Source organism: Xenorhabdus bharatensis (assembly GCF_037996705.1).
GTDB lineage: Bacteria > Pseudomonadota > Gammaproteobacteria > Enterobacterales > Enterobacteriaceae > Xenorhabdus > Xenorhabdus bharatensis.
Genome location: NZ_JBBMXG010000007.1, coordinates 1 through 57671, shown reverse-complemented (window position 1 = coordinate 57671; position 57671 = coordinate 1). Strand labels below are relative to the sequence as shown.

Here is a 57671-nt window from a genome sequence, read left to right as displayed (position 1 = left end):
AGCCAAAGCAATGTTGTCACCAAAGTGGGTGATGGGATGCAGGTTACCGCTGCGAAGGGTAAAAGTAATATCACCACCAGCGTGGGGAATGGCCTGAGCGTGGTGGCTGCCCACGGTGATTTGAACGTGAATACCAAAGTGGGGGATGGCATCTCGGTCAATGTGGCGTGGGGTAAGCTCAATGTCAGCACCAAAGTGGGTGACGGACTGAATGTCTCGGTCATGAAAGGCACCGGCAATGCTAATGTTCATGTCGGTGATGGGATGAACATTCATGCCTCCTATGCCCGCAATAACGTCGCCATCCAAATCGGAAACGGGGATTTTTACAATCTGGCGCTGGCCTCCAGCAATACGGAAAGCCATAAACTGGCGACGCTGTTCGGTAATATCAAACAGACGTTACTGGGGGTAATGGGCAGTCAGGGGATTAGCTTTCTGGTTCATGGTGATGAAGCCAATACATCGGGCAGTAACCGTGGGCGTGGTGCCATCAACTTGCCGGAAGTGGATGGTCTGAAAGGCTTTAAGCTGACGGAAATCAGTGAAGTCAGCTCCACGCTTTCCGCCGATCTGCATGCTTCGGTAAGCGAGCTGAAGACACCGGATGTCAGCAGGCTGGAAACCATCATGAATGAAGAGGAGCAGTCCGGGAACATTCAGAAACCTAATCTGATTTCCAATGGAGATTTTGAGGCGGGTACTCTGGGCTGGCAAGCGACCAACGGCATTGAAGCCCAGCATCCGGCGGCATCTTATGGGCTGGATAATACAGGCCACGGCAGCTATGTTTCTGAATTGGATGCACAGGTTAATACCACCATTTATCAGGATTTGAAGCAGCTTAAAGCGGGCGAGGTGATTACCCTTGACTTTGATTTTGCCCGCCGTGCAGCCAGCACCGATGATAACGGGATAGAAGTGCTCTGGAATGGTCAGGTTGTCTTCTCATCTTCGGACGATAAGATCGTCTGGCAGCATAAACAACTGGTACTGGTTGCACAGTCCGGCAATAACCGACTGGCGTTTAAAGGCACCGGTAACGATGACGGCAGAGGTTATATACTGGATAACATCGTGGCGACATCGGATCGCTCCGGTGACAGTAATGGTGACGAACGCCCATCAAAAAATGTCGTGGCTGAAAGTGTGTTAGCCGATAAAAGCAGTGCTGAGGCTGATCATAAACGTCTGGTGCAGGAAAAAGAGCAACAACTGGCAGCGATTGCAGGTACTCAGAATCAATTGGAATCCACGGATTTTGATGCTCTGAATGCGAACGGACTGGCACAGCGCGATATCATCCGGGAAGAACAGCAGGCTGTGACGGATGAACTGCTGGCGAAAGCCAGAGCACTGGAACTTTTGGATGAACAGACCCACGCACACCATCAGGGGGGATCCGGAGCACATTGGCGTCATGACTTTGCTGGTGACTTACTGAATAAGTTTCAGACACAGATAGATACGGCAAAAGCAACAGCCGGACAGCAACTGGATAACGCTCTATCTACGGCTCTACAGCAACAGCAGAAGATCGAAAATTCACTGGATAAATCAGAAATCAATGTTGCCAAATCTAAACAAGATCAGCTCAGTGTAGGTAAAGATGTTGAGGATGCCCGGATTAAGGCCGAATACCGGAAAGAAGAAGCAGAAGCGCAGCAAAAACAGGCGGATCAGGCTAAACGTAGCGCCAGCAGGACACTTCAGGATATTGAAGCTGAAGCCGATGAAATAGCTAAAAATAGTGGTTATACACCACGTTTTAGTCAGGTTGGCAGTAATCGTTCAGGCAAAGCCTATGAAGCTGAAAGGATGGGTGACACAGTCAGCCACATTAATTCCACGACTTTGATGCAGGAAGTCGGGAATTTCAGTAAAAGGCTAGAGGAAGCGGAGGGGGATTTATCAGCCCTTGCCGATTCTAAACAAGCGGTGGAGCGTTTACAGATCAATGCAGGTCTTCGTGCTACACAGGCAAATTCTACTCATATGCCGCGTTCACCGCGTACGCAGCAATTACCGCATAGCCATATTTCACCTGAATCCATGCCGAATATCGCTGAACCGGAGAACAGAAAATTATCGTCTGTGTCGGGTCTGGATCTGAGTGGTCTGAAACCTTTGGGAAGGTCAGATTCCCGTACCGATTCACGCGGTAGCTCCCAGCGGAGTCATTTATTGCAGAATAGTCTTTCGAAAGGGGATTTTCCGAAGCATAGCCGTTCAACCTATCCTTTCATCGGAGAAAGAGCGGAGAAAGTTGCGGAAATATACCGTTGGCTGGATGGTGGCCGCCATCAGTTAAATGATCATTCAAAGAGTAACTATATTCCTGTACCGATTCCTGTACCGGGGGGTGTGCGTCCTAATATTGAGATTAATGACAATATCAGAGATAGGTTGACTGATTTTATTGAGAATTTCTTCAGTATCATCCGACACACCATTCCGAAAGATCAAATTGCGCCACTGGCGAAGTTGTTTGTTGATTCAACCCTTGATTTTGACTGGGATAAGCGCGTTCAGTTTATCACTAAGCTGGAGCGTTTTGGTTATAGCTTTGAACCTAATCATGGTGAAAAAAGTATCGTTTCATTCTGGTCAGGTCAGGAGTTCAGTATCTACCGCTCTGTACTGGATGCTGCGCAGCAAGATGGTAAAAAAGTCGTTTACGATATTGATGTGAAAGGAAACGTACTTGCCCTTGAACTCAATAAGAAGTTGATGGATTGGTGTAATACGTCCCTTGATCCTGATGATTTCCAACAGGAAAAACTGCACACCGCCATCAGCGAAGCGACACGGAGTAATATCGGTTTCTGGTGTTCTGTTTATGCGACGGGTGCGCGTGATGATGTTTATGTCATCGCACCGAGCGGGGTACGTTTAGGCAATTTCTTCTGGAATGTTGAGTTGCCGGTCTTGCGCCAATTACAGCGTGAAGGTCTGGTCAATGAAATTCGTCTGCTGGATAAACACGCCTATCATTATCGGGGGAAACCGCTGGAGTCTATAGGTCATCGGCTGACAGATCCGGGTGTCAGAGTGAAAATGCGCTTTGATTCACTGAGTCCGACTGAACAGTTGAGATATCTTGAGCGGGATCCTGATGGTTACCACGCGAATACACTGATTGATCTGGATATTAAAGTCAGTGCTATTGATAGCATGTTAAACCAAGCGATCCCATTCTATCGCCTGCGCACTGACCGCAATATTCTGATACGTGAAGGCTTAAATAATAGTTTTGAGGTTATGCCTTGGCCGGGGCTTCGTTCTTCCGGGTCGAAGGTGATTAAAGTCGAAAACCCGCAGGATCAGGCGCAGATTAATACTGTTGAGCGTTTTATTTTTGCTAATTATCAGAATTATGAACAGCTCCCGGCTGAATTACGTCTGGTGGGAAGTCACATTATTTCCCTTGAAGAGGGTCATACCCGCATTCTTGCCGAAAAAGTCAGTGGCTCTTGGTATTACTCGCCGAAGACCGAACTGATGTCCGGTGATGAATTGCAGAAAATGGCTTATATCAAAGGCAAACCATTGGGTGAAAGCTATCGTAATGTCATTGAATCACTGCATGCTTATGAACAGCTCTTACAGGAAAAACCGGATTATTCACTGGATGCCATTGAAACATTAACTCACCTGCAACAGCAGGTGGCGGGGTATCTGCTCGGGCATTCTGAATCAGGGCGGGCATCTGTAATGAAACGGCTGCTTTCCCAGATTGATATCCGCCTGAAAGAGTCGCTGGTTCTGGCCGATCCGACCTTGAAAAGCGCAGGGAAAGGCACTTTCAGCGAGCTATATCATAGGCTCGATAACGCTAACCTCAAAGAGAGTAAACATCTCTATTTAGATCCTCAGGGCGATTTTGTCACTCACGGTCAGTTCAGCCTGCATATGGGTAAAAATACCGCAGATGCCGGGCTGAAACAGGTGATGGCAGCGGTAACCAAAGAGTATGGTCAGGATGTTACGAATGCTGTTTTCGCCGGACTGGCGGCCCATGATCTGGCGAAAGATGGCAAAGGTATTGATATTGCGGGCCTGAAAAAAGTTCATCTGGCGATTGAACAACACTTGTCCCCTGTCAGTGCCACACTGTATGTCTGGCGGCCGAGTGAAAACAGTACGCTGGGCCATGTTGCCATGCAAATCGGTCAGGGGCGTGTTCTGGTTAATGCAGAAGATGCCACTCATCTCAATCAAATCAACTATGTGAGCTGGTGGCCGGCAGGAAATAAATCGACGGATATACGAGAACTTCTGAATATCGCCACGCCGGATCAGCCTGATCTGCGACTTCGCTGGCGTGATCTGAGTCAGCCTGCTTTTCAGGCTCCGACCCTGACATTTGATGTTGAGGCTGAAGAAGATGATGGCTTTGGTTTGACGGATGGTTCGGCTGAACTGAAAGAGTTCCTTGAAAAACTGAAAATCGCCAAAGGGGTGGATGTTAAATTCAGGGATGTCAGCGAAGGCTTTGCGATGGCGGCACTTGCCAATCCGGAACTGCTCAAATCCGCAGAAATACCGCAATACATTTATCGCCCGTACCTTGCTCAATGGGCTGATCCCGGTATGGATATGCATGAAGTCGGCCGGAATTTTGCGGAAGCCTTACGTCTGGCCGCTCGTCTACAGAACTCCGGACGTATGGAGAGCGCCATCGCCAGTGTGATGAGCCAATTTGCTGAAAGAGAGTTGGCAGAGATTGCTAATTTCAAAAACAGCACCGTTGACCCTGATCGGGTCTATCGCATCAATCTGGAAGGCCTTGATGTAGCGGCAATGCAGGCTGAGTGGGGCAGAATCAGCAGTGACCCGGATGCTCGTTATCAGCTTATGACGCAAAACTGTTCAAGTGTTGTTGCCCGTATCCTCAAAGCTGGCGGAGCGGAGAAAGTGCTTGGCAAAGCATGGCGGCCTGGTTTTGGTGTCTGGACACCAAGCGAACTGTTTGATTTCGGTCAGTCATTGCAGGAAGCGACTCAGAGTGAGCGGATTAAACAAAAACATCACCGTTTTGATACGGCGTTAAATCATGCTGGAACCGGACAACAACCGGAAAGGGCAGAGAAAATTGCCATTCCTAATGACGGTTCATCACCGCATGAGAGAGCGCCGAAGAATCCTGTCACCCGCTTCATGAACAGTGAGCTGTACGGCACAAAAGAAGAGCGTCGCCAAATCAGTCAGGAGGTGCAGAACAGGATCAACTTAGCCACCAATCGCGGTGTGACCCAAAAAGTGACTCTGAAGGGAGAAGCCGGACGTTTGGTGGGCTATTACCATCAGGGGCAAAATGTATCGCAGAGGGATACTTCGGATAAAAAAGTCGTCTTGTTTATCCACGGCTCCGGTTCATCGGCTGAAGAGCAGGCGGGTAAAATTCAGCCACATTACCGACAACAGGGTATTGATGTGTTGTCGGTTAATATGCGGGGTTATGGCACCAGCGATGGGTATCCGAATGAACAGGGTATGTATCAGGATGTGCGTACCATGTTCCATTATCTGGTTAATGAACGTGATATCAGCCCGGAAAATATCATCATCCACGGTTATTCGATGGGGGCACCGATAGCGGCTGATCTTGCCCGTTATGCGGACAGTAAAGGAATGACCGTTTCCGGTTTACTGCTGGACAGACCGATGCCGAGTATGACCAAAGCGATCACGGCTCATGGAATATCGAATCCGTCCGGCCTTACTGGAATACTGGCAAAAGCCGTCAATGGTAAATTTTCCGTGGAGCAGAATCTGAGTGGGATCTCGAAGCAGATGCCGATTATGTTGCTGACAGATAATGAAGGTCTGGGCAAGGAAGGTGAAAAACTGCGAACCCGACTGGTGGCCTCCGATTATAACGTTTCTGGTGAGCATACATACTATAGCCACGCATCCAGTTATCAGGTCATGGTGAAATATGCCGGACAAATTGTTGCCAATCTGTCTGAAGCCGGTTCTCCAGTGCGCGAGCAGGAGAGTCATATTCTCAAAGGCATCAAAAATGATTTGAGGCGTTACACGCAGGCGCTGAAACCTCAGGTCGATAATCAGGGCAGAGAGCAGGATTTGCGAGCGACAAAAGCCTTCCTGTCAGGTTACCGGCATAATCACGCGAACCAAATTGTGGATGGTTTCCATTCGGATATGGATATCAGGCAGCTGGTGGATATGCTGGTTAAAGGAAACTGGACGGCGGAACAGAAAGGTGCTCTGGCGTGGGAAATTGAACACCGGGCACTGAAAATGACGCTGCGACCGAAAGTAGAGAAATATAGCCGCCTTTTCCGTGATGTCACTTCTATGGGGGCGGTCGATGCAAAAGCCAGCGAACATCTGGCTCCGCAACTGATGTTACTCAACTTGTCGAATGATGGTTTTGGCGGGCGCTGTGTACCACTGTCAAAACTGGTTCTGCTGGCAAAGCAGCTTGAAAATGACGGTCAGGAAAATGTAGGACGCAGTCTGCTGAATAAAATGTACTCTGCGGCTTCAGTGCTCAACAATCCTGAATTATATTCCGAGGGGGAACAGGCCAACGCCAGTAAGTTACTGGGAACACTATCCGCGCTCTATGCCAGAGATCCGATGCTGGACAGCACCACTAAAATATGGAAAGAGAAACTGAGCGGGGAACAAGCGCTGAGTGTGCAGGGTGTGATCGAAAAAATCACGGCTGCCAATACAGGGCAAAAACCGGTTCTGCTGGAGTTGAATACTCTGGGCCACGCGATGGCAGCGTGGTCAAAAGGCAGCGGTGAGAACCGGACATACGGCTTCTATGATCCTAATGTCGGCATTGTGGAATTCTCTTCGGCAGAGAAATTCAGCGATTACGTCACGCGTTTCTTCGGTCAGTCCGGCCTGAACATGGCAAAAAGCTACAACATGGCTAAAAACAATGAGCGGGAAAGAATGTTCGGGCGGGTCATCGTTCTGGATGGAGAAGCACTGGCCGCTTATCGTCCGGTATTCGGTGACAGAACAACCATGAAAGATATTCTGGCAATGGAAATCTTTGATGGCTCACCGATGAGAAATTCATTGAACAGGCTTCATCCGCTGAATAACCACGATCTGAGTGAGTGGGAAGAGATTGAGGTGTTACCGAGATTAGAACGTAAAAAAATGCGTTTTGATGGTCAGGTTATTATTCAGCTCGAAGATGATCCTCATGTGGCTGATTCTGTCTCTTATCTGGCGGGTAAGCATCCGAAAGAGAGTGTACTTGTCCAGCTTGATCGCAATGGTCAGTATAAAGTGGTATACGGCGACCCGAGTCAGTTAAGCGGCACAATACGCTGGCAGGTTGTTGGTCACGGCGGCGATGAGATTGATGGCTACAACAGCACGACAATGAGTGATTATACCGCGCCTGAACTGGCAATGCGGTTAAAGCAGTTCCAGAATAGTTTCCAGTATGGCGGAAAGCTGGATTATATCAGTCTGGTCGGCTGTTCTCTGCTCAGTGATGACAAGCGCGATGGTTTTGCTTATCGCCTGATTTCTGCCCTTGATGAAAATGGGATCCGCACTACAGTCTCTGCCCGCCGAACCGAAGTTGTGATCGGTAAATCAGGTCGTAAATATACGCGATCTGAACACAATAGAGCGGAAAATAAGATCACAGAAAATAAAATCGTTCTGAGCTGGAACGAGAAAGGCGAAGTTGAAGGCAATGCCGAACATATACGCAATCATGTTTCTGAAAACAACGTTTCACTTGTCCGTGTAGGCAGCCTGCGTAGCAGTACCAATAGCCGGAAACATCGTCCACATGAGGTGATGACGGAGAAAAATGCGATTGCAGGCAATACCGAAATTTTCCATGCGCCGAAAAAACATCAGTATCAGCCTGAGGATTATCCGATCGGAACATCTTCTGATAACCGACTGAGCTATTCCGGCAATGTGCAGGTACAGGCGGGTGATGGCGAATTTACCTCCATTAACTGGGGAACCACCAACGTGGGGATTAAAATCGGTACGGGGGGATTCAAATCACTGGCGTTCGGCGATAATAATGTCATGGTTCATCTGGGCGATGGTGACAGCAAACACAGCATCAATATTGCCGGTTATCAGGCATTGGAAGGCGCACAATTGTTTGTCGGTAACCGGAACATCAGTTTTAATCAGGGGCACAGTAATGACTTGCTGGTGATGATGGATAAATCCATCCCGACCCCACCGATGCTTAATCCGTTTGACAATGTTTCCCGCGTCTCGGGCATTCTGCAAAATATTGCCGGCTCGTACTCCACTTCTGACTGGCTGTCTGAACAGGACGCACAGTGGACAACCGAAAGCGTGAAGAAATATCTACAGGATATGTCAGGGCTGGATATGACCAGCAGCGTGGATTACACATCGCTGACGGATCTCGATTCTCAGTATAAACGCAGCGGTCGTGGCCTGAAGAGCGATATTGAAAGCACACTGAACAAGAAATATAACCAGTGGCTGGGTGGGGCAGGGAATAAGCCGGAAATGGCTAACCTCAGCAGAGCCAATAAACTCCGTCAGATGAATGAAAAACTGGCCTTCAACTTTGCCGTTGGCGGGCAGGGTGCTGATATTCAGGTAACAACCGGTAACTGGAACCTGATGTTCGGTGACAATATTCACTCGATTCTGGATATTAACCTCGGTTCACTGTTTGGCCTGATGACTCAGCAATACACGTCAACCGGGATAGCAAAAACCACATTCACCTTTAATCCGGCGGATCTGCCTCGTCAGCTTAAAAATAAGCTGCTGAGAAACCTTGCCAGCGTGAATGCTGATACCACACTGGGTGATATCTTTGGTGTGGATTACACCGCAGATGGCGCTATTATTTCCCGTTCGAATCAATCGGTAGACGGCGTTGCTATTTTGCGGGAAATGCTGGAGGTGATCAGCGAATTCAGTGGCAACCAGTTGTCGGCATTTGTTGATCCGGAAACACTGCGTAATGGCCTGAAAACCCATCTGGCAGCCGGTGCCGATGGGGTGAATTCGTTCCTTGAAAGTCATGGCATCAAAGAAAAAGCCCCGACAGAACAGATTGCGTCAGCTGAAAATACCAGCGAAGAAAATACACAATCAGAGCGCACCTTCGGCTTTAATTCCCTCAACTTGCCAAACCTGTTTGCAACCCTGCTGAAGCAGAATAAGCAGGAAGAGATGAAAGATCTGGTTTCCAATCTGAAACAGAACCTGACAGATGATTTGCTGCATATGCAGGAAAAAACCTTTGATTTCCTACGAACCAGCGGTCATTTGCAAGGGGATGGAGACATCCATGTTTCCCTCGGTAACTATAACTTCAACTGGGGCGGAGACGGCAAAGATCTGGGGGCTTATCTGGGAGATAATAACAACTTCTGGGGCGGTCGTGGTGATGATGTTTATTACGCTCTGGGAACCTCCAATATTTTCACGGGCGGTGAAGGCAACGACACCGGTGTTCTGATGGGGCGTGAAAACATCATGTTTGGTGGTAAAGGCAATGATGTGGCCGTAGTTGCGGGACGCATAAACTACGCCTACATGGGAGAAGGTGATGATCAGGTCTTTGCCTTTGGTGAAGGCGGAGTCATTGAAACCGGTAAAGGGCGTGATTACATCGTGGCGTCCGGTAACTTCAACCGTATTGAAGGTGGAGAAGGTCAGGATTATGTCGTTGCTATCGGCAACAATAATCAGGCCGATTTGGGGGATGATCATGACTTTGCCACGGTTTTCGGCAACTATAACCGGATCGACGGCGGGGCAGGTAACGATGCTATAAAACTGATGGGTTACCATGCACTGATTAACGGCGGAGCCGGTGATGATCACCTGATTGCAGATGTTATTTCCAAGTTCAGCCAGTTTGACGGCGGTGATGGCGATGACTTGCTGGTACTGGGAGGATACCAGAACCGCTTTAAAGGCGGCGCTGGCGTGAATAGCTATGTGATCAGCGGAGACGTGATCGATAACGTGGTTGAAGATATCAAACACGGTGACAAGATTGTCTTCAACGAACTCAACTGGCAGGATCTATGGTTCCAGCGCAGCGGTTACGATCTGGTGATGCTCACTAACCGCCATGTGGAAGACCGTTCTGAACAAGGGCAGTTTGAAGCAATCGGCTCTGTGACATTCACCGACTACTTCAATGGCAACCGCGCGGATATTGTTACCCGAATGGGCGATCAAAATACCCACGGTGAGCGTGAATATACCGCGCTTTCTGCCAATGCAGTGGATTCACTGGTTCAGGCAATGAGCGGTTTTGCACCGACAATCGGTGACAGTGGCTTTATTGACGCACTGGATGGACAAACGCAATCTTCCATTATGATGGCATGGTCGGATACGACAACGGGTAAATCCAGACTGGTTTGATGGTTTTATGAACTGAATCTGATTAATAAAAATGGCTCACGTTAGTGGGCCATTTTTATACTATAATGGATAAAGAAGTATGGTATTAAAAAGTGTCAGATAACGTATTTGTTGCTATTATAGTTATATCAAATTATAAGTTATAATAGCATTGGTTTTTTGTTAAATAAATTTATAAATAATGATGGTGTATTGTTTTATTGATATGTATATAGACGTTTGGCCCATCCATCCTCACAGTCTAATTTAACTATGTGATCATGGTTTCTGGCATCTATTAATAGATTGAGCATTATATTTTTTTGTTCATCATTGTTTGTTGCCTTTGGGTTGATGACGTTTATAGTATAATTGGGTTCATTTGTTAGAGTAAAATAAATATATGGAGAATCATAGACGATCATGCCTACGTATCCCTGCATGGTATTATGTCCAGGGGGACAAATGCCACTAGTATAGGCAGAGCCAACTGAAAATGCTAATAAAAACACAATAGTTTTAAGTAGATTATTAAATCTCATAATATTTTCCTTTTTTGCTTTTTATTTTAAAATTTAACTTTGCTGTGTGTGTTTTTAATTATAGCACTTATATCAATATGTCAATATTATCTAGAAAGTGTTTTATAATTAATTATATATTTTCATTTTATTTTTTTCTTTTTGTTTTTTTAAATTAAGGAAAGTGTGATGATTTTTTTATTATTTAAATAAATGATTATTAAATAATAAATCATTCAAATGAGTATGATGTCAAAGCCCATTTCACTTTCTTTTTTATGTTTTTTATTTTCTTAATATATTTTTATTTTTCTGTAAAATAGGTTTTTCACAAGACATAATTATGGCCTTCATCATAGAATTGCCAAGCTGAAATGACGTTAAACGATACCTTAAGGAGTGACAAAAAGATGCTGGAAATTGCCCTTGAAGCAGTAAATACAATCAGAAAGCGGACTCAGGATGCGTTTGACGGAGCCGGACAATTTGACTACAAACCGGATCGCTCTGTTGTCACTCAAACTGATTTAATGCTGGAAACAGAGATTCGTAACATACTGGAAAAACGTAGCCCGGGTGTTCCTATTCTGGGAGAAGAGTTTGGGTTGGATGGCAGTGAAAAATTCGAATCAGGCTGGATCATTGATCCCATTGATGGGACAAGGGCGTTTCTGTATGGCGTCCCCTTGTTTAGCACGTTGCTGGCTTTTGTCGAAAATGGTGAACCCAAACTTGGGGTAATCAGTTTTCCGGCAATTTCTACGGTTGTTTATGCTTCACAAGGGGAAGGGTGCTGGATGAGTGTGGAAGGCAAGCCGTTACGCCAGCTTAAAGTGATGGATAACTCACCAATATCGGTTAACCATGCTGTGATTTCAGCTTCTGGTATACACGGTTCCGGTTATCATCTGGAAAATGGCACAGTGGCTTATAATCTGGATGAGTTAGTGAAATCTGCCCGTGATTTTGTTTTTGTCAATGATTGCTACCAGCACACGATGGTTGCAGCCGGCAGGTTGCACTGTGCGATTGATACAATAATGAAACCGTGGGACAGTGCGGCAATTCTGCCCTGTATTAAAGAAGCGGGTGGTGATTTTTGTGCCCTGAATGGCAGCCGGAAAAGGGCCATGTTTGGTGGCAGTCTGGTTTCGGCCTGTAATTCAGCATTGCTTGATCAGGTGGTGGAGGTCATGAATTCTCCTGCTGAAAATTAAATATACACTTCGTCTTTCAAGTTGCCTCTTTGTTGGCTACGCTCACGTCCCCCGGTCACCGTTTTTATAAACATACGGTTATCTATGCTCTTGGGGATGAGTACCCTTGCCGCCGAGACGCATCTTGAAATCCATTGTGTATAATATATGCAACCTGAAATAGAAAATCCCGGATGTGGTAATACATCCGGGGGCTATGCAGTTTAGTTTTTCAAAATCTGTGACAGAATTTGCAATGCCTTACCGAATTGAGCATCCGGTATCGTCAGCGGGTAGAGGAAACGGATCACATTACCGTGCGTACCACAGCTCAATAATAACAGCCCTTCGCGTTTAGCTCTGGTTTGTACTTCGCGGGTAAATTCTGGCGATGGTTTACCGGTTTGTGGATCGTTAAATTCCACCGCAACCATAGAACCCAGAGCGCGAATTTCAGCGATTGCCGGGCACTGAGTACGCGCTTGTGCCAGTATTTCCACCAGCTGCTGACCAAGCTGATTGGCTCGTTCGCACAATTGTTCTTTTTCGATGATGTTGAGTACGGCATGGGCGGCAGCCACCGCCAATGGATTGCCCGCATAAGTGCCGCCAAGCCCTCCGGGTGCTGGTGCATCCATCACTTCTGCACGTCCTGCTACGCCGGAAAGCGGCATTCCTCCCGCGAGGCTTTTCGCCATCGTGATCAGATCTGCTTTTACATTATGGTGCTCCATCGCAAACAGTTTACCTGTGCGGGCGAAGCCGGTTTGCACTTCATCCGCAATTAACAGAATGCCATGCTCATCGCACAGGGCGCGTAGCGCCTGCATAAACTCGGTAGGCGCCATATTAAACCCGCCTTCACCCTGTACTGGCTCAATAATAATAGCGGCAACCTGATCCGGTGCGATATCGGCTTTGAAAATATGTTCCAGACTTGCCAGAGCATTATCGACTGATATGCCGTGGAGCCCGTTCGGATATTTGGCGTGGTAAACAGAACCGGGGAAGGGACCAAAGCCGATTTTATACGGTGCGACTTTGCCGGTGAGTGCCATCGCCATAAAAGTACGGCCATGAAAGCCACCGCTGAAAGTAATCACTCCCGGCCGACGGGTATAAGCGCGGGCAATTTTCACGGCATTTTCGACAGCTTCCGCTCCGGTGGTGAAGAACGCAGTTTTTATCGGGCCGTTGATTGGTGCCAGCGCATTAATACGTTCTGCCAGTGTCACATAGCTTTCATAAGGCACAATTTGATATGCGGTATGGGTGAATGCTTTTAGTTGTTGTTCAATTGCGGATACGATTTCAGGGTGGCGATGACCGGTATTCAGTACAGCAATGCCAGCCGCAAAATCAATGATTTCGTTACCTTCTACATCCCACAGAGTAGCATTTTCCGCCTTTTGCGCGAAGTAGTCACTCAGCACACCTACTCCGCGTGGAGTAGCATTCAGACGACGTTGATTCAACTCTGTATTTTTCATCAATTATTCTCCTGAAAATGGCATAAATTTGTAGGGTTACTAGGATAGTGCGGTGACCAGCCGTTGCAGTTTTTTCTGAAACGTATGCCGGATAGCCAGCGCTTGTTGTAATGTCACTTGGGTAAATTTTACTTTGGCACCGGGAGGTAACTGCCCGAGGATATCCAGATCGCTGCTGACGACGGTGCCCAGCGTCATGTAGCCACCCCCGGAAACGGCATCCCGATGTAAGACAATGGGAGTCCGCCCCGAAGGAATTTGAATAGAGCCAATAGGATAGCAGGCATCCACAATATTGGAGGGATCAGAACCTGCGCCAAACGGTGGCGTGCGCTCCACAAAATTTAGTGGTCGCCCATCCAGAAAGCGGTAACCGATGCGATCAGATTCAGAGCTTATTCTCCATTCATCGCTGAAAAAATTATCAACGGATTCTGCTGTCAGGCGATGAATATACATCCCGGGAACCACCCGAAGTTCGGCATGTTTATGAAACTCCGGTTTAAACTCTTCCGGCAAGTGATGACCCACAGGGCCTTGCCCACAATACGCGGTTACAGGAAGGGTATCTCCGGCCTGCAACCGGCGGCCCTGATATCCACCCAATGAGCCGAGACTGTATGTGGAGCGGCTACCCAGTACCAGAGGTACATCGATACCCCCTGCGATGGCAAGATAACTACGGGCACCTAAAGATGAGCCGGTGATTTTCAGTTGCTGCCCTTTTTGCGCCAGCAGGCAGGTATTAAGAGGAACGGACTGCCCGTCCAGTTGTATGCCCATTGGTGCCCCGCTGACAGCGAAAACGGTTTCCTGCTCAAAAAGCAGTTCCGGCCCCATCAGAGTGCATTCTAATCCTGCCGTATCCGGTGCATTCCCTACCAGCAGATTTGCTACTGCCAGCCCAAAACGATCCAGCGTACCGGAAGGCGGAATACCTAAATGATAATAGCCTTCCCGTCCAGCGTCCTGTACTGAACTTGACAGCCCGGGTTTCAGCACCTTAATGCCATATAACACTTCAATTGACATATAACACCTCAATCGTCATATAGCCCCTCCTGCAAATTTGCAGTGCAAGATTGTGGGTCAGCTTCAAAGGCCGCAAGGTCAAACTCAACAGGACGAATGCGCAGCGTAAACTCTTCTCGTTCAACTTGTGCAATAGCCTGATCATACTCATCACGATTGATAGACCTGAACTGAACGATATCGCCTGTGCGGAAAAATACCATAGAATCTTTAAGATAAGGCAGACGCTGTTGGGTATCGTAAATGGGGGCCGGAGTGACACCAAAGAGCTGATAACCCCCCGCACCCCGTACAGAGTAGATGCAGCCGAAACAGCCGCCGTGTCCCAGCGAAAGCTGCGGGGTATCAGTGCGTGGGATCAGATACTTAGGCACCTGAATTTGCTGTTCTTGTTCCACCATCTGGTACATGAAAGGTAATCCGGCAACAAATCCGACCATAGAAACAAACCAGGGAGCGCCACTGTGCTGGGCAATAAATGCATCAGTATCAGGCAATCCGTTGATTCGCGCTGCGTATTCCAGATCGGTGGCGTGTGGATCCTGATGGCGTTCCCGAAAACGCATCAGGGTTTCATGCGTCCAAGGATCGTTGTAAAGCACCGGGATTTCAATAATGCGCGTAGAGAGTTTTTCTCCGGTGTTTTCTTGTTCCGCTACGGCCTGAACTTTCTCCAGTAATGTCAGGGGAGGCAGAATATCCGGGTTAAAGCGTATCTGGCATGATGCATTTGCCAGACAAATATCGAGTATGCCCGGTAGTGCAAGGTTTTTAATTGCTTTTGTTAACGACATACTGCGAAAGAATGCCTTCAGAGACATGGATTCGCTGATTTCAATAAAAAGATGTTCGTCGCCGCCGAAGGTGTAGCGTAAATCTGAGTCAGACATATCAGCACTCCTTCTTTCAATTTATACACTTCGTCTTTTAAGCTGCCTCTTTGTTGGCTGTGCTCACTCACCCCGATCACCGTTTTTATAAACATACGGTTAGTTATGTTCGTGGGGATGGCCTCCCTTGCCGCCGCGACGCATCTTGAAATCCATTGTGTATTGTATATGCAATCATTTATGTGGAGGTGTAATCGTGATGCCTGCATCCTGTAAACGGGTGACTATTGCCTGAAGTAATGGAAGTGCGCCGGGGGTATCGCTGTGCAGGCAGACAGAGGAAAATTCAATGTCAATATCGCCTCCTTCTACGGTACGGACTTTTCCCTCTTGGCAGGCGCGTAACACTTTGTCTGCGACTCTTTCAGGATCGAGCGGCGCAACCCGGCGGGTGAATACAATAGAACCACTGAGATCGTAATCGCGGTCAGCGTAGAATTCACAAACCACCGGATGACCGAGTTTGGTTGCCTCACGCCAGATAGCTGAACCGTGCATGCAGAATATGATCAATTCCGGAGCATGTTTATGCAGCGTGGAGACGAAATAATGTGCGGCATCGTTGTCACGAGCCAGATGCATGTATAAGGCACCATGTGGTTTTATATGTTGTAGCGGCAGGTTATACAGCGCAGCAAACTCGCGTAATGCACCGAGCTGATATAACACATCGTTGGTTAATTCCTGTGGGGTCGTATTGATATGGCGGCGACCGAATCCGACAAGATCACGGAATCCGGGATGGGCACCAATGGACACGCCTTTTTGCTGTGCCAGCGCCACGGTTTTGCGCATAATACAGGGATCGCCCGCATGAAAACCGGTGGCAATATTGGCTGAGCTGATTAACGCCATAATTGATTCATCCACATTATCGCCGATAGTCCATGGGCCGAATCCTTCGCCAATGTCTGAGTTGAGATCGATATTTGTCATGGTTATGTGCTTACATTGTGAGCTGAACGTTAAAAATATAATATGGTATGACAAAAAGAAGAAATTTTTTTCTGATGCCCATGCGATAAATATTGAACATCCATTGAGTATAGAACATGTGTTCGTTTAAACGGATACATAATCTTGCTAAATACCATGGTAAATCCATTGGATGTATTATGAAATTAATCAGATAGGCATAATTTCACGGAATTGACTTTGGTTTTTCCACATGAGAGTGTGTTTTGGGATGGTATCAATAATGTGAAAGGTGACTTCAGAATACTGAAGTCCGGCTTGCTCAGTGTGACATTTTTTCAAAAAATAATATTTCAGGAACTTCATTCATGTTCGTTGAGGGTTAGTTAGTTTTTGAAGATGGTTTGAAATATATAGAAATAGTTGATATTAATTTTATAATAAAAATATCCTTATGGATTGATATTTAAATATAATACCTCAGCATTAAATAAGTATGAGTTTTTTATATTTTCAGTTTATAACTGAATTGTGTTTTAACAATATTACCTGCAATAGAGATGCAGCCTGTTGCATTACTCTTCATCCTTCAATTTGATATGGTATTGGTACAAGTCGAAAGATGAAGAGAATAACTAACGGAGATTAGCGGAAGTGGCAAACAAGCGCTGTTTCATGGCAGTTATTTTGGTAAGTGTCCCAAAAACCTGCTGGTTGGTTATCAATATCGCTTTGTAGCAGCATGGGCTTATGCCATTCAAGCTGTAAACCGGCTTTTTGACTTGCTTCTGCAAAATGCTCACGGCTCCAGCTATACATGGTAAAAGGAAAAGTAGAATGATGTGGGGGAGCCATAAATTCAGCTTTAAAGAACAGGCCTTCGCCGTAGGGTTCTTCGCTAAGAATATCGCAGAGATAATTGGTACAGTTGCCTTTTGCTAACCGATAGTCAGGCGAAAGTGTATATGCAACTAATTTCCCGGAAGGTGCCAGATTATCAGCGATTACCCGGAACATGATTTCAAGTTCTTCAAGTGAGACTGCGTGGCAAAATAGCCAGGATGCGTTAATGATATCAAATTTACCCAATGACTCCATCTTGCAGACATCTCGGACATGATACTCAATACCATCACCGTGTTGTTCAGAGATGTTTTTTGCAACCTCAAGCATATTTGCTGAGATATCGACACCGATAACTTTTGATGCGCCATGGCTTTTATAAAGCCGGCTAAAAAGACCTTGACCACAGGCTAAATCTAATACTGATTTTCCTTGTATATCACCCGCCAGCTCAAGGACTGTCCTGATCCCTATCTCAACCTGAGGAGCTGCATCTGAAAAACTTTCGTAAACATCGGCAATAGGGTCATATAATTTTTTATCATTCATTATTTTCTGTCCTAAACTAAGATAAAAGAAATAAGCGGAAACGTTTTGCTGTTTTTAAAAATGAAATCTATTATTGTTATAATGTTGGGATGTTTTATTTTAAGTGCTTTATATTAATTTGTTGGAAATAAATTTGATATGATCATTTTTATTTTGCTTGTGTTGTTTTTGGTTAACATGAAGTTATTCAAATAAAACTTACTGCTCCTATACTCGGTAAACTTCAAGTTACCACGGGGATATATAACACGCATATTGAAATTGAATTCGTATATTAATGGTAATCTTCTATTTTAGAAAGAATATCAACCCATATTCATATCAGGGTTGATATTATATTTTAGATTTTATATTCAATAGTGAGATTGGACAGTACGTTATCGTGATGAATACCGTTTATATTCTTCACCCTCCAAAGTGCCATTTTGATGAGCCTATGTTGAAAAGTGAAGAATTTGACTGACTGATATTATAGGAATTTACAAACAAACGCGGCTTCATGGCAGTTATTTTGGTAAGTATCCCAAAAACCTGCTGGTTGCTCATCAATATCACTTTGTGAAAGCATGGGTTTATGCCATTCGATCTGCAAACCCGCTTTATTACTTGCCGCTGCGTGTTGTTCACGGCTCCAGCTATACATTGTAAAAGGCGCAGGAGGCAGAGGAGGGTTACGTGAAGGAAGGGTAAATTCGGCTTTAAAGAGAAGCCCGTCTCTACAGTGCTCTTCGCTCTGAATATCGCAGAGGTAATTAATACAGTTACCTTTTGCTAACCGGTAGTCAGGCTCAATGGTGTAAGCAATTAATTTACCGGAAGGTGCCAGATTATTAGCAACTGTGCGGAACATCATTTCAAGTTCTTCAAGTGATATCGCATTACAAAATAGCCAGGATGCGTTAATGATGTCAAATTTACCCAGCGATTCCATTTTGCAGACATCTCTGATATGAAATTCTATATTATCACCATATTGACGAGACTTGTTTCTGGCAATTTCAATCATGTTAGTTGAGATATCAGCCCCGACAACTTTTGATGCCCCACGACTTTTGTAAAGCCGGCTAAAAAGGCCGTAGCCGCAAGCTAAATCCAATACTGATTTGCCCTGTATTTCACCTGCCAGCCCAAAAACGGTCCTGATTTCTACATGGATCTGGGGAGCAGAATCTGAAAATCTTTCATAAACATCAGCGATAGCATTATATACATTTTTTTCATTCATTACTTTCTGTCCTTAACAAAGATAAAAGAAACAAAACTAAGGTAAAAAATAAGCGGAATTTTTTTGCTGTTGTATAAGAATTAAATTTGTTATCGATATAATACTTGATGTTTTTTATGGGGTTTACCTTAATATATAAACATTCAGTTTGATATGATTATTTTTATATTAGGCATGTTGTTTTAATGAATATGATAAATAAATAGTATGGTTTATTTTAAGACTATTATTATTCTGTAGTAATATCAGGTCGTTTCAGTAAAGATATCAACCCATACATTAAAATGAATTGATATCCCATTCTTTTTATTCAGTACCTAAAAATCGGTAAATTGCCCGGAGTACAGCTTCAGGTTTCTCTGCATGAACCCAATGACCGGCTCCTGCCACAACCCAGGCCGTGGCTTGTGGGAATTGATTAATAATATCCTGCCGGTATTCTTCCGTAATGTAATCGGAATTTCCGCCACGAATAAACAGGGCTGGTTTATGCCATGCAGGAATCGTTTCCCAGCCGATAATTTTTTCGTATTCTTTTTGTAGAACCGGCAGGTTAAATCGCCACTCTCCCTGACGGAATGATTTTAGTAGAAACGGGATCACGCCATCTTCTTTAATATCCTCAAGCATGATGTCTGTAGCTGCCTGTCGGGTTTGTACACCCGCTTCCGTTACTTTATTCAGTGCTGCAAAGATACTGTCATGACGCCTTGCCTGATAAGCAACCGGAGCCATGTCAATCACCACGATTTTTTCAATGCGCTCCGGGGCAATGGCTGTCATGCTCATGGCAATTTTACCCCCCATGGAATGACCTATGATGATGGCTTTTGCTATATCGAGTTCGTCAAACAGGGCCAGCACATCTTGTGCCATATCACGATAATCCATATTTTCCATGCGGGGAGAAATACCGTGATTTCGTACATCAATCTGAATCACCGGATAATATTGCTGTAAATCACGCCCTAATATTCCTAAGTTGTTTAAATCACCAAAAAGCCCATGGATAAGGATAATGGGAGTGGAAGACTGCGGATTTTCGGGTTTGTGTAAATGATAATTTAATTGATTGTTTGACTTCATAATTTGCCTGAGTTTAATGACGTTCATACAATGTTTAATATTGTAGAGTTTAATATCATGACACATCAGCAGAGACAAACAAAATGAGGAGATACTGGCTGTAACTGATTGATTTATTTTAGGGGAAAAGTTTCTTTTTTTGCAATTCTCAATTTAAGAAAGAATCACTTTAAGTTATTGAAAGTTTAATTGTTTTGTTTTGTTGCATTATATCTTATAATCTGAGGATAATTTTTTCATTAAGAACAGTACTGGATAGAAATGAAAACGATAGAAGTTGATGAAGACCTTTACCGCTTTATTGCAAGCCAAACCCTGCATATCGGTGAAAGTGCATCTGATATTTTACGGCGCATACTGAAGTTGGACGCCGGGCAGCCAGTACAAACTACACAGCCTGCCAGTGAACCTGTACCCGTCAACAAAATACCAGCTGTACGTCCCCGAGATACTGTCCGCGTTATACGTGAGTTACTGCTTTCCGATGAATATGCCGAAAAGAAAAAATCCGTTGAGCGTTTCATGTTAGTGCTATCGACACTGTATAGTCTGGATAGTGAAAGTTTTGCCAGAACAACAGAAGCGATGCATGGGCGTACCCGCACGTATTTTGCCGGTGATGAACATACGCTGCTGGCCAGCGGTAAGCAGACCAAACCTCGCCATATTCCCGGCACACCTTTTTGGGTGATCACCAACACCAATACTGACCGTAAACGCAGCATGATTGAGCAAGTTATGCAGGATATGAGTTTACCGGTAAATTTGATTGAAAAAGTGTGTGGCACTATTTAGTTTTAGTTTTTAAGTTCGGCATTTAGATTGAGTCAGCAGTCTGCTGTTAATCAATTAACTCTCTAAACCGTTCAGCATATCTGTTTTATACTGCACTGGCGATTGTCCGGTGCAGCCTTTCAGGAGAAATAAAGTGGCGATTCATCCTAGGGCAGGGCAGCTGGCCCAGCAGCATGATCTGATCAATGTTGCACTCCTCACATCACAGTATTACACCTTACAACCCAATCCCGAAAATCCGGCCCATAAAGTCAAGTTTGGTACTTCGGGCCATCGTGGCAGTGCCGGGCGTAATAGCTTTAACGAAGCACATATTCTGGCAATTTCTCAGGCGATTGCAGAAGTACGTAAGCAATATGATATTACTGGCCCGTGTTATATCGGGAAAGATACGCATGCACTTTCTGAAGCTGCTTTTATTTCTGTACTGGAAGTATTGACAGCGAATGGTGTTGATGTGGTTGTGCAGGAAAATAATGGTTTTACACCTACGCCTGCTATTTCACATGCTATTTTGTCTTATAACCGTCAGGGAAAAAATCTGGCGGATGGTATTGTGATTACCCCTTCCCACAATCCACCGGAAGATGGTGGTATTAAATATAATCCGCCTAATGGTGGCCCGGCGGATACGGATCTGACGTCTGTTATTGAGAATCGGGCTAATGAATTGTTGGCAGATAATCTGAAAGGCGTTAAACGCCAGCCTTACGAACAGGTATTAAAAAGTGAATATCTGCACCCTCAGGATTTAGTTGATCCTTATGTCATCGCATTAGGTGAAGTTGTCGATATGGCTGCTATCCGGAAAGCGGGGCTGAAAATTGGTATCGATCCCTTAGGTGGCTCAGGTATTGCTTACTGGCAGCGTATTGGTGAGTACTATAATCTCGATCTGACGTTGGTGAATGATAACATTGATCAGACTTTCCGCTTTATGACACTGGATCGTGATGGTGTGATCCGGATGGATTGTTCATCTCGCTGGGCGATGGCTGGGTTGCTGGAGTTACGGGATAAATTCGATTTGGCATTTGCCAATGATCCTGATTATGACCGCCACGGCATTATTACCCCAGCCGGCCTGATGAACCCTAACCATTATCTGGCGACAGCGGTGGATTACCTGTTCCGCCATCGTCCGCAATGGTCTGAGAAAGTGGCGGTAGGTAAGACGCTGGTTTCCAGTGCCATGATTGATCGGGTTGTGGCTGATCTGGGGCGTGAACTGGTGGAAGTTCCTGTCGGTTTTAAATGGTTTGTTGACGGGCTATATAAAGGTGAACTGGGCTTTGGTGGTGAAGAAAGCGCGGGTGCATCTTTCCTGCGTTTTGATGGTACTCCGTGGTCAACAGATAAAGACGGCATCATTCTTTGCCTGCTTGCAGCGGAAATGATGGCAGTGACCGGTGAAAATCCACAACAACGCTATGACAAATTGGCAGCCCGTTTTGGTACACCGAGTTATAGCCGTCTTCAGGCTCCGGCAAGTCATCAGCAGAAAGCACAGCTATCTAAGTTGTCACCGGAAATGGTCAAAGCTGACACGCTGGCTGGTGATCCAATTACGGCTCGCCTGACAACCGCTTCCGGCAATGGTGCTTCCATTGGTGGCTTGAAGGTGATGAGTGATAACGGTTGGTTTGCAGCTCGCCCTTCGGGTACTGAAGAAGCATATAAAATTTATTGCGAGAGTTTCCTTGGTGCGGAACACCGTGAAAAAATCGAGCAGGAAGCTCAGGAGATTGTTAATCAAGTATTTGCTGCGGGTTAATTGACGCGGATGCTGATTAAAAAAGCCGCTGCTTTTGCTGCGGCTTTTTTGTTAAAGCAAACATTATTAAAGCAAACATTATTGATGTGCATGTATTATATCTCCCCGAGACGTGGGGAGATATAAGAATTGACTTCATATTACCCGTTGTAACTTGAAGTTTATCGAGTATAGATTTCTTTAAGATAAAATTCATATTTTTCAGGGTGCTTTCTTTATGGTTTATATGAAGCTGAGTGTCATTTTTCTCGGTTATCATTGGTGGAACAAATCGGCAGGGAAAAATGGAAACTGGCCCCGCCTTTCTCATTATTTGTCGCCCATATCCTTCCATTGTGAATTTCGATGATGTGATAACAAATCGTTAGTCCTAATCCGGCATTCGGCACCGTGGGTGTGCGATGTTTGCGGGGGATAGGTGAGAATTTATCAAAAATGGATTTTTCCTTTCCGCCCGGTAGCCCTGAGCCGGTATCCCAGACTTCGATATTGACCTGTTTTTTTTCAATTGTTGCTTTGATGCCCAGTGTTGAGCCTTTCTCTGTATGTTTGATGGCATTTTCCAGTAGATTGACAAAGACACGTTCTAATAAAGGAGCATCGCACTGTAGGGACAAATCAGCAGGCAGGAAAAGATCTATCTTATAATGACTTAAGGCATAATCGAGTGAGCGTAAAGCACTATCGATGATTTCTTTCAGTGAATAACAGCTAAAATTGGGTTGAAGGCTGCCTGATTGGATACGCACGATATCCAGCATGTTATTCACCAGATGTGAAATATTCAGGATTTGCTGATGAATATGCTGAAATTGTTTAGCATGCTGCGAGTTTGTAACGGGCAAATTTTGTCTGAGTACTTCGGTTTGTTCAGACAGATGAGTCAATGGCGTCAGCAAATCATGTGACAGCGCAGTCATAAATGAATTACGTAATTGTTCCCACTCACTCTCCAGCTTGGCGGATTCTGCACCACGGGCCAGATGTAAGCGCTCCAGTGCGTTAGCAATAATTCCGGTGAAAATCTGTAGTAACCGTTGTTGCTCAGGCACTAATAGCTGCCGGGGATTCGCTGATTCAATCGCAAGCACAGCAAAAATTTGTGACGGGGTGGCGATGGGAATTAACTGATAAGGTACGCCCGGCAGAGTATCCGTTCCTGCTCCCGCGGGCTGTTTTTTATCAAAACACCATTTTGCGATGGCTTCATCAACTAACATCTGCCCACCGTTGTAGGATTTCACCTGATAAAGATGATTATTGCCATCCGGCAGTAATAATCCTGTTTTTGCCAGAAAGCTATTGGATAAAAAATGGTAACTGATACGGGCAACGTCTTCTTCATTCAATGCCCGGCCGAGTTCTCGTGTGATTTCATATAAATGCCGTGTCCGCTGCTCCCTGTAGCGCGCAATTCTGGCTTGATAACGTATACCTGCGGCCAGATTCCCGACGACCGCCCCCACGATCAGCATGACAGTAAAGGTAAGCAGATATTGCATATCATTAACAGCCAGTGACAGGTGGGGTTTAACAAAAAAGATATCAAAACTGGCAACGTTGATAAAAGCAGCAAATACGGAGGGCCAGCGCCCGTAAAACAACGCAATGACAACAACGCCCAGCAGATAGAGGGTGATCAGGTTGGCTTTATCGAGAGGGAATAAAACTGTGCGAGAAAATAAGGTAATAAAGGTGCACAGTATAATTGCGATCAGGAACCCCTGAAGCTGGTTTATCCATTTGTCATTGGATAAGCGATGCTCAGCCTGTTCTTTGCTACCGTGCTGTTTTTTATCTTCGAGGGCAATAATAATGATATCCAGATCAGGCCCTAGTTTGCCTAAGCGTTCGACAAAATCAGAACGCCATCTATGGCTGAAGAGTGTGGAATATAAACTATGATAGCGCCCGACGATGATTTTTCCGAGGTTGTGTTCTCTGGCGTAGCGAAGGATCGCTTTTTCTTTATGAGGCTCCGAAAGTGTGGCAGTTTCTGCACCGAGTTCCTGCGCCAGCATCAATGTTTTTAAAATAGTCCGACGTTTGATTTCCGGCAACCGGTGTAATTTAGGCGTTTCAACATAAACAGCATGCCAGGTACAATCTAACTTCGCGGCAAGCCGGGCTGCTTTGCGGATCAATTTCTCATTACCATGATTATCGCCGATACATAACAGCAGGTTATCCCGCGTATGCCAGACCGGCTCTTTTCCCCGCGTATCGCGGAAAGCGCGCATTTGATCATCCACACGATCTGCGGTACGGCGCAAGGCCAGTTCACGCAGAGCAATCAGGTTTCCTTTACGGAAAAAATGTTCAATTGCCCGTTCAGCCTGAGCCGGAATATAAACCTTACCTTCGTGAAGCCGCTGGCGCAGGTCATCAGGAGGCAGATCAACCAGAACAACATCGTCGGCATTATCAAAGATATGATCAGGAATAGTTTCCCTCACCCGGATACCGGTAATACCGCCGACAATATCATTCAGGCTTTCCAGATGTTGTACGTTAATGGTAGTCAGGACATCAATACCGGCTTCCAACAGTTCTTCCACATCCTGCCAGCGTTTAGGATGGCGACAACCCTTCGGATTACTGTAGGCTAATTCATCCATCAGGATGACGGCAGGGTGACGGGCAATAGCCGCATCAATATCAAATACCGCGACCCGGCGTTTCGCTGAGTAGATATATTTTGGCGGTAACTGTGGCAGGCCTTTTAATAGAGCGGCAGTTTCCTGCCGTCCGTGTGTTTCAACGATGCCGACAATAATATCCAGCCCCTGAGCCAGCAAGCGTTGAGCTTCCTGTAACATGGCGTAAGTTTTTCCTACGCCGGCACAGGCTCCGAAGAAAATTTTCAGTTTGCCCCGTGGTTTTTCATTTACCAACGTCAGTAAATTGTCTGGATCGGGACGTTGTGGCTCTGTTTCAGTCATCGCTATTTGCCTTGTGCTCGCTGGTTATCTAATGCCAGATTGAGTTTCAGTACGTTGACAACAGGCTGACCTAAGTAGTGTATTGGCGGAAACTCAGTGTTTTCCTCAATCAGCTTATTGATTAAATCTACCGGCAGATGCCGGGCTGTAGCAATGCGATGAGCCTGAAATACAGCAGCTTCAGGTGAAATATGGGGATCAAGTCCACTACCGGATGCGGTGACTAAATCGACAGGAATAGGATGATTTTCCGGGTGGTTAAATAGACGTATTTTAATAATGCGCAGTTGTATTTTCTGGAATAAAAGCGGGTTAGTTGGTGCGAGATTACTTCCCCCGGATGATTGTGCATTGTAAGGCAGTTCAGCCGTCATTGAAGGCCGTCCATGAAAATAGCCCGCTTTGGTAAATTCCTGACCGATTAATTCTGAACCGAGTAACTCACCATCCTGTTCAATGAGTGAACCTGTCGCCTGATGGTGAAACAAGGTTGTGGACAGACCTGTGATTAGTAGCGGATATGCGATCCCGGTGATCAGGGTGAGAAATATCAACAGAACAATGGAAGAACGTAACCAAGTCATTTTTTCACCTTACCTGATAGTCAAATCCTGAGAGGATGATGATCTGCAAGTGATCGTCTTCAAAAAAGCACGTGTTATTTAAAGCCTAATACAGTGAGTAGCATATCGATCAGTTTGATCGCCGCAAAAGGCAGCAGCAACCCACCCAGACCATATATCCATAAGTTACGCCTCAGCAGTGACAGAGCATTCATCGGACGATAGCTGATGCCTTTCAGAGCGAGCGGCAGTAAAAAAATAATGATAATCGCATTGAATATAACCGCTGACAGCACTGCTGATTGTGGTGAATGGAGGTGCATGATATTCAGCGCATTAAGTTGCGGATAAGTGACAGCGAATGCGGCCGGAATAATGGCGAAATACTTAGCAATATCATTAGCAATGCTAAATGTGGTTAGAGAACCTCTGGTCATCAGCATCTGTTTACCAATACGTACCACTTCAATTAATTTCGTAGGATTGGAGTCCAGATCCACCATATTACCGGCCTCTTTTGCGGCCTGAGTTCCTGAGTTCATGGCAACGGCCACATCAGCCTGAGCCAGCGCGGGAGCATCGTTTGTACCATCGCCGGTCATGGCAACCAGACGCCCTTCAGATTGATACTGGCGGATCAACGTCAGTTTTGCTTCGGGGGTCGCTTCCGCCAGAAAATCATCTACACCGGCCTCAGCAGCAATGGCTGCCGCTGTCAGATGGTTATCGCCCGTGATCATCACCGTTTTGATCCCCATTCTGCGCATTTCACTGAAACGCTCCTTTATGCCGCCTTTAATAATATCTTTCAGGGCTACGACACCCAAAACCCGCTGATTTTCAGCGACAACCAGCGGTGTACCTCCTTTGCTTGCAACCTGTTGCACTAGCAGATTAATGGCCTCAGGGAACTGGCTGCGGTTAGCTTCAATATGGCGTCGGATGGCATCAACAGCACCTTTGCGGATCATGCGATCGTTGATGTTGACTCCGCTCATGCGGGTCATGGCAGAAAAAGGAACAAATGTAGCATTTAATGTACGCAGATCACGTTCGCGCATATTGAAGCGCTGTTTTGCCAGAATGACGATACTGCGACCTTCTGGTGTTTCATCTGCCAGAGAGGAAAGCTGTGCAGCATCAGCCAATTGTCGTTCTGTCACTCCGGGAGCGGGCAGAAACTGAGAAGCCTGACGATTCCCCAAAGTGATTGTTCCGGTTTTATCCAGTAACAGCACATCGACATCACCTGCGGCTTCAATGGCACGTCCGCTGGTGGCAATGACATTGGCTTCCAGCATACGGCTCATTCCTGCTACACCAATGGCAGAAAGCAGCCCTCCAATGGTAGTGGGAATTAAACAAACTAAAAGTGCAATCAGCACGGTAACTGTGATAGGTGCGCCAGTGTGGTTGGCTTCAACACTGAATAGGGAAAAGGGGAGTAAGCTGGCACAGGTTAGTAGGAAAATGATGGTGAGTGCGGTAAGTAAAATGGTCAGGGCAATTTCATTCGGTGTTTTTCGCCGCTTGGCTCCTTCAACCATTGAGATCATCCGGTCGAGGAAGGTTTCTCCCGGATTGACGGAACATTCTACAATTAACCAGTCTGACAATACTTGTGTGCCTCCTGTCACGGAAGAAAAATCCCCGCCAGATTCCCGTATCACTGGTGCTGACTCACCGGTAATGGCGCTTTCGTTAACAGAAGCTCCGCCTTCAAGGACTTCGCCGTCACAGGGGATAATTTCACCCGCTTCTATCAGTACAATATCGCCTTTGCGTAAACAATCGGACGTGACTTTTTCTTTTGCCGCATCGCGGTTGGGGGATGAAAGCCTGATTGCCCACGTTGTTTTTTTGACACCTTTCAGACTGGAGGCCTGAGCCTGACTGCGTCCTTCCGCCAGCGCTTCTGCAAAATTGGCAAACAGCACAGTGAACCACAACCATAAAGCAATGGAACCGGTAAAGAGGGCATCCCCCGTTGTTTGGCCGGTCAGAATACTGAGCCACAATAAAGTGGCCAGACAGCTACCGAGGTAAACGACAAACATAACCGGATTATGCCATTGGACGGCAGGGTGACATTTTTTTACTGAATCGATAATTGCCTGACGAACGAGTTCGGATTCAAATAATGCCTGCTTTTTATTTCTCATCACTTATCTCACTATTTATTTCACAACTTCACTTATTGTGATAGTTGCCAAAGCTGTAAATGCTCTGCAATAGGACCAAGAGCCAGTGCGGGTATGAAAGTGAGTGCTCCAATCAATAAGATGACTAAAATTAATAAGCCAATGAATAATGTAGTGTGAGTGGGTAGGGTTCCGCTGCTGATAGGCTGCCGTTTTTTACTGCTCATCGATCCGGCGATGGACAGTACAGGCAGAATGATGCCAAATCGACCGAGGAACATGATGATGCCTAACAGCAGATTGTAAAATACACTGTTGGCTGCCAGACCGGCAAAAGCACTGCCGTTATTATTAGCCGCAGATGTAATAGCATAGAGTATTTCGGTGAAACCATGTGCCCCCGGGTTTGCCACGGCACTTCTTCCTGCTGCAAATGAAACTGATAGCGCGGTTCCCAGTAGGATAAGGGAAGGCGTGACCAGAATCGCCAATGCGACCATTTTCATCTCATGAACATCAATTTTTTTACCCAGATATTCGGGAGCACGGCCAATCATCAGGCCGGCAATAAAGACAGCCAGCAGGACAAATAACAATATGCCATAAAGCCCCGCACCTACGCCGCCAAAGACGACTTCGCCGATTTGCATTAGCCAGAGCGGTATCATGCCACCCAATGCTGTAAAGGAATCATGCATTGCATTAACCGCCCCGCAAGAGGCTGAAGTTGTGACTACACCATAGAGAGAGGAGGCAAGAATACCAAACCGGGATTCTTTTCCTTCCATGTTGATATTGCTGTTAATGCCCGCTTGCATGAAATGGGGATTTCCCATCGTTTCAGCGTACATCACGATTGCGACAGAAATGACAAAGATAATGCCCATTGCCCACAATAGGGAGTATCCTTGCCGATTGTCCCCAACAACCAGACCAAAGGCGAAACACAACGCACTGGGGATCAAAAAGATGGAAATCATCTGTACGAAGTTACTCATCGTATTCGGATTTTCAAAAGGATGAGCTGAGTTCGCGCCAAATATACCCCCTCCATTTGTTCCTAATACTTTGATGGCTTCTTGAGAGGCAACGGGTCCCATCGGAAGTAATTGCTGATGCCCTTCAAGGGTGTGAACAGAAATATATGGAGAGAAGTTTTGGATCACCCCCTGACTGGCAAGGATCAACGCGATAATGGTCGCCAAAGGAAGTAGCAGATAGAGTGTAATGCGAGTGATATCAATCCAGGCATTTCCCAGTGTTTTCACTCCTTGTCGGGAAAATGCCCGTATCAATGCGAAAGCGATGGCAATACCTGTAGCCGCAGACAGAAAATTTTGTACGGTCAACCCCGCCATCTGGCTCAGGTAACTGAGGGTATTTTCGCCACTGTAGGCCTGCCAGTTCGTGTTGGTGACAAAACTGATTGCTGTATTGAGTGCTAAATCCCATTTCATACCCGCAAAATGCTGAGGATTGAGAGGAAGATATTTTTGGCTTATCAATAGGATAAATAGTAACAATAAACCTACGAGGTTAAAGGCAATAATGGCAAAGGAATATTGCCACCAGTTCATTTCTTTAACACTGTCACCCGGCTTTTTTAAGCCACAACAACGCCATAAAATCATTTCAGCATGGGTGATCCGGTGAGGTAAGTCGCCCTCAATGAGATGTGCGATTAAATTCCCAAGAGGCTTACTTAATATAAATAGTAATAGTAAGAAAGTAGCGATAAGTAAAAAAGCAGAGGTTTCCATTTAGAAATCCTCCGCATTCAATAATGCATAAACCAGATAGAAGAGTAATAAAACGACCAGAATAGCGCCAATAATAAGTAAGTTATTCACTATTTATCTCCTCGTTACTTCTTAATAACAAACCGGTTTAGAATAAAAATGACCAATCAAGAAGTGATAAAAAGAGAACCTGAAATCACAAAGTAAATATAAGTAATATTAATTAATTTGGCTCTGTGAGAATTAAGTTTAGCAAAACCTGATAGGTTAATTTTATGTTTTTAATATGTTGGTTTTGTTTCTGTTTAGATCGTTAATTTGTAATAAAATTACGCTAAGATGAAAAAAAAGTGATTTTAAGCCTTAAAAAAGTGGTCGGATCAGTAGTAAATTTTCATTTTATCGAGTAAAATTTGTCAGGTCTTACAGTTATTGAGTTATTGCCCATTTGAGGAGGTCTCTATGTATCGTGAATATTCTCGGCATCAGGTTCTCTTGCGGCGCATCGGTGCCGTCGCATTAGGCGTTATTGCACTTCCTTTCATGTTGTTTAGTCGGGAACGTGCCCGTTTCTACAGCTACTTACATAAAGTATGGGTAAAAACCAGTGATAAACCAGTTTGGCTGGAACGTACAGAAATTGCTTCAGATACGTTAAATCCCTAAATTTCCCCGCTTGGCAGAGTCCTGTTCCTCGTTTTTCTGCCTGATATAGTTTTCCGAATATAGTATTCTTTCACCTTGCCGGCTTAAGCTGGCAGGGTGTTTTACTTTTATCGCTTATTACTGTCAATGTGTTATTACTACTAACAGACAATATCACCATAGGCAAGTAAATTGGTGCGGATTCTATTGTGAAAATGCTAAATAATGGGGAGTATGTAATGAATAATGTTGAATTAGAACATGTAATTAATACGGAATTGAATGTTCGGGAGTTTCAGGATTATGCCCCTAATGGATTACAGGTAGAAGGACGCCCCCATATTCAGCGTGTTATCACGGGAGTGACGGCCTGTCAGGCTTTGCTGGATGAAGCTGTGCGTCTGGAGGCGGATGCCATCATCGTACATCATGGGTATTTCTGGAAAAATGAATCACCTGTCATCCGAGGCATGAAACGCCGCCGTTTGCAGACTTTACTCTGTAACGATATTAACTTGTATGGCTACCATCTCCCGCTGGATGCACATCCTACTTTGGGGAACAATGTTCAGCTGGCCCGTCAGATGGGAGTGAAGGTCATAGGAAACATTGACGCTTTATTACCTCATGGCGTATTTGATCAACCGATTACTCCGGCCGAATTAACGGAACGTCTTGAGCAAAGACTGGAGCGTAGGGTGCTGTATTGCGGCGATAATGCACGGGAAGAGATCCGTACTATTGCATGGTGTACCGGAGGAGGGCAGAGTTTTATTGAGCAGGCTGCTGAATTTGGTGTTGATGCTTTTGTGACGGGGGAAGTATCAGAGAAGACTATCCATGTTGCCCGTGAAATGGGGATGCATTTTTACTCAGCCGGACACCATGCAACTGAGCGCTATGGCATTAAAACACTCGGCGAATGGCTGGCTAATCATCATGGGCTGGATGTCACTTTTATTGATATTCCTAATCCGGCTTGATGTGCTTTTTATGTACTACTTATGTACTATAATTAAACACAATTGATATATAAGCTATAGCTTATATAATGCTATTATAAGTTATGGCTTATGAGGTTATTGTGTGGATTGTAATTTTAACTCCTCGCTTTGAAGCGTGGCTTGATGAACAAGATATCAGTACACAGAAGAAGATATTAGCAGACCTGAGTGTGTTAGAAGCCTTTGGTCCTCAACTAGGTCGTCCCGCAGTTGATTCTTTATATGGTTCAAAATTCAATAACATGAAAGAGCTAAGGATTCAATGTAAAGGGAGGCCATTCAGAGCACTTTTTGCATTTGATCCGCTAAGGCAGGCCATTGTCTTATGTGCGGGTGATAAAGCTTTAAATGATAAGCGTTTTTATAAAGAAATGATCCCAATTGCTGATGCTGAATATGAAGCGCATTTGGCGAATTTGGAGGACAAAAAGTGAAAACTCTCAAAGAAAAAATTCAGGAATTTTCAGTAGAAGAGCGTGAAGAGATAAAACAAATGGCTGATGAGCAGATTTTAGAAACAGGCTTACAGCTATTAAGGGAAGAGTTAAATATTTCTCAACAAAAGCTGGCTGATAGTTTAGGTATCAGCCAACCAGCTATTACCCAAATAGAACAACGGGGTAATGATATAAAGTTAGTCACCCTGAAACGCTACGTTGAAGCGATGGGGGGAAAATTGAGTTTAACTGTAGAATTCCCGACAGGTAATGGAAAAATTTTCCATATATAGCCCGCTGATGGAATATCTCTATTAGTGCTATTAGCTTTAAAATTTACTGCCCCTGCTTGGTATAATACCTGGCAGGGATAAAAACACAGTGGCTAATCCACAATAAATCAGAATATTGCCCAAAGCCTGACTCCAACCAGCAAACGCCAATCCTCCCGCCAACAGTAGGTAGTAAAATAACCCCAATAAAGCCCCTGCTGTACCCAGCCTATCTTTATAATGAGTTAACGCAGACGCCAGAAGGTTCGGGATAGCGACGCCATAGGCGATAACTATTCCCGACATGGGAAAAATAAACAGCCAACTATTTTCGAGTAGATAAACAAAAATTCCACCGAACAAGATAAGCCATGCCGCAAGAAAAGTGAGTTTTTCGGTTCTCCATTTCTTTTTCAACAACAGCTTATTCAATACAGAGCCTAACATGACACCTAAAGCAAGAAGCAGGCCGGTGTAGCCGAAAAGTGTTGGTGATAGGCCGAGTTGATCAAAACGAAAAGGTGCCAGTTGATAGTAGCTAAATAGACAAATATTAAATAAAGCGATAAGAAAAGCACTTCGCCAGATTGAAATATCTTTCAGCATCATACGGGCTGTTTCTGATAAAACGATTTTGGTAACGGTGGCAGGGCGTGTTTCAGGTAAACGTGCCATAGACCATATCGTAAGGATAACGGCCAAAACTGTCAGACCTGCAAATACTGCCTGATAATTACCAAAATGATTCAGCGTGGAACCGCTGATCATGCCGATGGCTGGGCTGGCAGCCAGAGCAATGCCCATAATAGAGAAAACACGTGCCAGCTCTTCGCCGCGATAACTATCGCGCATCATGGTCTGTGTTCCGATTGACCCCACTGCCGCACCAAAAGCAGATAACATTCTGGCAATAAGTAGTAACCAGAAATGTTCAGTTAATAGAGCCAGCAAACAGGCGCAACCATAAAGTAATAACCCGGTAATAATCGTAGGGCGTCTGCCAATAACATCACACAGCCGACCCCATACCACCACGCCTATAGCAAATGCGAAAAAGTAGAGTGATAAGGTTTGAGAAGCTTGTTCCACACTGACGGAAAATCCACGGGCAATGTTGGTTAATGCCGGGCTATAGATGGTTTCTACAATCTGAGGAAACATCATCAGGGCAATGGCTAGCCAAAGTGGTGGTTTGATTTGCATAGTCTTTTTCTTATGGAATTGAATGAGTTGTGTTCAGAAGGCTAACATTTTAGTGATTGTCTCTTTATAATAATAAAGACAATATATTTATATAATCAGACATTCACACTTAAGGGCTATATATGGCGTGGTTGCGACAAAATGATCTGTTTGATCCGGATAACCTGAATGTACTCGTTGCGGGTATTGCGGCAGAGATGGGGCAGCATGATTCTGGATTTCATCAACATAGTATGGGGCAATTGTTGTTTACTCAGCGTGGTTGTATCAAAATCACATTGGCCAGCCAGATCTCTATTTTGCCGCCAACCCGAGTGGCATGGATCCCACCAGAGACTCGTCATCGGGCAGAAATGCGAGGTTCCATCGGATATCGCTCAATTTATCTGGATGTTTCTGAAATACAATTCCTGCCAGAACAGTGCGCAATACTGGAAACCACTCCGTTGCTACAGGCTGTTCTGGAGCGTATTGCAATATCTCCGTTTGATACTGACTGGAAGCAGGGGAAAAACGCAAATCTACTGGCTGTATTTCTTGATGAAATTAGCGAGGCGCGCCGGGAACCAACGTTATTATCATTACCTGCTGATCGCCGTTTTGCGAGTTTATCCTTTGAGCAATTACCGCCTTCACTACAAGTGCTTGCAACCTATATTGGAGCCAGTGAAAAAACCATTACCCGTATATTTAAGCGTGAAACGGGAATGAATTATCAACAATGGCGTCAGCAATGGCGATTAGTTAAAGCGATAGAATTATTGGCTCAGGGCAAAACATTATCTTATGTTGCTCAGGAGCTGGGGTTTACCAGTGACAGTGCTTTTGTGACTTTTTTCCGTAAAATAATGGGAAGACCGCCACGGGAGTATATGGCGGGTTCAGAAAGAAAGGCATATAGAAATTAACAATTAATTTGTACTCTGAATCATTTAAAATAGTTAATTGACACAATATGGTTCAGGCAGATAAACAGACTCTGAATCAAAATCGACAACAACGTCAACGCCAAGTGGCATAGTAAACATTGGGTGTGTATGGCAACAATCGAAATCAGCCAAAACAGGAACTTCTTTCCCATGCAGAACTTCTTTCAGTACATCCAGAGAATTTCTTCCCGTTCCTTTATCATCAAATTGTTCGTGTTTTCCAAGAATAATCGCTGAAACTTTATCAAAGACCCCACATAACAGAAGATGGGAAAAAGCGCGTTCAACCAGCTCTATTCCTTTGAAACAGTCTTCAATAAGTAAAATATCACCTGTTTTAATTTCAGGCATATATTCACTTCCCCAGATCCCACAAAGCGTATTTAAATTACCACCAATTAATCTGCCTCGGAATGTTCCTTTTCCATCAAAAATCCACTTATTAGGAAATGTATTTTTAGGGGCTGTTTGCGCTTCCCATTCTATATACTCATCAGCCCAACATTCAGGCTGTTTATATATAAAAGGAAGAGAATGATTATTATTGACTATTTGAGAGAAGTTATTGAATGTCTCATCAACTAAAGGTGGAAATTCACCAAATGAAGCGACTAATGCAGGGCCATAAAAAGTCACTACATTGGTTTTCTGATATATTCCAAGTAAAAGTGCTGTTATGTCAGAATAACCAATAATGATTTTAGGGTCTTCTCTGATGGCATCATAATCAATATATGGCAGCATTGAGTTTGAATTGTCACCTCCTATAGTAGACATAACACACCTTACTTCTGGATCACGAAGCAGGGCATTAAACTCTTCCACTCGTTGCATAATGGTGCCTGAACGATAAAAATCGCTTTTACCGGTGAGTATTCCGGCTTTTGTTTTATAACCTTTACTTTCTAAATAACGGACACTTCTGGCAAAACGAGTCGGAGCAAAAGCAGTTGCAGGAGATGAAGAGGAGAAAAAACCGATAGTTTCACCAATGGATAATTTTTTAGGAAGGATCATGGCGCTACCTTTTATTTGAATAATAATGGGTACCACACAACGAATACTGCACCTTAACCGCCAGACAGGAGGCCGATAGTGATGGCAGAGCCGACATTAAGGTACAGTAAAATGCACACTTCATTGTGAAGTGTGCCAGCGAACCAGTCAGATTATTTTTTTAACTGACTGTTAAAATCCCGTTCGGTATGACCAGTATACAGTTGGCGAGGACGAGCAATCCTCATACCTTCATCATGCATTTCATTCCAGTGTGCAATCCAGCCGATTGTGCGGGCAATAGCGAAGATCACTGTAAACATGGATGACGGAATTCCCATCGCTTTCAAAATAATACCTGAGTAGAAATCGACATTCGGGTACAGTTTCTTCTCAATGAAGTACGGGTCATTCAGGGCAATGCGCTCCAGCTCCATGGCAACTTCCAGCAGGCTGTCATTCAGACCAAGTTCATCCAGCACTTCATGGCAGGTTTCACGCATTACTGTTGCGCGTGGGTCATAGTTTTTATAGACGCGATGACCAAAGCCCATCAGGCGGAAAGCGTCGTTTTTATCTTTGGCCCGGGCGATAAACTCAGGAATATGATCGACAGTCTGAATCTCTTCCAGCATACGCAGGCAAGCTTCATTCGCTCCGCCGTGTGCTGGCCCCCACAGTGATGCAATTCCCGCAGCAATACAGGCAAATGGGTTAGCGCCAGAAGAACCTGCTGTACGGACTGTTGAAGTTGAAGCATTCTGCTCGTGGTCTGCATGAAGAATAAAAATGCGATCCATTGCCCGTTCTAATACAGGGTTGACCTTATATTCCTCACAGGGGGTTGAGAACATCATGTACAGGAAATTACCGGCGTAAGAGAGATCATTACGCGGATAAACAAAAGGCTGACCAACGGAGTATTTGTAACACATCGCCGCTACCGTTGGCATTTTAGACAAGAGACGGTATGCGGTGATTTCGCGGTGGCGCGGATTATTAACATCCAGCGCATCATGGTAGAAGGCAGCAAGAGCGCCTGTAACACCACAGAGTATAGCCATAGGGTGGGAATCACGACGGAAACCATGGAACAGACGGGTAATCTGTTCGTGAATCATAGTATGACGAGTCACCGTAGTTTTGAATTTCTCATACTCCTCAGGAGTTGGTGGTTCGCCATTTAGCAGGATATAACAAACTTCCAGATAGGTTGATTTCATTGCAAGCTGATCGATGGGAAAACCACGGTGCAATAAAATGCCTTCATTGCCATCAATATAGGTGATTTTCGACTCGCAGGAGGCAGTGGAAGTGAAACCGGGATCGTAGGTATAGAAGCCTTTTGAGCCGAGGGTACGAACGTCAATTACTTCAGAGCCTAGGGTTGGCGTTAGTACGTCTAGTTCGATAGCAGCTGAACCATTTATGGTCAACGTAGCCTTTTTATCAGCCATTTACATCTCCTTAGCGCTTGTTTCTTATAACCCCTAACAACCTAAATAGGCGTAATCCTTACTGCGCCGACGGCATTGTGCTACCGGAGAGAATTAAAAATCAGGCTGTATATACCCTTTGTTTCTGTCGGGTATCGATTTAATGCTGAAATCTCATTTTACGGACGACAATAGTGTTCAGGTTGTTAAAAAGTTTCCGGATGTCAATCTAAAGTATTTCTAACATAAAATGTTATCATTTTGTGTCGTAACGATACTTTTACAAAGCCCACATTTTTCGTGAAGTTTACTTTTTCATCGGAAAATGACGGTAGATATTATGCACCGTCATATATGTAAGATAAATGTTTAATCTTTGTCAAACAAGATAATGGTTTTTATGATAAATGTTTGAAGCGTGATCTTACTCACTGTTCAAGCTAAATGTTAATAATCATATTGTGTGGGAATTGTAATAACAATGTGAAGTACTTATACTGCGTTAAGGTCTCCGGATTACCTGATGTAGGAGCACCCAGCGTAATCAAATCACAACGTTTGTTGAAACAGTAAGGATTGTTAATTTAATTATGTTGTGTCTTTGTGTCCTCTTAACGCTGTCTGATTCCCACCCAGGGCCGGAGGATGGAAAATAAAAAAAGCTGTGTGGGCAAAATTGTGAAAAAACAAAGACCTGTCAACCTCGATCTGCGGACGATAAATCAACCCGTCTCCGCGATAGCTTCGATCTTGCACCGTATCTCAGGCGTCATCACCTTTATAGCAGTCGGCATTCTGCTGTGGTTGTTGGGTATGTCACTGTCTTCGCAAGAGGGCTTCCAGCATGCATCTGAAATCATGACTGGCTTTTTCGCCAAATTTATCCTGTGGGGGATATTAACGGCGTTGGGTTACCACATTTGTGGTGGGATCCGCCATGTTTTGATGGACTTTGGTCTCTTGGAAGAGAGTCTCGCCGCTGGTAGAACTTCTGCTAAAGTGGCAATCGTGATCGCAGTTATTCTGTCTATTCTGGCCGGGGTATTAGTATGGTAAGCAACGCATCCGCATTGGGGCGCACGGGGATTCAGGACTGGCTGTTGTTACGTGCATCTGCAATCGTTATTGTTTTATATGTTCTTTATTTAGTTGGTTTTGTAGCAACAACGTCAGACATCACCTATGAAGTCTGGAGCGGTTTTTTCTCCTTCTCTCTCACAAAAGTGTTCACCGTACTGGCTCTGCTTTCCATTTTAGTCCACGCATGGATTGGAATGTGGCAGGTGCTGACGGATTATGTAAAGCCACTGGCACTGCGTCTGGTATTGCAACTGATCATTATTGTTGCGCTGTTGGCTTATTTGATTTACGGAACAATTGTGGTGTGGGGTGTATAAATGAAACTGCCGGTAAGAGAGTTTGACGCTGTTGTTATTGGTGCTGGTGGCGCAGGTATGCGTGCTGCACTGCAAATTTCACAAATGGGCCTGTCCTGCGCCCTGATTTCTAAAGTTTTCCCTACCCGATCCCATACAGTTTCTGCTCAGGGTGGTATTACAGTTGCTCTGGGTAACACTCATGAAGATAACTGGGAATGGCACATGTATGACACGGTAAAAGGTTCCGATTATATCGGCGATCAGGATGCCATCGAATACATGTGTAAAACCGGTCCTGAAGCAATTCTCGAATTGGAACACATGGGGCTACCATTCTCACGTCTGGATAATGGCCGAATTTATCAGCGCCCGTTTGGTGGTCAATCCAGAAATTTTGGTGGTGAGCAGGCTGCCCGTACTGCGGCTGCGGCTGACCGTACCGGCCATGCATTACTTCATACCCTGTACCAGCAGAACCTGAAGAACCACACGACTATTTTCTCTGAGTGGTATTCTCTGGATTTAGTCAAGAATCAGGACGGAGCCATTGTTGGCTGTACAGCTATCTGTATCGAAACAGGTGAAGTTGTCTATTTCAAAGCCAAGGCAACGATTCTGGCGACAGGTGGTGCTGGCCGTATTTTCCAATCCACAACAAATGCACATATCAATACAGGTGACGGTGTTGGTATGGCTCTGCGTGCCGGTGTTCCGGTGCAGGATATGGAAATGTGGCAATTCCACCCGACCGGTATTGCAGGTGCGGGTGTGTTGGTCACAGAAGGCTGCCGTGGTGAAGGTGGTTATCTGCTGAACAAAGATGGCGAGCGCTTTATGGAGCGTTACGCACCAAATGCTAAAGATCTGGCTGGCCGTGATGTCGTTGCTCGATCTATGATGATCGAAATTCGTGAAGGTCGTGGCTGTGAAGGCCCATGGGGACCTCACGTGAAACTGAAACTGGATCATCTGGGTAAAGATGTTCTGGAATCCCGTCTGCCGGGTATCCTCGAATTGTCCCGTACCTTTGCTCATGTAGATCCTGTAAAAGAACCGATTCCGGTGATCCCAACCTGTCACTATATGATGGGGGGTATTCCAACCAAGATTACCGGTCAGGCTCTGACTATCAATGAAAAAGGCGAAGATGTTGTCATTCCGGGTCTGTTTGCCGTGGGTGAAATTGCCTGTGTATCCGTGCATGGTGCAAACCGTCTGGGGGGTAACTCCTTACTTGATTTGGTGGTCTTTGGTCGTTCTGCTGGTCTGCACCTGAAAGAGTGCCTGATGGAGCAGGGAACCAGCCGTGATGCCAGTGAGTCTGATGTTGACGCAGCACTGCAACGTCTGAACCGTTGGAATAATACCCGTTCAGGTGAAGATCCGGTTGAAATTCGTAAAGCATTACAGGCCTGTATGCAGCACAACTTCTCTGTATTCCGTGAAGGGGATGCAATGGCGAGAGGGTTGGATGAACTGAAAGTCATCCGTGAACGTCTGCACAATGCTCGTCTGGATGATACATCATCAGAATTCAATACTCAGCGTATCGAATGTCTGGAACTGGATAACCTGATGGAAACCGCTTATTCGACGGCAGTTGCTGCGAATTATCGTACAGAAAGTCGTGGGGCACACAGCCGCTTCGATTATCCAGAGCGTGACGATGCAAATTGGCTGTGCCATAGCTTGTATTTACCGCAGACTGAGAGCATGACCCGTCGTGAAGTTAACATGCAGCCAAAACTGCGTGAAGCCTTCCCGCCGAAAGTGCGTTCTTACTAATTGCGTTGCCAATGTTCCAGTTGCGGAGAAATAGATTATGAAACTTGAATTCTCAATTTATCGTTATAATCCGGATGTAGACAACGCACCCCGTATGCAGGATTACACGCTGGAAGCGGAAGAAGGGCGTGACATGATGCTGCTGGATGCCCTCATCCAGTTGAAGGAACAGGATCCAACCTTGTCTTTCCGCCGTTCATGCCGTGAAGGTGTATGTGGTTCCGACGGTTTGAATATGAACGGTAAAAATGGCTTGGCCTGTATTACATCCATTTCAGCCTTGCGTCGTGGAAATAAAAAAATTGTTATCCGCCCGCTGCCGGGTTTGCCTGTTGTCCGTGATTTGGTCGTTGATATGGGGCAATTTTATGCGCAATATGAGAAAATCCGTCCTTATTTAATTAATGACGGTAAAAACCCTCCTGCGCGTGAGCACCTGCAATCACCAGAGCAACGTGAAAAACTGGATGGCCTTTATGAGTGTATCCTGTGTGCCTGCTGTTCGACGTCTTGTCCGTCATTCTGGTGGAACCCGGATAAATTTATTGGGCCAGCGGGCCTGTTAGCGGCATATCGTTTCCTGATTGATAGCCGGGATACTGAAACTTCATCCCGACTTGACGGTCTGAATGATGCATTCAGTGTGTTCCGTTGTCATGGAATTATGAATTGCGTCAATGTATGTCCTAAAGGTCTGAATCCAACAAAAGCGATTGGTCATATTAAGTCTATGTTGTTAAGACACAGTGCTTAATTAAATATTACTGATAGGTCGATATATATATCTAATGGATTTCAAGCTGCATCGCGGCTAACAAAGAAGTGGCTTGAAAGACAAAAGATATAGTGCATAAATAACACATAAATTGTGTGCAAATAATGCATATAAGGTTGCCCTCCACATTTTTGAAATAAATATCAATCTGGTGGAGGGCATAAAGAATGAAAGATGATAAATTGCCTGCTGCTAATGACGGCGCATGTTTCAGTAAAATAAGGAACCTTTAAAAACTGGAGTCAGTTTTTAAAGGTTCCTTGAAGGGTAGGATAACCCAAATAAAGAACATGCATAAAGCACGTCCAAATGAACCTTTTACCAACACCGCTTAATAAAGCGGAATTTGTTAACCACGGCGAAAACTAAAGCTTTTGAAGCTTAAGGGATCACAATGCAGAACGGTGCAATGAAGGACTGGCTGGATTCAAGCTTTCTGGCTGGTGCAAACCAGTCTTACATAGAGCAAATCTATGAAGACTATATAACCGATCCTAATTCTGTTGATGCAGGTTGGAGAGAAATATTCCAACAATTACCGGATGCGGGACTTCACGGGGAACAACTTCACTCACAGACACGTGATTACTTCCGTCGTCTGGCAAAGGATGCCACTCGTTACCACACTTCAGTCAGCGATCCAGCAATGGATGCAAAACAAGTTAAGGTTTTGCAGCTAATCAACGCATTCCGCTTCCGCGGTCATCAAAATGCGAACCTTGATCCATTGGGATTATGGAAACAGGAACCTGTACCAGATCTCGATCCTGCTTTCCATAATTTAACCAAAGCAGATTTTGAAGAAACATTTAACGTAGGCTCATTTGCTATCGGCAAAGAGACGATGAAACTGGCTGATTTATATGACGCCCTGAAGCGCATTTATTGTGGCTCTATTGGTGCGGAATATATGCATATCACCAATACAGAGGAAAAGCGCTGGCTCCAACAGCGTCTGGAATCTGTGGCGGTAGATTCACAGTTCAGTACAGAAGAAAAACGTCGTTTTCTGGCAGAGCTGACGGCAGCGGAAGGTTTGGAACGCTATTTAGGTGCTAAGTTCCCGGGGGCGAAACGTTTCTCCCTTGAAGGCGGTGATGCGCTGATTCCAATGCTCAAAGAACTTATCCGTCACGCAGGCAAACAAGATACTCGTGAAGTTGTACTGGGAATGGCTCACCGTGGGCGCCTCAACGTTCTGGTCAACTTATTTGGTAAAAAACCAGCGGATCTGTTTGACGAGTTTGCTGGTAAGCATAAAGAACACCTTGGCACGGGTGACGTGAAATACCATCAGGGTTTTTCTTCTGATTTCGAAACTGAAGGTGGACCAGTGCATCTGGCGCTGGCATTTAACCCCTCTCACCTTGAAATTGTCAGCCCTGTCGTTATTGGTTCTGTACGTGCTCGCCGTGACCGTCTCAATGAAGGCCGCAGTAATATGGTTCTGCCAGTGACCATTCATGGTGACTCAGCAGTAACAGGGCAGGGGATTGTTCAGGAAACACTGAACATGTCTCAGGCGCGCGGCTATGAAGTTGGTGGTACAATTCGAATTGTGGTTAACAACCAGATTGGTTTCACAACCTCTAATCCTAAAGATACCCGTTCAACAGAATATTGTACTGATATTGCGAAGATGGTTCAGGCACCTATCTTCCACGTCAACGCAGATGATCCGGAAGCCGTTACTTTCGTAACCCGTCTGGCTCTGGATTTCCGTAATACCTTTAAACGTGACGTGATGATTGATTTGGTTTGTTACCGTCGTCACGGACATAACGAAGCTGATGAGCCAAGCGCAACTCAGCCTTTGATGTATCAGAAAATCAAGAAACACCCAACACCACGTAAAATCTACGCAGATAAACTTATCGCAGAAAGTTTGTTGGCACCTAACGATGTCACCGAAATGGCCAACTTATATCGTGATGCATTAGATCATGGTGATTGTGTCGTGGATGAATGGCGTCCAATGGGCCTGCATTCCTTCACATGGGAACCTTACCTGAACCATGAATGGGATGCAGAGTATCCACATCAGGTGGATATGAAGCGCTTGCAAGATCTGGGCAAACGTATCAGCTCCATTCCGGCTGAGGTCGCAATGCATTCCCGCGTTGCGAAAATCTACTCTGACCGTGCAGAAATGGCTAATGGAAACAAATTATTTGACTGGGGCGCGGCAGAAACACTGGCGTATGCAACTCTGGTTGATGAAGGTGTTCCGGTACGTCTGTCCGGTGAAGATGCTGGTCGTGGTACATTCTTCCACCGTCATGCGGTTATTCATAATCAGACTGATGCCTCTGTTTATGTGCCTCTGGCAAATGTTCACAATGGTCAGGGCGTATTTAACGTATGGGATTCCGTGCTGTCTGAAGAAGCAGTATTGGCGTTTGAATACGGTTATGCAACAACAGAGCCACGCACGCTGACCATCTGGGAAGCTCAGTTTGGTGATTTTGCTAACGTAGCACAGGTCGTTATTGACCAGTTCATCAGCTCTGGGGAACAGAAATGGGGCCGTATGTGTGGTCTGGTCATGTTGCTGCCTCATGGGTATGAAGGGCAAGGCCCAGAGCACTCATCAGCACGTCTGGAGCGTTATCTGCAATTGTGTGCAGAACAGAACATGCAGGTATGTGTGCCGTCAACTCCGGCTCAGGTTTATCACATGCTGCGTCGTCAGGCTCTGCGTGGTATGCGTCGTCCTCTGATCGTTATGTCACCTAAGTCACTGTTGCGCCATCCATTGGCAGTATCCAGTCTGGATGAACTGGCTGACGGTAAGTTTGAGACAGTGATTGGCGAAGTTGATGCTTTGGATCCGAAAGGTGTGAAACGCGTTGTACTTTGCTCCGGTAAAGTTTATTACGATCTGCTGGAGCAGCGTCGTAAGAATGAACAGAGCGATGTTGCCATTGTTCGTATTGAGCAGCTATATCCATTCCCTCGTCAAGACTTGCAAAATCTGTTTGAGCAGTATGCTCATGTTCATGATTTCGTTTGGTGTCAGGAAGAACCTCTGAACCAAGGGGCTTGGTATTGCAGTCAACATAATTTCCGTGAAGCGATCCCATTTGGGGCTTCTTTACGTTATGCAGGGCGTCCGGCTTCTGCTTCCCCGGCTGTGGGCTATACGTCTGTTCACCAGAAGCAACAGCAAGCTCTGGTTAATGACGCACTGAACGTTGAATAAATTAAGGATAGAAAATGAGTAGCGTAGAAATTCTGGTTCCAGACCTTCCTGAATCTGTTGCGGATGCCACTGTTGCAACATGGCATAAAAAACCGGGTGATGCTGTAGAGCGTGATGACATCCTGGTTGAAATTGAAACTGACAAAGTGATTTTAGAAGTACCAGCAAGTGAAGCAGGTGTTCTGGAAGCTATTTTGGAAGAAGAAGGCGCCACTGTATTGTCTAAGCAATTGCTTGGTCGTATTAGCCTGAGTAACAGTGCTGGCATGCCTGCTGCGGTGAAAGAAACAACTGAAGCAACTCCGGCACAGCGCCAGACGGCTTCTTTGGAAGATGAGAGTAACGATGCTCTTAGCCCGGCAGTCCGTCGTCTGATTGCAGAGCACGATTTGGATCCGGCTGCGATTAAAGGCAGTGGTGTCGGTGGCCGTATTGTGCGTGAAGACGTAGAAAAATATATCGCTGCGAACAAAAAAGAGAACGCGAAACCTGCTGCGCCAGCCGCTCAGCAGTCCGAATTGTCGTCTCACCGCAGTGAAAAACGCGTACCAATGACGCGTTTACGTAAGCGTGTAGCTGAACGTCTGCTTGAAGCGAAGAACAATACGGCGATGTTGACGACTTTCAATGAAGTCAACATGAAGCCAATTCAGGAACTGCGTAAGCAATACGGTGATGCGTTTGAAAAACGTCATGGCGTTCGTCTGGGCTTTATGTCCTTCTATGTGAAAGCTGTTGTTGAAGCACTGAAACGTTATCCGGAAGTGAATGCTTCAATTGATGGCACTGACGTGGTTTACCACAACTATTTTGATATCAGCATTGCGGTATCGACTCCTCGTGGTCTGGTAACTCCAGTATTACGTGATGCAGATGCCCTGAGCATGGCTGATCTCGAAAAAAGCATCAAAGAGCTGGCTATTAAAGGCCGTGACGGTAAATTGACTGTTGATGAACTCACCGGTGGTAACTTCACCATTACTAATGGCGGTGTTTTCGGTTCTCTGATGTCCACTCCGATCATTAACCCACCACAAAGTGCGATTCTGGGCATGCATGCTATCAAAGATCGCCCAATGGCAGTCAATGGTCAGGTTGAGATCCTTCCGATGATGTATCTGGCACTGTCTTATGACCATCGTCTGATTGACGGACGTGAGTCAGTAGGCTTCCTGGTGACCATCAAGGAAATGCTGGAAGATCCAACACGTTTGTTGCTGGATGTATAGCATCACCATCAGGGCGGAGGGTGTTAAATTCCGCCCAGTCTGAAGTACAACGATGTTGATGTAAAAAGTGTTGATGTAACAAACCATGCGGTCAGCCTTCGGGCTGGCCATATCCGAGCAACAAAATATACCCTGTGAATTTCGAAATGCAGTAAATAAGGCTGTAGCTTGTGGTACGCAGGTATAGAAGGTTAATTACCTTTCTTAGATTAAATTATGGATAGAACATCATGAATTTACACGAGTATCAGGCAAAACAACTTTTTGCACGGTATGGTTTACCAGCACCAGCTGGTTATGCCTGCACAACGCCGCGCGAAGCAGAAGAAGCAGCATCCAAGATTGGTTCAGGTCCTTGGGTCGTTAAATGTCAGGTTCATGCAGGCGGTCGCGGTAAGGCTGGTGGTGTGAAAGTCGTCAATAGCAAGGAAGATATTCGTGCTTTTGCTGAACAATGGCTGGGTAAACGGCTGGTAACTTATCAGACTGACGCACAGGGCCAACCTGTTCATCAGATTCTGGTAGAAGGAGCGACTGATATTGCTAAGGAGCTGTATCTCGGGGCTGTTGTTGACCGTGGTACACGTCGTGTAGTGTTCATGGCCTCTACCGAAGGTGGCGTCGAAATAGAAAAAGTGGCGGAAGAAACGCCCGAACTGATTCATAAAGCAATCATCGACCCACTGGCTGGCCCTATGCCCTATCAAGGCCGTGAACTGGCGTTCAAGTTAGGTTTGACTGGTAAACAAGTCGGCCAATTCACCAAGATTTTCATGGGATTGGCAAACCTTTTCCTTGAGCGTGATCTGGCTCTGGTTGAAATTAACCCGCTGGTTATTACAACTGAAGGTGATCTTATCTGTTTGGATGGAAAGTTGGGCGCAGATGGTAACGCGATGTTCCGTCAGGCCGAACTGCGTGAAATGCACGATCCTTCACAGGAAGATCCACGTGAAGCTCAGGCTGCACAATGGGAACTGAATTATGTTGCATTGGATGGCAACATTGGCTGTATGGTAAATGGTGCTGGTCTGGCAATGGGCACGATGGACATTGTCAAACTGCACGGTGGTGCACCTGCTAACTTCCTTGATGTTGGTGGTGGCGCAACAAAAGAGCGTGTTACTGAGGCATTTAAAATCATCCTGTCAGATGAAAATGTGAAAGCTGTCTTGGTAAATATCTTTGGTGGGATCGTCCGTTGTGACCTGATTGCCGATGGTATTATTGGTGCTGTGGAAGAAGTTGGTGTTCACGTACCGGTAGTTGTTCGTCTGGAAGGAAACAATGCTGAACTGGGTGCGAAAAAACTGGCTGATAGTGGCTTGAACATTATAGCAGCAACCAGTTTGACAGACGCAGCTAAACAGGCAGTCGCAGCAGCGGGGAATAAATAATGTCTATTTTAATCGATAAAAACACCAAAGTGATTTGTCAGGGTTTTACGGGTAGTCAGGGCACTTTCCACTCAGAACAGGCGATTGCTTACGGTACTCAGATGGTTGGTGGTGTTACACCGGGTAAAGGTGGCACCGAGCACCTTGGTCTGCCTGTGTTTAATACCGTTCGTGAAGCGGTTGAAGCAACAGGTGCAACAGCCTCTGTTATTTATGTACCGGCACCATTCTGTAAAGACTCCATTCTGGAAGCCATTGAAGCTGGCATTAAACTGATTATTACCATCACTGAAGGTATTCCAACGCTGGATATGCTGACGGTTAAGGTAAAACTGGATGAAGTTGGCGTTCGTATGATCGGCCCTAACTGCCCGGGTGTGATTACTCCGGATGCATGTAAGATCGGTATTATGCCTGGTCACATTCATAAAGCAGGGAAAGTGGGTATTGTATCCCGTTCAGGGACGTTGACATATGAAGCCGTGAAACAGACCACTGATGCGGGATTAGGTCAATCTACCTGTGTTGGTATCGGTGGTGACCCAATTCCTGGTTCAAACTTCATCGATATCCTGAAATTGTTCCAGCAGGATCCACAAACTGAAGCTATCGTTATGATCGGCGAAATTGGTGGGACAGCAGAAGAAGAAGCTGCTGCATACATCAAAGAGCATGTTACGAAACCTGTCGTTGCTTACATCGCTGGTGTGACAGCACCTAAAGGTAAGCGTATGGGGCATGCTGGTGCGATTATCGCAGGTGGTAAAGGTACTGCGGATGAGAAATTCGCAGCGTTGGAAGCCGCAGGTGTGAAGACTGTTCGTAGCCTTGCTGACATCGGAGATGCAGTAAAAGGTTTATTGGCAGGAAAATAGTCTCAGAATAAGCTATTTTTATAGAAAAAGGCTGCTTTTAAGCAGCCTTTTTATTTTTATTTATAATATAAACAGTAGGTTAGTATTTTTATACAGAGTGATATTTTTAAATTAAATTTAACTTGTTTTTAGAAAGCGCTATTTAATCGATTAATTTAATTATAAATGCTAAAAAAATATATTTTTCTAATAATGAAAATGAAAAGTTAATTTTATAATGCTTTTCACAGCAAAAAATATATTAACAGACATTATTGGCAACAAATAATTAACACTAAATCAACTGTAATGAAATAATAGCGGTTATACTTAACAAGAGAATGAAAAAAATGACTAAAATCAATTTATTACTATAAAATCTGTTCGCTTAATTTGATTTAATTGATCTAGAATAAAGAGATATTACCTCATAAATGAACGGCACTATTGATCTATATTCAGAATTCTAGTCTGAGTCACGTAAAAGCTATTTATTGTGTGTGAATATAGGCGTAATATTATTGAGATTTATACTGGATTTGATTTACTTAATAATTTGTTGTTGTGTTTGAGGCATTTATTGCTGGTAGTTACGAGACTTTCATTTTATGAAGTCGGGTTGCCGCAAGTCGGTGTCTTCCTGCTAGGAGCAAGGAGTCAAGATGTTTGATATTGTCGAACTGTCACGATTACAGTTTGCCTTAACTGCTATGTACCACTTCCTATTCGTACCATTGACGCTCGGCATGGCGTTCTTGCTTGCGATAATGGAAACGGTATATGTCCTGTCTGGCAAGCAAATCTATAAAGATATGACGAAATTCTGGGGTAAGTTATTTGGTATTAACTTTGCTCTGGGTGTTGCAACAGGTTTGACTATGGAGTTCCAGTTCGGAACAAACTGGTCATATTTCTCACATTACGTTGGTGATATTTTTGGTGCACCATTAGCCATTGAAGGCCTGATGGCTTTCTTCCTTGAATCCACCTTTGTTGGTTTATTCTTTTTCGGTTGGGATCGCCTCAGCAAGAAACAGCATCTGGCGGTAACATGGCTGGTTGCATTAGGTTCTAACTTCTCTGCTTTATGGATTCTGATTGCGAATGGCTGGATGCAAAACCCGATTGCATCTGATTTCAATTTTGAAACCATGCGTATGGAAATGGTGAGCTTTAGCGAGCTTGTGCTGAACCCTGTTGCTCAGGTGAAATTCGTTCATACTGTTGCTGCTGGCTATGTGACAGGCGCGGTTTTCGTCTTGGGGATAAGCTCCTACTATCTGCTGAAAGGGCGGGATATTCCGTTTGCTAAACGTTCTTTTGCAATTGCATCAAGTTTTGGTATTGCCGCAGTATTGTCTGTCATTGTACTGGGTGATGAATCCGGATACGAAATGGGGGACGTACAAAAAACCAAACTGGCTGCGATTGAAGCAGAATGGGAAACACAGGCACCTCCGGCTGCATTCACACTGATAGGTATTCCTGATCAGGATAAGATGGAAAATAAATATTCCATCCATATTCCTTATGTCTTAGGTCTTATAGCGACCCGCTCAACTGATACTCCTGTTATTGGTCTGCGCGACTTGATGAGTCAGCATGAGCAACGTATCCGTAACGGCCTTAAAGCTTATGAGTTGCTGGAAGAATTGCGGGCAGGTAATACTGATCCGGCAGTACGTAGCGCATTCAATGAAAGTAAGAAAGATCTTGGCTACGGTATGCTGGTCAAACGTTACACTCCAGAGGTAACAAACGCGACAGAAGAGCAGATCAAAGCCGCGACGAAAGACTCTATTCCACGTGTAGCTCCACTCTATTTTGCATTCCGTATCATGGTTGCCTGTGGCTTTATCATGTTGTTAGTTATTGGCCTGGCATTCTTCAGCGTTATCCGTAACCGTATCGGTCAGCAGAAATGGTTGTTGCGCGCAGCCCTGTTCAGTATCCCATTGCCGTGGATTGCTGTTGAAGCAGGCTGGTTTGTTGCAGAGTATGGCCGTCAGCCGTGGGCAATTGGTGAAGTATTACCAACCGCAGTTGCCGCTTCGACACGTAGTGTCGGGGATCTGATTTTCTCAATGGCACTGATTTGTGGTCTGTACACCTTGTTCTTGATTGCTGAAATGTTCCTGATGTTCAAATTTGCCCGTCTTGGTCCAAGTAGCCTCAAAACAGGGCGTTATCATTTTGAACAAAAAGCCGTTTCTTCAACGAAGAATTCTTCAGTGAACAGTATTGAGTAAGCGGGAGTCCACTTATGCTTGATTATGAAGTATTACGATTTATATGGTGGCTGCTGATTGGTGTGTTGCTAATCGGGTTTGCAGTGACCGATGGTTTTGACATGGGTGTTGGTATCCTGTTGCGGGTTATTGGCAGAAACGACACTGAACGCCGTATCATGATTAACTCTGTGGCACCTCACTGGGATGGCAATCAGGTGTGGTTAATCACAGCCGGGGGGGCATTATTTGCTGCCTGGCCAATGGTATATGCTGCTGCTTTCTCCGGTTTCTACGTCGCGATGATTCTGGTACTGGCGGCTCTGTTCTTCCGTCCGGTCGGTTTTGACTATCGCTCAAAACTGGAAGACAGAAAATGGCGTAATATGTGGGATTGGGGCATTGTTGTCGGCAGTTTTGTACCACCATTAGTGATTGGTGTTGCATTCGGGAACTTGCTACAGGGTGTGCCACTGGCGGTAGATTCTTATTTACGCGTATCTTATGAAGGGTCATTCTTCGGGTTACTAAACCCTTATGGCCTTCTCGCCGGTATTGTCAGTTTGATGATGATCATTACGCAGGGAGCCACTTACCTGCAAATGCGTACTACAGGTGAATTACACCTGCGTTCCCGTACTGCGACACAGGTTTGTGCGTTAATCACAGCTGTGGCTTTCTTACTGGCGGGTGTATGGCTGATTTACGGTATCGATGGTTATGTTGTAACTGGCGGTCTGGATGTAAACGGCGTATCTAACCCATTACATAAAGAAGTGGTTCAACAGGCAGGGGCATGGCTGATCAACTTTAATAACCAGCCGATATTGTGGGCGATACCTGCACTGGGTGTGGTTTTCCCTCTGTTGACTATGCTAGCCACCAAACTGGATAAAGGTGCGTGGGCTTTCCTGTTCTCATCATTGACGGTTGCCTGCATTATTTTGACCGCAGGGATATCTATGTTCCCGTTTGTGATGCCATCAAGCCTTGATCCGAATGTCAGTCTGACCATGTGGGATGCAACATCCAGTCAGTGGACACTACAAATTATGTTCGTTGTTGCACTTATCTTCGTTCCGATTGTTTTGTCATACACCATCTGGTGTTACTATAAAACCTTCGGCCGTTTGGATAAGAGTTACATTGAAAACAACAAACATTCACTGTACTAAAGGAGCATAGCACATGTGGTATTTTGCCTGGATTCTCGGAACGCTCTTAGCTTGTAGTTTTGCCATTATTGCGGCTTTAGCTCTTGAGCACAGTGAGTCAAAAAAAGTAACTGAGAGTGACAAAAAATAATGTTGGTTGATAGACTTTATCAGCTAATAATGAATAAGGGCCTGTTGAGGGCCCTTATCCTCATTATGGCTTTGGGACTGGCTGCATGCATCTTGTGGGATTCGACCAGATTTGCATCGAACACCAGTTCGTTAATGATATGGCAAGGTATTTTTCTGATTTGGGCAATTTGTTCCGGGGTTATTTTCGGTGTCGGGTTTAATCCTAAACATTTCGTCTGGCGTTTCTTCTTTCATCCATTACCCGCACTTTTAATCCTTATTTTTGGCTTATATCATTTCTTTAAGTAAACTATTTGTAATTTTATAGGACACTGGCCCATAAATTTTTTTGACTAGTTTAATAACAAGTCATTCCAAAGCGCTATTGTCTTAAGTATAGTGGCTGCGTCAATTAGTCTGATTAGGATTATGTGTGAGTAATATGTTGTTCCGTTGGCCTATCCGTGTTTATTACGAAGACACAGATGCTAGTGGTGTGGTCTATCACGCTCAATATCTGGCTTTTTATGAAAGAGCCCGCACAGAAATGTTGCGTGATAAGGGCTTTCACCAAAAGTATATGTTGGATGAACAAATTGGTTTTGTTGTCAGTCGCATGACCGTTGACTACCGGAAGCCAGCCAGATTAGATGATCAGCTGGTTGTGGAGTGCGAAGTGACGAATATCCGCGGTGCTTCGCTGACATTTACTCAACGGATAATTGATTGTAATGATGTAGTTATCAGTAACGCAGAATGTCTGGTTGTCTGCGTAAATTCATCTCAAATGAAGCCTATTGCGCTTCCAAAGTCTATTGTCGCGGAGTTTAAGCAGTGACTGACATGAACATCCTAGATTTATTCCTGAAGGCAGGCTTTTTAGTACAGCTGATCATGTTAATTCTGATTGGTTTTTCTGTCGTCTCTTGGGCGATTATTATTCAAAGAACAAGAATTCTGAATTCCGCTACCCGTGAAGTGGAAGCATTTGAGGATAAATTCTGGTCTGGGATTGAATTGTCTCGCCTTTATAAAGAGAGTCAGTCACATCGTGATTCATTAAGCGGTACTGAACAAATTTTCTATTCTGGCTTTAAAGAATTTTCTCGTTTACATCAGGCAAATAGCCATGCGCCTGAAGCGATTCTTACCGGAGCCTCGCGGGCTATGCGTATTTCCATGAACCGTGAATTGGAAACACTGGAAAATCATATTCCATTTCTGGGCACCGTTGGTTCCATCAGCCCTTATATCGGCCTGTTCGGGACTGTCTGGGGAATTATGCATGCTTTTATTGCGTTGGGGTCAGTGAAGCAGGCAACGTTACAGATGGTTGCGCCCGGTATCGCAGAGGCTCTGATTGCGACCGCAATCGGTCTGTTTGCAGCTATCCCTGCTGTTATGGCTTATAACCGTCTGAATCAGCGTGTCAATAAACTGGAACAAACTTACGACAATTTTATGGAAGAACTTCTGGCGATATTACACCGTCAGGCTTTCGTGTCTAATACTAACAAGTCGTAATAAATAGTAAGGGGAAAGCGAATGGCGCGCACTCGCAGTCGCAGACGTGAGCTAAAATCCGAAATCAATATCGTTCCCTTGCTGGACGTGTTACTGGTTTTACTGCTGATTTTTATGGCAACCGCACCAATTATTACGCAAAGCGTAGAAGTTGATCTACCTGATTCAGTGGATTCGAAAACGGTTTCCAGTACTGATAATCCACCTGTCATAGTGGAGGTTTCTGGGGTAGGGCGGTACAACATGGTTGTGAATCAGGAGCGTCTGGAATTATTACCAGAGCAACAAATTATTGCTGAAGCTCAAACTCTGATAAAAGCTAACCCCAAAACCATTTTCTTGATTGGGGGTTCAAAAGAAGTCCCTTATGATGAAGTCATCAAGGCTCTGAATATGCTTCGTCAGGCGGGAGTGAAATCAGTGGGTTTAATGACTCAGCCTATTGGCGCCTGAGTGGCGGCTTACACTTAAAGTTTCTGGATGTCGAGCGTGGGAAAGACAAACAAGCAAAACAGCAGGCTAAATCGCGCCATTATTATTTCAGTTATTTTTCACATTATCTTGTTCGGGTTTCTGATTTGGGGCTCTTTAGAACAAAAAACTGAGATGGGCGGTGGTGGAGTCGGTGGTACAGTTATTGATGCGGTTATGGTCGATCCAAATGCCGTAGTTCAACAATATAACCAGCAGCAACAGCAACAGGCTAATGCCAAACTGGCTGAGCAGCAGCGGAAGAAAAAAGCCGAACAACAGGCCGCTGAATTGCGGGCTAAGCAGGCTGAAGAGCAAGAGCGCCTGAAAGCTGCGGAAGAAGAGCGGATAAAGGCACAGCAGGTTGCGCAAGAGCAGAAAAAACAGGCTGATGCTGCCGCTGCTAAGGCTCGACAAGAGCAGAAAATTGCAGAAGAAGCAGCAGCCAAAGCGAAAGCAGAGCAGGAAAGAATTCTGAAAGAACAGGAAGAAGCTCGACAAAAGGCTGAGGCTCAGGCCAGAAAAGAAGCTGAAGAAGCGGCGAAACGTAAAGCCGAAGCGGAAGCGAAGGCAAAAGCAGAGGCTGAGGCAAAAGCTAAAGCGGAAGCCGAAGCGAAAGCTAAAGCGGCGGCTGAAGAGAAAGCTAAAGCGGATGCAGCGGCTAAAGCCAAAGCAGAGGCCAAAGCAAAAGCGAAAGCTAAGGCTGAAGAAGCCAAACAGGCTCAGACAGTCGATGATTTGTTAGGAGGACTGACTTCCGATACACCTAAACAGGGAGGAGCATCCGCAGCAGGTAAAGGCGGTGGTAAAAAGAGTGGTGTTTCTGAATCGGATATCAATAATTATAAAGGACAAATTCGGGCGGCAATTCAGAGTAAATTTATTGATCCGAGTTTGTTCTTAGGGCGCACCTGTGATTTGACGATAAAACTGGCACCGGATGGTATGTTAATTAGTATTCATGCTAATGGAGGCGATCCAGCCCTGTGCCAAGCGGCAATAGCAGTGGCTAACCAAACTAAAATGCCTCGCCCACCAAGTAAAGAGGTTTATGAACATTTCAAGAGTTTCTCACTAGACTTTAAACCATAGTAAGGTAAATATTTGGTAATAATAGATAATTTATTAGGTGAAACTGCGGATAATTTATCTATGTAAACAAAATCATCAGATTTTATTTAGGTATCTGGTTTTGTTTGTTGGCGTTTGTTAGAATCCGGCGGATTATTGCGGGCATGGTGATCGCGATAAGGGAGAGATGATGAAGCAAACTTTTAAACTGACGTTTAAGGCATTATTGGGCTTTCTGCTGCTGTGGGCAACAGTTGCCCGTGCGGAAGTTCGCATTGAAATTACAGAGGGTGTTGATTCAGCCCGTCCTATTGGTGTTGTACCATTCAAATGGACAGGGGCAGATAATCCACCTGAAGCAATTGGTTCTATTGTTGCAGCTGATTTGAGAAACAGTGGGAAGTTTAATCCCATCACTGCGGATCGTATGCCACAACAACCTACCACGGCATCAGAAGTTACCCCTGCTGCATGGTCTGCCCTTGGGATAGATTCAGTGGTTGTCGGGCAGATTCAGCCTGCTGCTGATGGTAAATATTTAGTTTCTTATCAATTGGTTGATGTGGTTGGTACGCCCGGTTCGGTATTGGCTCAGAATCAATTCCAAGTTGATAAAAAATGGCTGCGTTATGCTGCACACACAGTCAGTAATGAAGTATTTGAAAAATTGACTGGCATCAAGGGGGCATTTGCGACTCGTATAGCTTATGTCGTGACGAAAACAGCCACAGATAAATACCCGTATGAACTGCGTGTTGCTGACTATGACGGCTATAACGAAAATATCGTGCATCGTTCACCAGCACCTTTAATGTCACCGGCATGGTCACCAGATAGTGCTCAACTGGCTTATGTGACATTTGAAGGCGGGCACTCTTCTCTGGTGATCCAGACACTGGCAACTGGAGCGGTACGTCAGATTGCATCGTTTCCTCGTCACAACGGTGCACCGGCATTTTCCCCAGATGGCACCAAGCTCGCTTTTGCATTATCTAAAACGGGCAGCCTGAATTTATATGTGATGGATTTAGCTTCAGGGCAAATGCGTCAGATAACAGATGGTCGCAGTAACAATACTGAGCCAAGCTGGATGCCGGATAATCAGACGCTGGTTTATACTTCGGATCAGGGCGGTCGCCCACAGTTATATAAAATTGATATTAATGGCGGTGCTCCACAACGACTGACTTGGGAAGGTTCACAGAACCAAGACGCTGATGTGAGTCCTGACGGTACTTTTATCGTTATGGTCAGCACAGCGAGTGGCAGTCAGCACATCGCCAAACAGGATCTGGTAACGGGATCTGTTCAGGTTTTGACAGATACGTTTCTAGATGAAACGCCGAGTATCGCACCTAACGGCACTATGGTTATTTATAGCTCCACCCAAGGGTTGGGGACTGTATTGCAGCTAGTTTCGACTGACGGACGTTTCAAAGCGCGTCTTCCGGCCACTGATGGACAGGTGAAATCTCCTGCCTGGTCGCCGTATCTGTGATGCATAACAAGTATGTATGGCAAACTATAAAAGGATCAAAGAGATGCAATTGAACAAAGTGCTAAAAGGGCTGATGTTAGCTTTACCAATCATGGCCGTAGCAGCGTGTAGTAATACCAATAAAAATGGTAACAGTGATCAGTCAGGCGTAAGCACTGTTGATAATTCTTCTAAAGCAGGTCTGTCTGCTGAAGAATTAGCACGTCAGCAAATGCAGGAACTGCAAAACCACAACATCGTATACTTCGGCTTCGATAAATACGACATCAACAATGAATTCGCTCAGATGCTGGATGCACATGCTGCATTCCTGCGTAGCAATCCATCTGTTAAAGTGACTATCGAAGGTCATGCGGATGAGCGTGGTACTCCTGAGTACAATATCGCTCTGGGTGAGCGTCGTGCAAATGCAGTTAAAATGTACCTGCAAGGCAAAGGCGTTTCAGCTGGCCAGCTTGCTGTTGTTTCTTACGGTAAAGAAAAACCAGCAGTACTGGGTCATGACGAAGCAGCATACGCTAAAAACCGTCGCGCTGTAATCGTATACTAAGAGTAATGCATGAACAGTAACTTCAGACGTTTTGTATTGGGTCTGTCGTTATTGGTTGGCGTAGCGGCTCCCTGGGCCGCTACCGCCCGAGCGCCAATCAGTAATGTCGGCTCAGGCTCCACCGATGAGCGCCTTTCCCAGTTAGAGCGTATTTCTGACGCTCACAGCCAGTTATTAACCCAACTTCAGCAACAGCTTGCTGATTCTCAGCGTGATATTGATACATTACGTGGTCAGATTCAGGAAAATCAGTACCAATTAAATCAGGTTATTGAGCGCCAGAAGGACATTTATCAGCAACTGGATAAAATCACCAACCCTTCAGGCTCTGAATCTACTGATAACGCCAGTCCGTCAGTAGATAAAAGCGGAGATAATCAACCGACCGCTGCCACGAGTACAGGCAGTGAGAAGGGCGATTATGACGCTGCTGTTGCTTTGGCGATCAATACCAAAGAATATGATAAGGCAATTGTTGCTTTTCAAAACTTTGTCAAAGCGTATCCTAAGTCGAAATACCTATCTAATGCCAACTATTGGTTAGGTCAGCTGAATTACAATAAAGGCAAGAAAGATGATGCGGCTTATTATTTTGCGACTGTGGTGAAAAATTACCCTAAGTCATCAAAAAGCAGCGATTCCTTGTATAAAGTTGGTTTGATTATGCAGGAAAAAGGACAAAAGGATAAAGCTAAGGCAGTTTATCAGCAGGTAGTTAAGCAATATCCCGGTACCAACGCAGCAAAAATGGCCGCCAAAAAGATTGCTGGAATGTAATAATTATCCCCCAAAAGGTCATATATCGGTCTTTTTGGGGATGATTGAGTGATTAGTAGTCGCTTGAGCGGGTTTTAATAAAATAAATGTTGCGCCGCGCTGAGAAATCAGTAATATATGCCGCCGTTGGCAAGTAATAGTGTTGCTAAGCAAGATTTAAATGGGTCGTTAGCTCAGTCGGTAGAGCAGTTGACTTTTAATCAATTGGTCGCAGGTTCGAATCCTGCACGACCCACCATTTAAATCCTCAATTCAGATATATCCCAGATGGGTCGTTAGCTCAGTCGGTAGAGCAGTTGACTTTTAATCAATTGGTCGCAGGTTCGAATCCTGCACGACCCACCATCTAAATTCCCAACCCAACACTCTTCAAGTAATCAATGACCTCAGTTCGTAGAGCCGTTGGCTTTTAATCAATTGGTCGCAGGTTCGAGCCGAGCGAAGCGAGACAACAACGCATAAGCGTTGGCCCGAAGGGTGAGGCCGGAGGCCGAATCATCCTGCACGACCCACCATCTAAATTACCAACCCAATACTCTTCAAGTAATCAATGACCTCAGTTCGTAGAGCCGTTGGCTTTTAATCAATTGGTCGCAGGTTCGAGCCGAGCGAAGCGAGACAACAACGCATAAGCGTTGGCCCGAA

The 57671-nt window shown here is 45.1% G+C and carries 44 protein-coding genes, 2 tRNA genes and 2 other RNA genes (1 of these 48 running past the window's edge); 32 read left to right on the top strand and 16 right to left on the bottom strand.

What is annotated here, in order from left to right; translation table 11 throughout:
• A protein-coding gene (gene rtxA / locus AAC855_RS08500; RefSeq protein WP_340609157.1) for an MARTX multifunctional-autoprocessing repeats-in-toxin holotoxin RtxA crosses the window boundary here: on the top strand, nt 1–10398 show its 3' portion. It extends 3045 nt beyond the left edge of the window; the window shows 10398 of its 13443 coding nt (coding positions 3046–13443); the start codon falls outside the window, past its left edge; its stop codon occupies nt 10396–10398.
• Between the two features lie 197 nt (nt 10399–10595).
• Here rtxA and AAC855_RS08495 read toward each other — a convergent pair whose 3' ends face one another.
• Nucleotides 10596–10919 carry a hypothetical protein gene (locus AAC855_RS08495; RefSeq protein WP_340609156.1) on the bottom strand — a complete coding sequence of 108 codons (324 nt, stop codon included), beginning with the start codon at nt 10917–10919 and terminating at the stop codon, nt 10596–10598.
• A 389-nt stretch (nt 10920–11308) separates the two neighbouring features.
• Here AAC855_RS08495 and AAC855_RS08490 point away from each other — a divergent pair, with 389 nt between their 5' ends.
• Complete coding sequence (locus AAC855_RS08490) at nt 11309–12115, top strand: inositol monophosphatase family protein (RefSeq protein WP_340609155.1); 807 nt, start codon at nt 11309–11311, stop codon at nt 12113–12115.
• A 203-nt stretch (nt 12116–12318) separates the two neighbouring features.
• Here AAC855_RS08490 and AAC855_RS08485 read toward each other — a convergent pair whose 3' ends face one another.
• The 7 genes from AAC855_RS08485 to ybfF all read right to left on the bottom strand — a co-directional run bounded on the left by AAC855_RS08485 (nt 12319) and on the right by ybfF (nt 20124).
• Nucleotides 12319–13584 (bottom strand): 4-aminobutyrate--2-oxoglutarate transaminase, encoded by a 1266-nt coding sequence (locus AAC855_RS08485; protein WP_340609154.1) that lies wholly within the window; start codon nt 13582–13584, stop codon nt 12319–12321.
• Between the two features lie 39 nt (nt 13585–13623).
• Nucleotides 13624–14616, bottom strand: coding sequence for a 5-oxoprolinase subunit C family protein (locus tag AAC855_RS08480; protein WP_340609153.1), 993 nt, complete (start codon nt 14614–14616; stop codon nt 13624–13626).
• Between the two features lie 8 nt (nt 14617–14624).
• A complete protein-coding gene (locus AAC855_RS08475; RefSeq protein WP_340609152.1) occupies nt 14625–15506 on the bottom strand; it encodes a 5-oxoprolinase subunit B family protein in 882 nt (293 codons plus the stop codon).
• A 174-nt stretch (nt 15507–15680) separates the two neighbouring features.
• Nucleotides 15681–16442, bottom strand: coding sequence for a 5-oxoprolinase subunit PxpA (locus tag AAC855_RS08470; protein ID WP_340609151.1), 762 nt, complete (start codon nt 16440–16442; stop codon nt 15681–15683).
• A 624-nt stretch (nt 16443–17066) separates the two neighbouring features.
• Nucleotides 17067–17813, bottom strand: coding sequence for a class I SAM-dependent DNA methyltransferase (locus AAC855_RS08465; protein ID WP_340609150.1), 747 nt, complete (start codon nt 17811–17813; stop codon nt 17067–17069).
• A 469-nt stretch (nt 17814–18282) separates the two neighbouring features.
• A complete protein-coding gene (locus AAC855_RS08460; protein ID WP_340609149.1) occupies nt 18283–19038 on the bottom strand; it encodes a class I SAM-dependent DNA methyltransferase in 756 nt (251 codons plus the stop codon).
• Nucleotides 19039–19344: 306 nt separating this feature from the next.
• The gene (gene ybfF / locus AAC855_RS08455; protein WP_340609148.1) at nt 19345–20124 is read right to left on the bottom strand and encodes an esterase; all 780 of its coding nucleotides are present in this window, start codon (nt 20122–20124) and stop codon (nt 19345–19347) included.
• Nucleotides 20125–20385: 261 nt separating this feature from the next.
• Here ybfF and seqA point away from each other — a divergent pair, with 261 nt between their 5' ends.
• The gene (seqA, locus tag AAC855_RS08450) at nt 20386–20919 is read left to right on the top strand and encodes a replication initiation negative regulator SeqA (protein ID WP_099109086.1); all 534 of its coding nucleotides are present in this window, start codon (nt 20386–20388) and stop codon (nt 20917–20919) included.
• A gap of 133 nt (nt 20920–21052) precedes the next feature.
• Nucleotides 21053–22693: a phosphoglucomutase (alpha-D-glucose-1,6-bisphosphate-dependent) gene (gene pgm, locus AAC855_RS08445; RefSeq protein ID WP_340609147.1), complete on the top strand. Its 1641-nt coding sequence runs from the start codon at nt 21053–21055 to the stop codon at nt 22691–22693.
• A 239-nt stretch (nt 22694–22932) separates the two neighbouring features.
• On the opposite strand, the gene kdpD is transcribed toward pgm, so the two are convergent.
• The 5 genes from kdpD to kdpF all read right to left on the bottom strand — a co-directional run bounded on the left by kdpD (nt 22933) and on the right by kdpF (nt 30189).
• Nucleotides 22933–25635, bottom strand: a complete 2703-nt coding sequence (kdpD, locus tag AAC855_RS08440) for a two-component system sensor histidine kinase KdpD (RefSeq protein ID WP_340609146.1) — start codon at nt 25633–25635, stop codon at nt 22933–22935.
• Nucleotides 25636–25637: 2 nt separating this feature from the next.
• Nucleotides 25638–26219 (bottom strand): potassium-transporting ATPase subunit KdpC, encoded by a 582-nt coding sequence (kdpC, locus tag AAC855_RS08435; RefSeq protein WP_340609145.1) that lies wholly within the window; start codon nt 26217–26219, stop codon nt 25638–25640.
• A gap of 74 nt (nt 26220–26293) precedes the next feature.
• Entirely contained in the window at nt 26294–28360 is a 2067-nt protein-coding gene (kdpB, locus tag AAC855_RS08430; RefSeq protein ID WP_340609144.1) for a potassium-transporting ATPase subunit KdpB, read from the bottom strand.
• Between the two features lie 32 nt (nt 28361–28392).
• A complete protein-coding gene (gene kdpA, locus AAC855_RS08425; protein ID WP_340609143.1) occupies nt 28393–30099 on the bottom strand; it encodes a potassium-transporting ATPase subunit KdpA in 1707 nt (568 codons plus the stop codon).
• The gene (gene kdpF, locus AAC855_RS08420) at nt 30100–30189 is read right to left on the bottom strand and encodes a K(+)-transporting ATPase subunit F (RefSeq protein WP_099109093.1); all 90 of its coding nucleotides are present in this window, start codon (nt 30187–30189) and stop codon (nt 30100–30102) included.
• Nucleotides 30190–30540: 351 nt separating this feature from the next.
• Between kdpF and AAC855_RS08415 the strand changes: the two genes are divergently transcribed.
• The 4 genes from AAC855_RS08415 to AAC855_RS08400 all read left to right on the top strand — a co-directional run bounded on the left by AAC855_RS08415 (nt 30541) and on the right by AAC855_RS08400 (nt 32457).
• Entirely contained in the window at nt 30541–30744 is a 204-nt protein-coding gene (locus AAC855_RS08415) for a YbfA family protein (RefSeq protein WP_340609142.1), read from the top strand.
• Nucleotides 30745–30962: 218 nt separating this feature from the next.
• A complete protein-coding gene (locus AAC855_RS08410; RefSeq protein WP_340609141.1) occupies nt 30963–31706 on the top strand; it encodes a type 2 GTP cyclohydrolase I in 744 nt (247 codons plus the stop codon).
• Between the two features lie 107 nt (nt 31707–31813).
• Nucleotides 31814–32161: a type II toxin-antitoxin system RelE/ParE family toxin gene (locus tag AAC855_RS08405; protein WP_479715139.1), complete on the top strand. Its 348-nt coding sequence runs from the start codon at nt 31814–31816 to the stop codon at nt 32159–32161.
• Nucleotides 32158–32457 carry a helix-turn-helix domain-containing protein gene (locus tag AAC855_RS08400; RefSeq protein ID WP_340609140.1) on the top strand — a complete coding sequence of 100 codons (300 nt, stop codon included), beginning with the start codon at nt 32158–32160 and terminating at the stop codon, nt 32455–32457. The genes AAC855_RS08405 and AAC855_RS08400 overlap by 4 nt, the downstream gene beginning before the upstream one ends.
• A gap of 36 nt (nt 32458–32493) precedes the next feature.
• Here the strand turns inward: AAC855_RS08400 and AAC855_RS08395 are convergent, their stop codons facing one another.
• A complete protein-coding gene (locus AAC855_RS08395; RefSeq protein ID WP_340609139.1) occupies nt 32494–33639 on the bottom strand; it encodes a multidrug effflux MFS transporter in 1146 nt (381 codons plus the stop codon).
• Between the two features lie 122 nt (nt 33640–33761).
• On the opposite strand from AAC855_RS08395, the gene AAC855_RS08390 reads away from it, so the two are divergent.
• Nucleotides 33762–34547 (top strand): AraC family transcriptional regulator, encoded by a 786-nt coding sequence (locus tag AAC855_RS08390; protein WP_340609138.1) that lies wholly within the window; start codon nt 33762–33764, stop codon nt 34545–34547.
• Nucleotides 34548–34580: 33 nt separating this feature from the next.
• Here the strand turns inward: AAC855_RS08390 and AAC855_RS08385 are convergent, their stop codons facing one another.
• Both AAC855_RS08385 and AAC855_RS08380 read right to left on the bottom strand, forming a co-directional pair.
• Entirely contained in the window at nt 34581–35585 is a 1005-nt protein-coding gene (locus AAC855_RS08385; protein ID WP_340609137.1) for a S66 family peptidase, read from the bottom strand.
• 152 nt (nt 35586–35737) lie between these two features.
• A complete protein-coding gene (locus tag AAC855_RS08380; protein ID WP_340609136.1) occupies nt 35738–37021 on the bottom strand; it encodes a citrate synthase in 1284 nt (427 codons plus the stop codon).
• 645 nt (nt 37022–37666) lie between these two features.
• Between AAC855_RS08380 and sdhC the strand changes: the two genes are divergently transcribed.
• The 23 genes from sdhC to AAC855_RS08265 form a co-directional block, all read left to right on the top strand.
• Complete coding sequence (sdhC, locus tag AAC855_RS08375) at nt 37667–38056, top strand: succinate dehydrogenase cytochrome b556 subunit (protein WP_340609235.1); 390 nt, start codon at nt 37667–37669, stop codon at nt 38054–38056.
• A complete protein-coding gene (sdhD, locus tag AAC855_RS08370; RefSeq protein ID WP_340609135.1) occupies nt 38050–38397 on the top strand; it encodes a succinate dehydrogenase membrane anchor subunit in 348 nt (115 codons plus the stop codon). Before sdhC ends, sdhD begins: the two co-directional genes overlap by 7 nt.
• Nucleotides 38398–40164 carry a succinate dehydrogenase flavoprotein subunit gene (gene sdhA, locus AAC855_RS08365; protein WP_340609134.1) on the top strand — a complete coding sequence of 589 codons (1767 nt, stop codon included), beginning with the start codon at nt 38398–38400 and terminating at the stop codon, nt 40162–40164.
• Between the two features lie 37 nt (nt 40165–40201).
• On the top strand, nt 40202–40918 hold the full coding sequence (locus AAC855_RS08360) for a succinate dehydrogenase iron-sulfur subunit (protein ID WP_099109102.1): 717 nt from the start codon (nt 40202–40204) through the stop codon (nt 40916–40918).
• 415 nt (nt 40919–41333) lie between these two features.
• The gene (sucA, locus tag AAC855_RS08355) at nt 41334–44141 is read left to right on the top strand and encodes a 2-oxoglutarate dehydrogenase E1 component (protein ID WP_340609133.1); all 2808 of its coding nucleotides are present in this window, start codon (nt 41334–41336) and stop codon (nt 44139–44141) included.
• 14 nt (nt 44142–44155) lie between these two features.
• Nucleotides 44156–45370, top strand: a complete 1215-nt coding sequence (odhB, locus tag AAC855_RS08350; RefSeq protein WP_340609132.1) for a 2-oxoglutarate dehydrogenase complex dihydrolipoyllysine-residue succinyltransferase — start codon at nt 44156–44158, stop codon at nt 45368–45370.
• Nucleotides 45371–45600: 230 nt separating this feature from the next.
• A complete protein-coding gene (gene sucC, locus AAC855_RS08345; RefSeq protein WP_099109106.1) occupies nt 45601–46767 on the top strand; it encodes an ADP-forming succinate--CoA ligase subunit beta in 1167 nt (388 codons plus the stop codon).
• Entirely contained in the window at nt 46767–47642 is an 876-nt protein-coding gene (sucD, locus tag AAC855_RS08340; protein ID WP_340609131.1) for a succinate--CoA ligase subunit alpha, read from the top strand. The genes sucC and sucD overlap by 1 nt, the downstream gene beginning before the upstream one ends.
• A gap of 641 nt (nt 47643–48283) precedes the next feature.
• Nucleotides 48284–49870: a cytochrome ubiquinol oxidase subunit I gene (cydA, locus tag AAC855_RS08335; protein ID WP_340609130.1), complete on the top strand. Its 1587-nt coding sequence runs from the start codon at nt 48284–48286 to the stop codon at nt 49868–49870.
• A gap of 14 nt (nt 49871–49884) precedes the next feature.
• A complete protein-coding gene (gene cydB / locus AAC855_RS08330) occupies nt 49885–51024 on the top strand; it encodes a cytochrome d ubiquinol oxidase subunit II (protein ID WP_340609129.1) in 1140 nt (379 codons plus the stop codon).
• 13 nt (nt 51025–51037) lie between these two features.
• Nucleotides 51038–51154, top strand: a complete 117-nt coding sequence (cydX, locus tag AAC855_RS08325; protein WP_099109110.1) for a cytochrome bd-I oxidase subunit CydX — start codon at nt 51038–51040, stop codon at nt 51152–51154.
• Complete coding sequence (gene ybgE, locus AAC855_RS08320; protein WP_340609128.1) at nt 51154–51444, top strand: cyd operon protein YbgE; 291 nt, start codon at nt 51154–51156, stop codon at nt 51442–51444. Before cydX ends, ybgE begins: the two co-directional genes overlap by 1 nt.
• Nucleotides 51445–51568: 124 nt before the next feature.
• Nucleotides 51569–51973, top strand: coding sequence for a tol-pal system-associated acyl-CoA thioesterase (ybgC, locus tag AAC855_RS08315; protein WP_339385651.1), 405 nt, complete (start codon nt 51569–51571; stop codon nt 51971–51973).
• A complete protein-coding gene (tolQ, locus tag AAC855_RS08310) occupies nt 51970–52659 on the top strand; it encodes a Tol-Pal system protein TolQ (RefSeq protein ID WP_340609127.1) in 690 nt (229 codons plus the stop codon). The genes ybgC and tolQ overlap by 4 nt, the downstream gene beginning before the upstream one ends.
• A gap of 21 nt (nt 52660–52680) precedes the next feature.
• A complete protein-coding gene (tolR, locus tag AAC855_RS08305) occupies nt 52681–53112 on the top strand; it encodes a colicin uptake protein TolR (RefSeq protein WP_086953752.1) in 432 nt (143 codons plus the stop codon).
• A gap of 36 nt (nt 53113–53148) precedes the next feature.
• Nucleotides 53149–54222, top strand: coding sequence for a cell envelope integrity protein TolA (tolA, locus tag AAC855_RS08300; protein ID WP_340609126.1), 1074 nt, complete (start codon nt 53149–53151; stop codon nt 54220–54222).
• A 169-nt stretch (nt 54223–54391) separates the two neighbouring features.
• Entirely contained in the window at nt 54392–55699 is a 1308-nt protein-coding gene (gene tolB / locus AAC855_RS08295) for a Tol-Pal system beta propeller repeat protein TolB (protein ID WP_340609234.1), read from the top strand.
• A 43-nt stretch (nt 55700–55742) separates the two neighbouring features.
• Nucleotides 55743–56249, top strand: coding sequence for a peptidoglycan-associated lipoprotein Pal (gene pal, locus AAC855_RS08290; RefSeq protein ID WP_340609125.1), 507 nt, complete (start codon nt 55743–55745; stop codon nt 56247–56249).
• A 9-nt stretch (nt 56250–56258) separates the two neighbouring features.
• Entirely contained in the window at nt 56259–57026 is a 768-nt protein-coding gene (gene cpoB, locus AAC855_RS08285) for a cell division protein CpoB (protein ID WP_340609124.1), read from the top strand.
• A 162-nt stretch (nt 57027–57188) separates the two neighbouring features.
• Nucleotides 57189–57264, top strand: a tRNA-Lys gene (locus tag AAC855_RS08280).
• Between the two features lie 31 nt (nt 57265–57295).
• Nucleotides 57296–57371, top strand: a tRNA-Lys gene (locus AAC855_RS08275).
• A 40-nt stretch (nt 57372–57411) separates the two neighbouring features.
• Nucleotides 57412–57541: non-coding RNA, RtT sRNA (locus tag AAC855_RS08270), on the top strand.
• 40 nt (nt 57542–57581) lie between these two features.
• Nucleotides 57582–57671: non-coding RNA, RtT sRNA (locus AAC855_RS08265), on the top strand; the annotation flags it as partial.

Bases quoted from the DNA above. Each gene is read 5' to 3' on its own strand.
- AAC855_RS08380 (WP_340609136.1), bottom strand. From the start codon at position 37,021: ATGGCTGATAAAAAGGCTACGTTGACCATAAATGGTTCAGCTGCTATC.
- sdhA (WP_340609134.1), top strand. From the start codon at position 38,398: ATGAAACTGCCGGTAAGAGAGTTTGACGCTGTTGTTATTGGTGCTGGT.
- ybfF (WP_340609148.1), bottom strand. From the start codon at position 20,124: ATGAAGTCAAACAATCAATTAAATTATCATTTACACAAACCCGAAAAT.
- sucC (WP_099109106.1), top strand. From the start codon at position 45,601: ATGAATTTACACGAGTATCAGGCAAAACAACTTTTTGCACGGTATGGT.
- AAC855_RS08385 (WP_340609137.1), bottom strand. From the start codon at position 35,585: ATGATCCTTCCTAAAAAATTATCCATTGGTGAAACTATCGGTTTTTTC.
- sucA (WP_340609133.1), top strand. From the start codon at position 41,334: ATGCAGAACGGTGCAATGAAGGACTGGCTGGATTCAAGCTTTCTGGCT.
- kdpA (WP_340609143.1), bottom strand. From the start codon at position 30,099: ATGGAAACCTCTGCTTTTTTACTTATCGCTACTTTCTTACTATTACTA.
- cpoB (WP_340609124.1), top strand. From the start codon at position 56,259: ATGAACAGTAACTTCAGACGTTTTGTATTGGGTCTGTCGTTATTGGTT.
- seqA (WP_099109086.1), top strand. From the start codon at position 20,386: ATGAAAACGATAGAAGTTGATGAAGACCTTTACCGCTTTATTGCAAGC.
- AAC855_RS08390 (WP_340609138.1), top strand. From the start codon at position 33,762: ATGGCGTGGTTGCGACAAAATGATCTGTTTGATCCGGATAACCTGAAT.
- cydB (WP_340609129.1), top strand. From the start codon at position 49,885: ATGCTTGATTATGAAGTATTACGATTTATATGGTGGCTGCTGATTGGT.
- cydA (WP_340609130.1), top strand. From the start codon at position 48,284: ATGTTTGATATTGTCGAACTGTCACGATTACAGTTTGCCTTAACTGCT.
- AAC855_RS08470 (WP_340609151.1), bottom strand. From the start codon at position 16,442: ATGACAAATATCGATCTCAACTCAGACATTGGCGAAGGATTCGGCCCA.
- pal (WP_340609125.1), top strand. From the start codon at position 55,743: ATGCAATTGAACAAAGTGCTAAAAGGGCTGATGTTAGCTTTACCAATC.
- kdpC (WP_340609145.1), bottom strand. From the start codon at position 26,219: ATGACTTGGTTACGTTCTTCCATTGTTCTGTTGATATTTCTCACCCTG.
- odhB (WP_340609132.1), top strand. From the start codon at position 44,156: ATGAGTAGCGTAGAAATTCTGGTTCCAGACCTTCCTGAATCTGTTGCG.
- tolR (WP_086953752.1), top strand. From the start codon at position 52,681: ATGGCGCGCACTCGCAGTCGCAGACGTGAGCTAAAATCCGAAATCAAT.
- AAC855_RS08460 (WP_340609149.1), bottom strand. From the start codon at position 19,038: ATGAATGAAAAAAATGTATATAATGCTATCGCTGATGTTTATGAAAGA.
- kdpD (WP_340609146.1), bottom strand. From the start codon at position 25,635: ATGACTGAAACAGAGCCACAACGTCCCGATCCAGACAATTTACTGACG.
- AAC855_RS08490 (WP_340609155.1), top strand. From the start codon at position 11,309: ATGCTGGAAATTGCCCTTGAAGCAGTAAATACAATCAGAAAGCGGACT.
- sdhD (WP_340609135.1), top strand. From the start codon at position 38,050: ATGGTAAGCAACGCATCCGCATTGGGGCGCACGGGGATTCAGGACTGG.
- tolB (WP_340609234.1), top strand. From the start codon at position 54,392: ATGAAGCAAACTTTTAAACTGACGTTTAAGGCATTATTGGGCTTTCTG.
- ybgE (WP_340609128.1), top strand. From the start codon at position 51,154: ATGTTGGTTGATAGACTTTATCAGCTAATAATGAATAAGGGCCTGTTG.
- AAC855_RS08480 (WP_340609153.1), bottom strand. From the start codon at position 14,616: ATGTCAATTGAAGTGTTATATGGCATTAAGGTGCTGAAACCCGGGCTG.
- sucD (WP_340609131.1), top strand. From the start codon at position 46,767: ATGTCTATTTTAATCGATAAAAACACCAAAGTGATTTGTCAGGGTTTT.
- AAC855_RS08475 (WP_340609152.1), bottom strand. From the start codon at position 15,506: ATGTCTGACTCAGATTTACGCTACACCTTCGGCGGCGACGAACATCTT.
- AAC855_RS08360 (WP_099109102.1), top strand. From the start codon at position 40,202: ATGAAACTTGAATTCTCAATTTATCGTTATAATCCGGATGTAGACAAC.
- AAC855_RS08395 (WP_340609139.1), bottom strand. From the start codon at position 33,639: ATGCAAATCAAACCACCACTTTGGCTAGCCATTGCCCTGATGATGTTT.
- AAC855_RS08410 (WP_340609141.1), top strand. From the start codon at position 30,963: ATGAATAATGTTGAATTAGAACATGTAATTAATACGGAATTGAATGTT.
- AAC855_RS08495 (WP_340609156.1), bottom strand. From the start codon at position 10,919: ATGAGATTTAATAATCTACTTAAAACTATTGTGTTTTTATTAGCATTT.
- cydX (WP_099109110.1), top strand. From the start codon at position 51,038: ATGTGGTATTTTGCCTGGATTCTCGGAACGCTCTTAGCTTGTAGTTTT.
- AAC855_RS08465 (WP_340609150.1), bottom strand. From the start codon at position 17,813: ATGAATGATAAAAAATTATATGACCCTATTGCCGATGTTTACGAAAGT.
- AAC855_RS08415 (WP_340609142.1), top strand. From the start codon at position 30,541: ATGTATCGTGAATATTCTCGGCATCAGGTTCTCTTGCGGCGCATCGGT.
- kdpB (WP_340609144.1), bottom strand. From the start codon at position 28,360: ATGAGAAATAAAAAGCAGGCATTATTTGAATCCGAACTCGTTCGTCAG.
- AAC855_RS08485 (WP_340609154.1), bottom strand. From the start codon at position 13,584: ATGAAAAATACAGAGTTGAATCAACGTCGTCTGAATGCTACTCCACGC.